Raw genomic sequence first — 53,660 nt, 5'->3', positions numbered from 1 at the left:
GGAAGTCGCCAGAGAGGATTCCGTCACGCAGATAGGCAGCGATCTGATCCTGGGTCGACCAGACGCTGGGGTCTTCCTTGGGTGCATTGGCCATATCAGTCGACCTTCATCGAGTAGTTCAGCTGGCGGGTGGTTGCGGGGGAGGTCATGACCGCGACCTCATAGGGCCTGCCTGAGCTGTTGACGATCAGGCGCGTGAGTACCAGGACCCACTCTTCGGGTGGCGACTCTAGGAGACGGCACTCTTCAGCCGTGGGGGGCCGGGCGGTCACGGCTTCTCGCACGTCGGAGGGGGTCCAGCCGCGTTCCGCCAGCGCCGCGACTGCGCCGCCGCGGATGCGGCCGGGGTTTTCGAGGGGCGTGTCGACAGCCACGTCCGCCGGCCAATAGGAGTCCGCGATCTCTACGGGTCGGCCGTTCAGCAGGATGAGCCGCCGACGCAGGACGGCCGGCTCGTTGGGGGCGAGGCGCAGTGCGGCCCTCACGCCCTCCGGAGGAACCGTTCCTCCTGCGTAGACGATGCGCTGGCTGCCTACAGCTCCAGCAGCGGCAGCCTCTTCTGCCCAGGTATCCCCGCCTGCGGCCAGGTAGGGCGATGAGTTTCCCACCCACCTGCCTTCCACCATCCGTCACTCCTCTCATTGCCTAGCCCTGTTGAGAACGTAGCGAATTTCCAACCATACGGGCAGCTCAGGTCGGGGGTGAGGGCTGACAAGACATGCCGATGAGCTCGATACGGTTGTCACTTCTCAAGACTCCACCTACAGTTGAGAACATCAGCCCAGAGCAACGGATTGGAGTGATTGCCAGATGCTGCCCGACAACTCAGGACTGCTGACCGTGCAAGAAGTCGCGGCAGCCCTCCGAGTCTCTAAGCCCACCGTCTACCGGTGGATCGCCAATGACGAGATGCGCGCCATCCGCTATGGCAAGGAGCGGCCCGAGGGTGACACCCGCCGAGGCGGCGCCATCCGCGTTCCGAGGTCCGAGGTTGACTTGCGCCTCGCCCCGAGCGCCGCCTGATGGCCGCCTCCGCCCCGCGCGAGCACAGCTTCGCCAGCAAGCCGACCACGGTCGCGGACTGCCAGTCCGACTACAGGCCGCCTGCTCAGGCCGCGCAGGCCGCCGCGGACGCCCGCAACGCCACCGCGCAGCTCGGCGCCGGCCAGCAGCACACCCACCGCAGCTAGACCACCCCACCCCGGCACGACCAACCGGAGGACAGCCATGCCCGAAACCCACCTGACCGCGTTCGCCCCCGCCTGGCCCGAAGGTGTGACCCACCGGTACCTGACCGTCGGTGGCTCCACCGTGGATGTCCTGGGTGGCCACCCGTCGCACTGGGCCTGCCGTGCCTGCCCCGGGACGAGCAAGGGCAAGTACACGGGCCCGTTTGGTGACCCGTTCTCCGCCGCCACGATCCACGAGCAGGCCCAGGCCCATGCCGAGACCTGCCGGGCCATGCCCCGCCCCACCGCCTGAACCCCATCCCACCCCGCCTGACCACCGGAAGGACCACCGCCATGCCGCTCCACCTGATCACCGAGCTGGAACTGAACCGGCTCGACGACGCCGACCGGACCGCCACCACCCTCATCGACCGCTACCTCGACGCCCGCCGACGCGGCGACGAACTCGGCATGCGCCGCTACGAAGCTCTCGCCGCCGACTTCGACCTGCTGTACCCCGAAGCGCCCGTCACCCCCGAGTTCGACGGCTTCCGCACCCTGGCCGCCGCCTAACCGGTCACACCGAGGAGGACATCGCTATGACCGCCCAGCTGGACCACATCAACGGCGCTGCCGTCGCGCCGCGGTTCGACCCGGTGGCCCTCGCCGAGGCGGAAGCCATCCGCACCAAGGCGGCCACCGACGCCGAAGCCCGCCGGATCGCCGCCGAAGCCGAAGCCGAAGCGGTCCGTGCCAAGGCCGCCGCCGAGGCCGAGAAGCAGACCCTGGCCAACAAGCGGGCCGCGCTCCAGCTCCAGCGGTTCGAGGCCGAGCAGAACGCGAAGATCGCCGAAGCTGAGCGCAAGGCGGCCGCCGAAGCCCGCGAAGCCGAGAAGGAACGGCTCGCAGCCGAAGCGGCCGACCTCGCCGAGGCTGAGGCCGACGAGCAGAGGGAGAAGTCCGCCACATCCTGGCGGCACGCGGCGATCGGCTTCGCGATCGTCTGCGGCATCGTGGCGCTCCCGGTCCAGATGAACGCCTTCTACCGCGAGGACGCCCGCTACCTGCTGGCCGCCCCCCTCGTTCTCGAAGGAGCAGCCTGGGTCGTCCTCCGCGGCGCCGCAGCGGCAGTCGACGACCGGCGGCCGCATTGGCACTACCGACTCATCGCCTGGGCCCTCGCGTTCGTCGCCGCCGGCGTGAACCTGTGGCACGGGCTGACCGCCTTCGACACCGCGACCGCCGCCGGTACGGCCATCGCCTCACTTGCCGGCCCCGGCATCTGGGACCTGCACGAGCACGGACGCATCCGATCCCGAGACGGCAAGCCCACCTGGCGCCAGCGCTGGACCGCCCGGAGGAACAAGCGCGCGGAGGCGGTCGCGCAGGCCAAGGCGGAGAAGCAGCGGCGCGCCGAGCAGGAGGCAGCCGATGCCGCTGCCGCGGAGAAGGCGGCCCAGCTGGCCGCCGACCGGGAGGCGGACTTCCCCGAGGTGTGGAAGCACGCCAAGAAGCTTGCCGCGGCGCTCGGGGAAACGACCGTCACCGAGGACATCTGGCGGCAAGCGCATCTCGACATCGAGGGCACCGAACCCGGCGAAAGCGTCGAGATCATCAACGGCCGGAACAACGCCACACGACGCGTCCTTCACGCCCGCTCCACCGCCCCCGGAGAGACCCCCGTCAAGGTCACAAAAGCCCAGCATGTTCCACATCTCCCCACCGGAACCGGGCGCGGCTCCAAGACCGGCCCGAAGGTGCGCGGAATCCGCCGCCCGAACGATGCCCCCAAGTTCGTGGACGCCGCCCGCAGGCAGGCCTCCATCGCAGCCCACAAGGCCACCACCCAGACCTCCGATGAGAGGACCATCCGATGACCACCACCGTCCCGCCGCAGGGCGCGAACGGCGCGCACACCAAGAAGCAGTCCGGCAAGAACTCCACCAACAACTTCACCGGCTTCGCCCCCAGTTTCGGCGTCAACTTCAATGTCAACAACGGCAACCGGCAGGCACCCGCCCCGGCCGGCGGGCAGATGGCCGGAGCGAACCAGCCCTCCCACTTCATGCTCGGCGAGCCGTCCTTCAACAACACCGACGAGGTCCGCGCCTACTGCAACCACGTCCGCGCCGTCATGGTCCACGCCGCGATCGAACTCGCGATGGCCTCCAAGATCCTCGAAGCCCGGCTGGCCCAGGCACAGACCCTGCCCGGCGACAACCCCATCCAGGGACGGCTCCGGGCCCGCAAGGTCGGCCGGCAGCTGAAGAAGGCCGGAGACGGAGCGACCTCCGCCGCCAAGGCCGCGGTCGCCGCCTACGCCGCCTTCACCCGCGAGTACTCCGACCTCATGCGGCCGCGACCCCAGCGGGCAGCCACCACCAACCCGTTCACGTTCTGAGAGGAGACACCGCCATGGCGAGCAGCGAACTGGCCCAGCGGCACGACGACCGACTGAACGGAGGCTCCTCCGCGGCCGGCCTGAAGGGCTGGCTGTGGCACCGGGCCAAGCCGTACAGCCCGCCATGGATCATCACCGGCTGCGTCGGAGCCGCCGGGGCAGGCGGGAACCTGATGTGGGCGGACTCCGCCCCCGCCGGCGTCGGCCTCACCCTGGTCTCCGTCGGCCTGACCGCCGCCGCCTGGTGGGCAGGCAAGTCCGCCGGGCCGCAGCGCCGCCTCCACACCGCCATCACCGTCGCAGCCGGCACGTCCTGGACGACCGCGGCAGCGCTCGCCGGCCCTCTTGCCGGGCCGCTGAACGACATGTACGTGATGGGCGGCGCCGGCCTTGCCCTGTCCTGGAACCTGCGGCAGATGATGCGCGGTGGAGACGACACCGGCTCGGACGCCGACAAGGGCCTGCTGGAGAAGGTCGGTCTGGCCCGCACCAAGCTTCGCGATGTCAGGGTCGAACCCAACCGGGTCACCGTTCCCTACGAGCTGCCCGCCGGTGAACTCACCAATGAGGACGTCGCCCGCTCCATCCCTCGCATCGCCTCCGCCCTCGACGTTCCCACCACCGCGATCCGTATCCAGCACGACCCCGACAGCGCACGCAAGGGCCAGATCGTCATCGTTCCTGAGGACATGCTGAAGACCCCGACCCGCTGGCCCGGCCCCTACGCTGCCGCCCAGTCCGTAGCCGTCCCCCTGCGGATCGGAGTGTACGACGACGGCAGCGCACTCCTCCTGCCGCTCCTCGAAGCAATCCACATCCTGATCATGGGGATGACCGGCTCCGGCAAAACCGAAGGCGCCCTCGACGTCATGTTCGAGCTCCTGACCCGCAAGGACGTAGCCGTCTGGCTCGCCGACGCCGCCAAGGCCGGGCAGGACTTCCTCCCGCTGGTCCCCGCGATGGACTGGGCGGCGCTCGACACCCCGTCTGCCGGCGCGATGGTCGCCGCCGTCCAGGCCGTCATCCCCGCCCGCACCGCATGGCTCCGCGACCACGGCTACCGGGCCTGGGAGCCGGCCGCAGCCGAGCCCCAGACCAGCAAGGCGCACTCCTGCCAGAAGGGCCGCACATGCGGCTGCCCCGGGATCCAGTACCTCGTCGCGTGGTTCGAAGAGGCAGCAAAGCTTCTCCGCGAACTCGGCGACGACACCTTCACCGGCATTGCCCAGGAAGCCCGCTCCGCCGGCGTCTCCCTCGTCGTCTCCATGCAGCGCGCCTCCGGCTACCAGCTCTCCACCGATACCCGGGCATCCCTTCCTGCCGCAGCCTGCTTCGGTGTCCGCGGTGACGACGCCTCCTTCGCTCTCCCCGAAGAAGTCCTCGACGCTGGGGCCAACCCGGCAGCCTGGGGCAACAAGCGCAAGGGGTACGTGTACCTCGTCAGCGCCGGTATCGACGAGGACATGTACGCCAATCCGGCCCGCACCTTCTGGACCGGCCCGTCCGGCGAGTACGAGAAGGCCGCCGCTTGGCTGGTCAACGAGTTCGCGGGGATCCGAGCCGCCATCGACACCGTCACCGCCACCGCCGCGGAAAAGGTGGCCGGTCAGCTGTACGCCAACCGCAAGGCCCGCGCCTTGGACCCGGGCCGCGCCCCGGCCGAACCCATCGAAATCGAGGACGACATGACCGACGCCGCCGAGCAGGAGCTGGCCGATCTGCAGCAGGAACTGCCGCCGGTCGAGGCTGTCGTGGATCTTCCGAAGGACAAGCCGAGCGCGGAGGCGGCCCGCGAGCTCCTCGACGAACTGATCGACACCCTGGCCTCCGTCGGCCCCGGCACCGTCGCCGTCAGGGACTTCGCCCCGTACTTCGAGCAGCTGCGGCGCGACCGCTCGTGGGTGTCGAAGGAGCTGAAGAAGATCGGCGAGAAGGGGGAGCGGCTTGCCCCGACCGGAGAGACCGGCGTCTACCGGGTCCTGCCGGTCCTGGCCGGAGTCTGATCCGGACGAGCTTCGAGGCCAGGTGTGCGGCGGGGGTGTGCCGAAGGTGTGCCGATCTACTCACACCCCCGTCTACCTGGGCAGACGCGCTGTGCGGGCGCGTGAGGTGTGCGGGTGTGCGGCCTGTGCACAAACCGCACATATATGGAGATAGCGGCCACGGAAGGCCGGTTCGGCCAGCGTCCGCACAGCGGCCCGCACACCCCCTCACAAACCACCCCAAACGTCTCTCAGGAGAACCGCCATGCCCGACTACACCCAGGCCGAACGCGCCGAGGCTGAACGACTCATCGCCGACGCCTTCAACACCCCCACTTCCTACCGGGACACCAGCCTCCTGCCCGCCGTCGGCCCCACCCCGCCCGTACCCCAGCCCGGTAGGCCCCCGATGAGCCAGAAGGCGACCGACACCAGCGCCCTCATGCTCGCCGGCAGCGTCGTCACCATGTCCGTCGGCGGCGCCACCTCGCTCGTCCTCATCGCCTCCGACTACGCCGACCCGGCCGTCATCGCCATGATCTGCGCTGCCCCCGCGGCCGTGGCCGTGCCGATCCTCGCCATCGCACGGATGCTCCGCGGCGCCAAGACGCTCGTGCCCGACTCCCACACCCACAACTACAACGGGCCTGTCAGTCAGGAACACCGGAACGTCACCACGCAGACCCGCGGCATCTGGGCCAGGACCACCAACAACGGCAACTGACAGACCCCACTGCCACACTCACCCCAACCCAAGGAGGAAGCCATGGGATACGCCCACTACACGATCAACCGCAACGGGCAGAAGATCGAAGCCGGATACGCCGTCGACGCCGTCTGCGAGCAGGACGGCTGCGACGAGAAGATCGACCGCGGCCTCGCCTACCTGTGCGGCCAGACGCCCGGCGGCGACGACCACGGATGCGGCGGCTACTTCTGCGGCGCCCACCACTACATGAGCGGCGACGAGTACGTCGGCGACCTCTGCGGCGAGTGCATCGCCACCTACAGGCGCGAACACCCCGCCAACGCGTCAGCCTGACCTACCGCTCGACCAGGCCCTCGCTGTCCGCGGGGGCCTTCGGCGTAGGCACCGCCCGCGCCAGCCACCCCGGACCCGCAGCCCGGATCGGGGCCGTCGTCGGCGTTGCACCCAACGCCGCACACAGCCGGTCCAACGCATGCCGGCATTCGGCCTCAGTCGACCCGCGGACCATGTAGGAGACGCCCATAACGGCATCATGCCGGGCAGCCAGGTCCCGCAGGGGCGGACGCCCGTGATTGTGGCTCGAACCGGCCTTCCTTGACGTCTTGATCTCGCGTATGTCACAGTGCGCTGAGGCGGAACACCTATGCCCGCCGCCGCTTCAGCCCCAGGCCTCGCCGGGGGCTTTTCGTATTCCCGGGGGTGGCATGGAACTGCATCAGCTGTACCCCAACGACCTCGTCTTCGAGAACGAAGCCACCGAGGCAACCGGGGTCCCCGGAACCGTCATCCGCCAGTGGGCGCGACGCGGGAAGATTCGGCGGTTCAAGGGACGGCCCAGCGAGTACGCGGGCAATGGACGCGAGTTCAAGACCATGTACGCGCTGCCTGAAGTCGCGGCACATGCAGCTACCTACCGGCCAATGCCCCAGCGCAACCCCAAAGCCGCCTGAAGGAGTGCCATGGCCAGCGCCCTCTATCCGTCCTTCAAGCAGCTACTCCTCGGCGGCGACATCGACCTTGCCGCCGACGACATCCGCGCGATCATCGTGGACACCGCCGACTACACGTACAGCAGTGGCCACGACTTCCTCGACGACGTTCCGGCCGGCGCCCGCGTCGCCGTCTCCTCCGCCCTCGGCTCCAAGACGATCACAAGCGGCGTGTTCGACGCCGCAGACGTCACCTTCACTGCCGTCACCGGGGACAGCGTCGAGGCCGTCGTGCTCTACAAGCACACCGGCGTGGACGCGACGAGCAGCCTGATCGCTTACATAGACGGCGTGGGCGTCACCCCCAACGGCGGCAACATCGTGGCCTCCTGGAACGCCTCCGGCATCTTCGCTCTGTGAGGTAGCGCCATGGCCGTAGGGCAGCTCACCCACCTCGCCGACACCGTCACCCTCTCCACCGGCTCCTCTGCGGCCGCCACCATCCCCAACGACGGCTCAGTCGTCGTCGGCGACCTGCTCCTCGCCGCATGCGTAATGCCCAGCGGGTCCCGCACCTTCGCCATCTCGGGTGGCGCCGGTGCCTGGACGAGCCTGGGCACCGCGATGCAGTCCGGGCACATGTCCCAGCTGTGGTGGCGCATCGCCGAGGCCGGCGACCTCGGCGCGGTCATCACCGTCACCCCGAGCACTGGCAGCATCCGCCAGGTGCTCCTCCTCGGCCGGGTACGCGGCGCCCTGGCCGCGAGCCCGATCACCTCGGCCACCAACACGTCGGCCGCGGCCCTCACGAAGACCACACCGTCCCTGGGCTCGGTTGGCGCAGCGAGCCGGGAGATCGGCGTCGTCTGGGACTCCCGGGGCGCTGCCACACCGCAGACCGCGGCCTGGACCGCGCCCGCGGGCCACACGAGGCGCGGGCAGGCCTTCACCACCTCGGGCAGCGGCGCCAGCTCGGGCGCCTGGGGCGACTCGGACGCCACGGTGTCCGGGACGATCGGCTCCCGCGTCTGGACGGCCGACCAGTCCGCCCTCGGCTCCGCCTGGACCCTGGCCATCGCCGCCGGCGAGCAGCCCCTCGCCCCGGCCCGCATCGAGTCCACCGCGGCCCAGTACGCGCCCGCGCTGGCCCCGGGGGCCGTCACGCTGGCACCGGCCCGCGTCGAGTCGACGTCCGCGCTGTACGGGCCCGCACTCGCCCCCGGTTCGGTCACGATCGATCCCGGCCGCCTCGACCCCGCCACGGCCCTGTACGTGCCAGCGCTCGCCCCTGGAACGGTGACGGTCGCCCTGGGCTCGATCGCGTCCACGGCCGTCCTCTACGCGCCCGACGTCGGCGGCTTCGATCCGGACGTCACGCTCACCCTCGGCGCCCCGTCCTCCGCGTGGGCGGTCGCAGCGCCGGCCAGCCGCTGGGAGGTCGGTCCACCGTGGTGATCCCCGCGACCAGCATCGAATACCTCAACGTGACCGTCGAGACCGCCCCGGCCGACGTCGACCTCACTGGCACGCCGCCCCAGTTCCAGTTCCTCCCGGACACCAACCGGTCGAACCCCGCGCTCGCCGACTGGCTCGACGGCGAATGGGACGGCGCGGACACCGCCCGCATCCTCATCGGACCCACCACGGACGCGCCCCTCACCCGTGGCGCCTGGCACGTCTGGGTCCGCATCGACCCGCCCAACGACGAGCACGTCGTCCGCCGGGCCGGAACCCTCACCGTCACCTAGGTCACGAATAGGCCATACCAGCCAGTCACCCGGCCGCTGCAGCGGATGATGCCCCTCCGCACGTAACGTCCCGGGGGGACAGATGAACAGAGCTCCGCTCGCGCGGATGGCCATACTCGGCTCCGCCATCACCCTGCTGGCAGGGTGCAGTTCCGCAGGCAGCGACTCGGCGAAGCCCGGTCCCACGGTCACCGTGACCGTTACCGCTACAGCCACCATGAGCGACCAGCAGATTCTGGACGCGGCCGAGAAGGTGCTGGCGTCCGTCGGCGCCGACGTCTCGAAGGGCGTAGAGCCCAGCGTGACGCTCCCCGCCGTTCCCGGCCCCAAGACGGTCGTAGGTCCCGGTACCTACCTCGTCGGGGAGGACATGAAGCCGGGCACGTACAAGACGGCTGGACCCTCCAGCTCCTCGATTCCCAACTGCTACTGGGCCCGGAACAAGGACGACTCCGGCGAGTTCGGATCGATCATTTCGAACGGCACCCCCCAAGGTCAGAGCCGCATCACGGTCAAGAAGGGCGAGGTCTTCGAGACCAGCGGCTGCGAGATGTGGGAGATCGTCAGCTGAGGAGGTGGCGCCCGTGGCCGGCAACCCCCGCAACGGGCGCCCCTACCGCACGCTGTGTGACCAGCAGCGGCGCCTTCACCTTCCGTGCTGGCTGTGCGGTCACGACATCCGGTACGACATCACCGGGCCCGAGGCAGGCAGGCACCCCGATGCGTTCACACTGGACCACCTGCTGCCCCTCAGCCGCGGCGGAGACCTCCTCGACCCGGCCAACGCCCGCAGCGCGCACCGGCGGTGCAACAGCGCACGCGGTAACCGGACCAGCGTCCGCGTCCAGGGCGCATCCCGGAGGTGGTGACCGTGAAGCGCTCCGACCTCACCACCGCCACAGTCCTCGCCGCTGTACGCGACCATGCCACCTACGCCTTCGAGCGCCTGGCCTCGCAGTACCCGCCGAAGGTTGTGCAGGCCGCCTTCGACCGCGACGGGCGCAAGGGCCTCCTAGAGTGCGGCGTCAGCCTGCAGCGCCCCTGGCTCAGCCCAGCAGGGCGCTGGTACCTGCAAGTCGACCGGTCACCGTGCGACAGGAGCTGACGGGATGCCCGACATAAAACTCCAAGACGGCGAGTACGTCCTCACCCAGAGCCACGTTGCCCGCCTTGGCCAGCCCTTGCTGCCTCTGCCCGACCGCTGCTGCGGCTGCATCGGTACTCACTGCTGCATTCACGGCGAGGCCCCGTGCTCTACGTAGTCACCGGCCCCCCAGCTGCAGGCAAGAGCAGCTGGATCCGGGCCCACGCCAAAGCCCGCGACGTCGTCATCGACCTCGACCTCATGGCGCTCGCCATGGCCGGCCCCGGCGCCGACCACCACAAGCACGACCCCACCCTCCTGCGCATCGTGCACCGCGCCCGGCAAGCAGCCATCCACGAGGCAGAGCGGCACCTCGCCAACACCGACGTCTACTTGATCCACACCATGCCCCAACCCAAAGCGCTCGCCCGATACAAGCGGCTCGGCGCACGCATCATCACCGTCGACCCAGGCGAGGACATCGTCCGGCGCCGGGTCAGGGACATGAGGCAGACGGAGATGGAGGCGGTGGTCACTGCCTGGTACCGAGGGCGTAGGCGGGCCACCCCACACTCCGTCACACCGCAAGCGTCACGATCTTGGTGAACGAACGAAGCGAACGCTGATCAAGCGAACGTGGCTTCACGGAGTGACGACTCCCCATGCCCAGGGGGGAGATTGGGTCAGAACTTCAGCGGACCCTCGGGCGACCCAAACGCCCTTGTCGCTCTGTTTTGCGCGTGGACGATTTTAAAGACGCCGCTATTCACCGGCAATCCTCAACTCGGTAAATAGCGACTCTAAGTAACCGTGACGCTGAGTCACACGCAGGCGCCCGCCGTTGATCGCGGTGGGAAGGAAGGCCCGAGTCTCCCGGCTCGGGCCTTCCGCGTTTCCGGGAGATCGCAATGAGTCAGAGCAAGCCCGATACCCCATGCAGCCGTTGCGGCACGCTGCTCTTCACCAGCCGCCTGTCCCTGCCAGCTGACCGGCGTAAGTGCCTTCGGTGCAGGCGCGAGGAACCCGCTGTTCCCAAGCCGCGCGCACCGCGGCGCCTCAGCCTCCCCCCACGGATGTGTGAACGGTGCAGTGGCGTCTACTCGCCGTGCCGCAGGGGGCAGCGCTGGTGTTCGCCGCGCTGCAAGGACGGCAGTCGCGTCACCAGGTCTGGGGGAGCTGCCCGGCTCTCCCCTGAGGCGCAGGAGCGGAGGCGCCTCTACTGGCAGGAGAAGGGCCGCCGCCGACGGGCGGTCAAACGGGGTAGCACGTCGGAGCCGTACACGTTGGCGGAGATAGCCGAGCGTGACAGCGAGCGCTGCGGCCTGTGCGGGTCGGCGGTGCCGATGGACGTTCGCGTGCCTAACCCGCTGGCCCCGACGATCGACCACGTCATCCCGATCTCGCGAGGCGGTGGGGATACGCGGACGAACGTGCAGCTCGCCCACTTCCGCTGCAACAGCGTCAAGGGTGCTCGCGAGATCGACCGCATAGTTCCCGCAGGTTGAGGGGGTAGTCGTGGCTGGTGCCGAGGACGCGACCCGCCTGGAGATCGATGACCTCGGAGTCGAGCAAGTCGCTCCGGGCATGACGGCAATTGCCCTGTCGCTGGCGGCGGCTCTCGATGCAACCGACGCTCCCACCTCGGCCGCAGTCGTTGCCCGCGAGCTGCGCGCCACCCTCCTCGAGCTCCGGAAGGTCGCGCCGGTCGCGACGGAAGGGGACGCGCTCGATGACCTCGCTGCTCGACGCGCCGCTCGCCGTGGCGCCTAGCCACGTGACTCTCGGTGTCCAGACCCCCCGGGTCGTCACCGCTCCTCCCTACGTCTCCACCTCGGGACAGGAAGCCGTCGAGCTGGCAGCGGTCGCCGGCCTCCAGCTCGACCCCTGGCAGCAGCACGTGCTGCATGTCGGTCTGGGCGAGACTGCCGACGGCAGCTGGTCCGCCTTCGAGACCTGCGTGAACGTGCCGCGCCAGAACGGCAAGGGCGCGATCATCGAAGCGCGTCAGCTCGCCGGGCTCTTCCTGTTGGGCGAGCGGCTGATCCTGCATTCGGCACACGAGTTCAAGACCTCCATCGAGGCCTTCCGTCGCATCGAGTCCCTCATCATGAACTGCGACCAGCTGCGCAAGCGCGTCTCGAGGGTGCGGCGGACGACGGGCGAGGAAGCGATCGAGCTGACCACCGGGCAGCGCCTGCGGTTCCTGGCTCGCAGCGGCGGCTCCGGCCGCGGGTTCACCGGCAACTGCAACATCCTCGACGAGGCGATGATCCTGGGCGATGACGCCATGGGCGCACTGATGCCCACCATGGCGGCGGTGCAGAATCCGCAGATCTGGTACTTCGGGTCGGCGGGCATCGGATCTCCCTCGGTGCATCTGGCCCGGCTGCGCAGGCGGGCCCTGCAGGCGATGGAAGCGGGCGTGCCGGACCCGTCGCTGGCGTACCTGGAGTGGTCCATCAACCCGCACGTCAAGGAGTGCAGGCCGGACTGTGCGGACCATGACGACCCGCTGGCTGCCTTGTCTGCCGCCAAAGCCAATCCGGCTCTTGGGCACCGGCTCACACTGGAGCACACGGAGCGCGAGCGGTTGTCGATGGGTGAGGCTGTCTTCGCCCGAGAGAGGCTGGGTGTGGGCGACTACCCGTCTGACATGGCAGATACCTGGTCAGTCATCGGGGAAGATGCCTGGCGGGCGCTGGGTGACGGTACATCCAGGATGGCGGACCCGGTGGCGTTCTCCCTGGATACGACCCCTGAGCGGACGCATTCGGCTATCTGTGCGGCCGGGGCGAACGGTGACGCCATACATGTGGAGGTCATCGACCACCGGCCCGGCACAGGGTGGGCGCCCGAGCGGCTGGCCGAGCTCGTGGCGAAGTGGAAGCCGTGCGCGGTCGTAATTGACGAGGGCGGCCCGGCCGGCTCCCTCGTTCCCGCGGTGAAGAAGGCTTTGAAGGACGCGGGGCTGGCCGACCAGGAGATCGACGATCTGCTGGTGATCCCGAAGACCCGCCAGGTCGCTGCTGCTGCGGGCCAGTTCTATGACGGCGTCGCCGAGCAGAAGATCGTGCACCTGGATCAGGCACCTTTGGCGACCGCGCTTGCCGGTGCCGACAAGCGACCCATCGGTGACGGCTGGGGGTGGGCTCGCCGCGGCGTGAGTGTCGACATCAGCCCGTTGGTGGGCGTCACGCTGGCGGCGTGGGGGCATGCCGAGCGGGCGCACGTCGAGCCGGAGGGGGCGCCGAACCTGTGGTGAAGACCGTGGCCCTGCTGGCCTTCGAGAGCCTGTGCCTGCTGTGTGCGCTGTTCGGGGTGTGGCTCATCTATCCGCCGGCCTCGTTCATCGTGGGCGGCTTGATCGGGGCGGCGGGCGCTGAGCACGCCTCATCCCGCCGTAGGCCGACGAAGAGGGGGGCTGGCTGATGAGCCTGTTCGGTCTCTTCGAGCGGCGGTCGGTGGAGAACCCGGCGGTGCCGCTCACGTCCACGTCTCTGCTGAACCTGGTGGGTGGGGAGCCGGTCGAGGCCGGTGTGTCGGTGTCGGAGACCAGTGCACTGCACATGCCTGCCGTGTGGCGGGCTGTGGCGGTCATCGCCAACGTCTCCGCAGCGCTGCCTCTGCACTGCTACACGGTGGGCACGAAGGACAGGGCGACCGTCGACCTGCTGGACGACCCGCACCCTGAGCTCACGCGGTTCGAGCTGTGGCGCCTGGCCTACGTGCACCGCGTGCTGTGGGGGAACGCCTACTTGCAGAAGATCCGCAACGGAGCTGGAGTGGTCGTGCAGTTGTGGCCGATCCGTCCGGACCGCGTCAAGGTTGCCCGAGAGCGACCCTCGGCTGACAACCCCAGTGGCAAGATTTTCTGGGTCGAGGACGACAACGGGCAGCGAGTGCCACGGACCACGCGGGACATCCTGCACCTCCCGGGCCTGGGCTACGACGGCTTGACTGGGGTGTCCCCCATCCGTGCCGCAGCCCAGGGCATCGGACTGGGGCTGGCCGCGGAGAAGTCGGCAGCCAAGCTGTACGGCTCGGGCAACATGATCAGCGGCGTGCTGCAAACCGAGCAGCGGCTCAACAGCGATCAGGCCGCGGCGCTCAAGGCGAACTGGAAAGCGAAGCTGTCCGGGCACCAGGCGGCTCACGACATCGCGGTCCTCGACTCCGGCGCGTCCTTCCACCCGGTGACGATGCCGTACCGAGACTCGCAGTTCCTGGAGTCACGGCAGTTCCAGGTGACGGAGGTCGCCCGCATGATGGGCGTCCCGCCCTTCCTGCTGATGTCGACGGAAAAGTCGACCAGTTGGGGCACTGGGCTGGAGCAGCAAGCGCAAGGCTTTGTGACTTGGGACCTCGGCCCCACGTGGCTGACGCCGACTGAGCAGCGCATCACCAAGGAGCTGCTCCCCGCCAGCCAGTACGCCAGGTACGCGCTTCAGGGGCTGCTCCGTGGTGACACCCAGTCTCGGGCGACGTTCTACCGGGCGATGCGCGATGTCGGCGCATTCTCCGCCAACGACATCCGCGCCCTGGAAGACCTGCCTCCCATCGAGGGCGATGAGGGCGACACCTACCTGCAGCCCACGTACATGGCGCCGCTTGGCTCCGATCCGCTTGATACCGACGGCACGACCACTACGGAGGGCGAGGACGATGAGGACTGAGGAGCGACGAGACCTCACCCTGGCCACGGCCGGGCTGCAGGTACGGGCCGACGAGGAGAGCGGGGCCGCTACCGGCTTTGTCGGTCACGCGGCGGTGTTCAGCTCGCGTACTGCGATCGGCAACCCGCTGACCTGGGGGTTTTACGAGGAGATCGCGCCCGGCGCGTTCACCAAAACGATCAGCGAGGGCGACGCGCGGATGCTGGTCGACCACGACACCCGCATGGTCGTCTCCCGCGTTTCGGCCGGCTCGCTGCGCCTGGCACAGGATGCGATCGGCCTAGCAGTGGAAGCAGACCTCGACAGCGACCTGTCCTACGTCCGCGACCTGGTCGTGAACCTCAGGAATCGCAACATCACCGGGATGAGCTTCGGCTTCCGGGTCGTCAAGGACGACTGGGAGCCCGTCGAGATCGAGACCGTCGACGGGGCCAAGGCCGAGGCCGAGCTGCGGATCATCCGCGAGGTGCAGCTGTACGAGGTCTCCGCGGTGACGTTCCCTGCCTATGAGGACACCGACGCCGGGCTGCGCTCCGTCGGTGTCGCCCTCGCCGCGCGCGGTGACGCCGCGGCCTTCGACCGCCGGGCCGCCTACAGGCCCGAGCTTCTGAGCTTCCGTCGCGAGCCGGCAGAGACCACTCGCGACAGTGACGAGACCCAGCCGGGAGAGACCACTGGGGTACGTCAGGCGCTGCGCATGGAGGCGCTCGCCGCCCGCTACCGCTTGGCGCGGTAGCCGCAACCACCCTCACCCCCAGCCCTTGGCCATCCCGGCCCGGGGCTCTCAGTGCTGGAGGCACAATGCCCAACCGACTGCAGGCCCTGCTCGACAAGCGGGCCACCGCCTGGAGCGCCGCTCAGGAATTCCAGGCCCGCGGCGATGACGCGCCGCTGTCCGCCGAGGACCGGAGCGCCTGGGACGCGGCCCTCGCCGAGGTCGAGCGCCTCGGCCAGGAGATCGAGACCGAGGAGCGGCACGCCCGCCTGTCGGCCGTCGACTATTCGCAGATCGTCACCGAGGGCGCCGACACCGAGGCGGCCGAGGAGGACCGTGCCCGTCACGGCGGGGAGGAGGGCGTGGCCGCCTACGCCAACGCCTGGCGTAGCTGGCTGCGCGACGGATCCCAGGATCTGACCTCGGCGGAACGCGGTGTACTGCGCACCGGCTGGGTCGACGGCAAGGAGCTCCGCGCGCAGGGCGTGGCCACGGGCGCGGCGGGTGGTTACGTCGTCCCGGCCGACTTCCGCAACAAGATGATCGAGACGATGAAGTTCTACGGCGCGATGCGCCAGGTCTCTGAGGTCATCACCACCGAGTCCGGCGTCACCCTGCCGTGGCCGACGAACGACGACACCGGCAACGTGGGTGCCATCCTGTCGGAGAATACCCAGGTCACCGAGCAGGACGTCACTCTCGGCCAGCAGGACATCGGCGCATACATGTACACGTCGAAGCTCGTGCGCGTGTCCCTGCAACTCCTGCAGGACTCCGTGCTGGACTTCGAGACGTGGCTGGCCCGCAAGCTGGGGGAGCGCATCGGCCGCATCCAGAACACGCATTTCACCACCGGCACGGGCACCGCCCAGCCGGAAGGCGTGCAGACCAACGCCACGATCGGCAAGACGGGCGCCTCGGGCCAGACCACGTCGGTCACCTACGACGACCTGGTCGACCTGATCCACTCCGTGGACCCGGCCTACCGCAACTCGGGCCGCGTGCAGTTCATGCTCGCCGACTCCACCCTGGGCGCGGTCCGCAAGCTGAAGGACTCCCAGAACCGTCCGCTGTGGGAGCCGTCCATCCAGGCCGGCGCACCCGACCGGATCCTGGGCTACAGCTACACCGTCAACCAGGACATGCCGGCCATGGCGGCCAGCGCCAAGTCCATCCTCTTCGGTGACTTCTTCGCCGGCTACCTCATCCGCGACGTCAGCAGCATCCAGACCCTGCGTCTGGCGGAGCGGTACGCCGACTACCTGCAGGTCGGGTTCCTGGCGTTCTCTCGCGCGGACGGCACCCCGCAGGACACGGCCGCCGTCCGCGCCTACCGCAACGCCGCCAGCTGATCCGCCACCCCCAGAACAGGAGATCACTCATGGCGACCAGCCAGAGGAAGGACAGCATCCCTGAGTCCGCGACCGGGGTGCTGCAGGAAAAGCCGACCGCGAAGGCCGCCGAGACGGGCGACCACGACCGCATCGTCATGGCGTCCCGCAAGGCCGACGGCTCGATGGACCAGACCGACCCGGAGTTCATCGGCGACAAGGATGTCGCGCTCGCCGCGGCCAAGGAGCAGCTCGCGCAGCAGGCCGCCTCGGCCGTCGACACCGCGGCGCGCGGCGCAGTGCACACCCCGGACGCCGGCGAAGCCGGTTCCTCCACACCGGACCCTGACGTGCAGTCCCTCAAGGACGCCCAGGACGAAGCGGTGAAGGCCGCCGAAGCCAAGGCCGAGCGCGAGGTCAACCAGCTCCACAAGGGAGCGGGAGACCGCTGATGGCACGGATCCGCATGCTGACCAGCGTCAGCGGCCGCGGGTTCGTCTGGGATGCCGGGCAGGAGATCGACCTGCCCGGCGCCGAGGCCGCGGTCTGGGCCGACGGGGTACGCGCCGAGCTGGTCCGTGACACCCCTATCGAGACTCCCGAGGCTACGACCGCACGCCCCGAGCGGACGGCTCGACGGCCACGCACCACCAATCGCAGCAAGGGGTGAGCAGGGTGCCGTTCGATCTCGGTGACACCGTCCGTCTGGAAGCCACATGCCGCGATGCGGCCGGCACCCTCACCACCGCGTCCTCCGCAGTCCTGACCCTCACTCTCCCCGACGGCACTACCGCCACCCCAGCGGTCGGTGCACCGGCCTCGGCCGGCGAGTACCGCGTCGACTACGTCACGACCCAGGCCGGCCGCCACGCCGTGCGCTGGACTTTCACAAGTCCAGCCTCCGCGTACACCGACGTCTTCGACGTTCGCGAGGCCGCACCATCCCTGATCCTCAGCCTTGCCGACGCGAAGCGGCACCTGCGCTATGCCCCTGACGACACCTCTGATGACGACCAGATTCGGGAGTGGCTTGAGACCATTACCATCGGCGTCGAGCACTTCGCGGGTGTTTGCTGCCGGCGAGTGGTCACCGAGCAGCACGTCATCCCTAGCGTCGGGTCGGCAACGCTGGCGCTCCGCCGGACCCCCGTCCTGTCAGTGACCTCCATCTCGGCCGTGCTCACCGGCGGCCAGTCCTACCTGCCGGCAGACCTCGACGTCGACGGTCCGACCGGCATCATCAGCCGACTGGACGGGGCAAGGCTGTACGGTCCACTTCGGGTGACCTACGTCGCGGGCCGCGCGGTGATACCTGCCAACCTGTCGTCCGCGGCTCGCATCATCCTGCAGCACCTGTGGCGCACCCAGTACGGGGCGTCCCGTGGCCTGTCGAGTATCGGCGGCGGAGATGACTACTCGGTCACCGAGCCGATGCCCGGCTTCGGGTACGCGATCCCCAACAGGGCCATGCAGCTCTTGGAGCCGGACCGCCTGCCGCCGGGGGTGGCCTAGATGCTCACCTCCCGCGTCCCCGCCGCAGTCGACGCTCTGCTTGAGCTCTTGCAGATGGCCAACGGCCTGACCGGTGTCCGCGTGCTGGACGGGCCTCCAACAACCAACCTCGCCAATGACTGGCTGTCCGTCGGCTGGCAGCCGGATGGCGACAACGCGGTCAGCTTGCGCCAGGACTTTGCCGGGGCGGGCGCCCGCCAGCGTGACGAGGAATTCAGCATCCACTGCTACGCCGAGTCCCGCGCTGGCGGCACCGACATGGCCGGCCGCCGCCGCCGCGTCTTCGAGATTGTCGGCGAGGTCGAAACAATCCTGCGGGCCAGCAACGACCGGCCCGAGGCACCGACCCTGAACGGCGCCGTGCTCTGGGCACACCTCACTACCGGCGACCTCGTGCAGGTCCAGGCCGAGGGCTCCCTGGCCGGTCTCGACTTCACGGTCGGCTGCCGCGCCCGCATCTGACCCACCCCTGTAAGGAGCCCGCGCCCGCGGGCCCGCCGCCATGCCCCGAAGGAGACACGCCCATGGCGAAGGTCCGATGGCTCGGCCCCGTGCCGGTTGAGGTGCCCGAGCTCGCAGGCCGCGTCGTGCAGCCCGACGAGGTCGTCGAGGTGCCGGATGCCCGATACGACGCCTACGTCTGCCAGACCGTGAACTGGGAGCCCGTCGAGGAGCCCAAGGAACCCGCCGCGCCGAGGAAGGCCGCGGCCAAGCCCCAAAGGAGTGACGACTGATGGCGATCGGATCCGGCCTCGGTGGCCAGCTCGGCATCGCCGCCGAAGTCACCTACGGCACCTTCGTGGCACCCACCCGTTTCCTGGAGTTCACCAAGGAATCGCTGGTCCTGAAGAAGACCACGGAGCAGTCGGCCGGCGTCGCCGGAGGCCGCTTGCTGGCGCTGTCCGACCGGCGTGTCCTGACGCAGCAAGAGGTCACGGGCAGCGTCGACTGCGAGGTCACCAACACCGGCATGGGCCTGTTCCTGCAGTCCCTCATGGGGACCACCGTCACCCCGGTTCAGCAGGGCGCCACGGCCGCCTACCTGCAGACCCACCCCCTGGCCGACAACTTCGGCAAGAACCTCACGATCCAAAAGGGCGTGCCGCTCACCACCGGCACGGTCACGGACAAGACCTTCCTGGGCTGCAAGATCACCAGCGCGGAGTTCTCGTGCGAGTCCGGCGGCATGCTGACCTCGTCCTGGGAGATCAACGGCCGGACCTGCGACGAGGGCCAGACCCTGGCTGCGGCCACCTACCCGAACCGGAAGCCGTTCCACTTCGCCCAGCTGACCGTCAAGACCGGGACGTTCGCCTCGGAGACCGCGCACGACGGGGTCCGCAAGGTGTCCGTGAAGATCGAGCGGCCCATGGCGACCGACCGGTACTACGCCGGCCAGCTGGGACTGAAGAAGGAGCCCATCTCCAACGACCTGGTGAAGATCACCGGCACGATCGAGATGGACTACGTCTCGACGACGCTGGACGACCTGCACACCTCCGACGCGGCGACGTCGCTGGTCCTGGAATGGGTCGGCCCGCTGATCGCGTCGACGTACTACGAAACGTTCCGGATCACCCTGCCCGCCATCAAGATCGACGAGGCGCCGCCGCAGATCGACGGGTTCGAGGTCGTCAAGCCCAGCTACCAGTTCACGGCGCTGTACGACGGCACCAACCAGCCGGTGATCCACTACATCTCCGTCGACACCGCGGTGTAGCCGTGACTCGGGACATCCGCATCCTCAACACGGGCGCCCTGCTGGAACTCTCCCGCCGACTGCGGTCAGTGAACGAGGAGACGGTCAGGTCCTCGATGCACCGCAGGATCCGGCGCGCGGCCGAGCCGCTGCGCGCCGACCTGCAGCGCACCGTCCGGAACCTGCCGATCCAGAGCCAGGGCGCGCGCGGCCGCGGCGGACCGTCCCCGACAACGCGGCCGCTGCGCGCCACCATCGCCGCAGCCATCCGCCTGTCGGTCCGGACCACCGGCAACCCCGGGGCCCGGGTCTGGATCGACCGCGCCGCTCTCCCCCCTGACCTGCGCAACATGCCCACCGTCATGAACTCCGGCCGGATCCGGCACCCGGTGTATGGCAACCGCCGCCGCTGGACGACGCAGACCACCACGCCCCTGTGGTGGGAAACCACCATCCGCCGCCACCGGCCCCGCATGGAGCGCGAGGTCGAGCGGGTCCTCGACGACATACGCCGACGCCTCGGCTGAACGGAGCAGCGCATGATCATCCTGTACCGGCCCGCAGACGGCGGCGAGGAACAGCACTTCGACATGCGGCGGGTCCGCACCTCCGAGGCAGCGGTCGTCCAGAAGGCCACCGACATGAAGTGGGGAGAGATCAAGGTCGGCGTCCGCGAGGACGACCCCACCTCCCTGCGGGGGATCGTCTGGATTTTGAAGAAGCGGGAACAGCCGAACCTGCGATGGAGCGACTTCGACCCGGAGAACGACGAGCTCACCTCGCGGTTCGACACCCGTGAGGTCGCCCTCTACGTGGCCGAAATCCTGTCCCTGCCCGAGGAGAAGCGGGCCAGCGCCGCCGACGAGCTGAAGGCCTGGGCCCTCAACCCGGCCGACGTAGATGCCGCGCTGGCCGAGGCGGCGGCACCCCCAAAAGAGGCAACGACGATGGAGACATCGAAGGCCGACGACTGACCTACCTGGGCCTGTTCGCTCACCTCCTGCACCAGGGCCCGAGGGACGTCGACAACTGGACTGTCGAGGAGTTCGACGAGCTCTGCGCCTGGATCGACCGACACCAAGCCGCAGCGGCGAAGGGGGACTCCAGTGGCTGAGCGCATGGCTTTCATCCTCGACGGCGACGACAACTTGTCTCCCGTGTTCCGGCGTATCGGGGAGTCCGCCGAGCGGTTCCACCACCGGATCAACGAAGCGGTCGACGAGTCCGGGGGCGAACTGCGGGCGTTCACCCGCGGTGCCGGCGGTGGGCTGCAGGAACTCGCCCGGACCATGGACGGCGCGGGCCGGGCCGCCGACAGTCTCGGCGACGGCAGCGCGGACGCAGCGGTCGAGGTACGGAACCTTGGCGAGGCCGCGGCCGATGCCAACCAGCAGGTGGCGCAGCTGACCCGCGACTCCCGCGGCCGCCTGCGGGACCTGCGCGGCCGGTTCGTCACCGCGGCGGAGGCAGCCGAGCGGTTCGGGGTCGACATCAACACCGTGGTGCCCAGCCTGAACCGGGTGAGCGGCGCCGCGGGCGATGCGACCACAGCGCTCGGCGCCCTCGGCGGCAAGGGCGGCGGGGGCATGGGCGGCGTCATGGGCGGCGTAGCGGCCGTCGCCGGCCTCTCGCTGCTGCCCGCGCTCGGCGCCCTGGTCCCGATGCTGCTCGGCGCCGGCACCGCAGCCATCACCATGAAGTTGGGTTTCTCTGGGATTTCCGACGCGATGCAGGCGGCGACCAAGGGGAAGAAGGAGTACGAGAAGGCCCTCAAGGCTCTCCCGCCTCCGGCCCGGGAATTCACTAAGCAGCTTGTGGCCACGAAGAAGGAATTCTCTGGACTGAGTGGCGAGATTCAGAAAGCGATGCTGCCTGGATTCACGCAGGCTCTGAAAGATTCCAGTCCCGTCATCAAGATTCTCGGCTCGGCCATGACCGAGTTGGGCGCCGGGTTCGGAAAGGCGGCGGCCGGCGCCGGGCGCCTGATGAAGGACGGCGAGTTCCAGCGGGAACTCACCGCGAACTTGAAGCTCGGCAAGATCTTCGTCGACGACCTGACCCGAGGATTGGGCGGCCTGGGTCGAGGCTTCTTGCAGTTCGGCGCGACCAGCGAGCACACGCTGCGCTCTCTGTCGGGTGGCCTCTCCGATCTGCTGGCCAAGGGCCTGCCCGGGATGTTCCAGGGGCTGCAGCGCGGGACCGAGGGTTCGTCGAAGTTCCTCGACGGCCTCTTCGGGATGATCAACAAACTGCTGCCGTCCATCGGCCGGTTCAGCGGCGAGGTCGCTCGGATCTTCGGCCCGTTCCTCGGCGAACAGATGTCGCTCCTGGGCAATGTCCTGTCGCGCAGCCTGGATCTCTTCGGCGTAGCGATCCGCACCCTGTCCCCGGTGTTCAAGGATTTGACGTTCGGACTGAAAGCAGCCTGGCTGCTCGCGCAGCCTTTCGCGTCTGCTTTCAAGGATGCGGGCGCCGCAATTCTCGGCGCCTTCACTCCCGGCACGGATGCGGTCAACAATTTCCGGGGACCGTTGCAGCGACTGCACGCCACGGTCCAGGAGAACAAGCTGGGCCTGATGGAGTTCGCCCGCATCGGCGGGAACATGATGCTCACCCTCGCCGAGGGCGTGCTCAAGTCCCTGCCGATCGCCCTGCAGGGGTTCCGGCTGCTGGCGACCGGAGCGCTGACCGCACTCGACGCGATCATCTCCGGCCTGGCCATGACCATCGGGAAGATTCCCGGCATCGGTGACGAGTTCGTCGAGGCCAACCGCACCTTTGACTCCTTCAAGAACTCTTTCATCAGCGGGCTGCACACCGCCGAACAGAAGACCGCAGCGTTCTCCGCATCGGTGGCGCCGCGCCTCAGCCAGAACCGGCTGCAGATGAACATCTCGTCCTGGGAAAGCCAGATCAAAGTCGCCAAGGGCCAGCTGGCGTCTGTCCCGCCGGAGAAGCGGGCCGCGCTGCAGGCACACATCGGGCAGCTTGAGGCCAAGGTCGCCGAGGCCAAGCGCGAGTTGCGATCGATCCCGGACGAGACGGTCTACCTGACCGTCATCTCACGGAACCTGACCGACTCCTCACTCAACCGCAGCCGCATCGTCGACGGCCGGCTCACCCGTGCACGTGGCGGCATCGTCCGCGGGCCCGGAACCAGCACCTCGGACAGCATCCCCGCCTGGCTGTCCGACGGCGAGTACGTCGTCAGCGCCGCCGCGGTGCAGCAGATCGGGGTGAGCAACCTCGACGCGCTCAACCGCGGCCGCTCCCTGGCCGCAGTCCCCGCGGCGGCCGGGCCGGTTGCGCGGCCTGCGGTGCAGGCGCAGGGCTCCACCGTGGTGCAGAACTACATCACCATCGAGGGCGCCATGGACCCGGTCGCCGTCGCCCAGCAGCTGGAACGGGTCCTGCTCAAGCTGCAGCGCAGCTACGGCCTGCCGACGGGGGTGCTGTCGCGGTGACGATCAAGCCCGTGTTGCGGGTGGCCTTCGGTTTCGCGCCGATGGCCACCTCGGTCAACTGGACCGACATCAGCCAGTGGGTCGACCTCGCGTCCGGGATCCGCTGCACCCGCGGCGCCGCCGACGAGCTGACCCAGACCCAGCCCAGCACCATGAGCCTGACCCTGGACAACACCGACGGCCGGTTCTCCGCCGGCCTGGCCACCTCCCCCTACTACCCCTACGTCCGCCCCGGCTGCCCGATCCAGCTCGGCATCGTCACCCTCGCCGGGAAGAACCACATCCGCACCCCGGGGTTCGAGGGCGGCAGCATGGACGGCTGGAGCAACAGCGCGACCAGCCCCGCGTTCGCGGTCGTCCCCAGCACCACCCGCGCCCACTCCGGTACCTACTCCCTGAACGTGGCTTGGCAGAACACGGGGACGGGTGGGGTCGTCGAGCAGACGGTGTACGGCCTGGACGTGGGCGTCACCTACACCCTGTCGGGCTGGGTGTGGGTGCCGACCGGGGACCCGGCCGTGCGCTGGCTCATCGACGGCGGCAGCCCCGGCACGGCCTCCGCCGTGACCAACGCCTGGACGCAGATCACCAAGACCTTCGTGGCGACGAGCACCAGTCACACGGTGCAGCTCACCACGAACGTGACCTCGCCGCTCGCCCTGGACACGGTGTGGCTGGACGATGTCCAGCTGGAGGTCGGGGCGTCCGCGGCCAGCTTCGACAGTGCGGGCGCGGACCTGCACTGGCGGTTCTACGGGCTGGTGAATCAGTGGGACACCGAGTGGATCACCCGGCAGAGCAAGGTGCTCCTGACCGCGACCGACTTTTTCAAGAACCTGTCGCGGCAGCCGCAGTTGGATGCGCTCCTCAGCGAGGAAATCAAGCAGCTCAACCCCGTCCTGTACTACCCCCTGACCGAGCCGTCGACCTCCGTGTCCGCCGGTGACCTGGGCGGCACCGGCGCGGGCAGCCTCGTCCAGGCGCAGGTCGGCACCGGTGGGTCCGTCACGTTCGCCGAGGTGCCCGGCCCGGCGGCCACCGAGGTGAACGTCCTCCAGATGGCGCCCGCCGGCGCGTCCAATGGGATCCGGCTGGACGCCTACATGGGTGCCTACGCCGAGGAGCAGACCACCCTGACGAACGTCACCTTCGAGTGCTGGTTCCAGACGTCGACGGTGGGCCGCTACTTCATGGCCGCCCGCTCCGACTCCTTCCAGCACGAGATCGTGTTCGGGTTGAACGGCAGCGGCTATCTGATCATCGAGCACACCGGGGCGGGTGGCGCCCGGACCGTGTCCGTCGTCAACGCGACCAACCTCGCTGACGGGGCCTGGCACCACGTCGTCTACGACGAGTTCGACCAGGACGTCTACATCGACGGCGGTGCCCCGATCACCGTGTCGATCGTGCCCATGCTCGCGCTGCGCTACCTGTCGATCGGCGGCTACCCCGACCAGCTGTGGGCCGGGGCCGTCGCCCATGCGGCGATCTACACCGGCAACCAGACCCCTGCGCTGATCGCCGCCCATTACGACGCCGGGATGACCGGCTACGCCGGTGAGGACTCCGACGAGCGGATCCTGCGCCTCGCCGGGTACGCGGGCGTTGTCGCCGTCGACGCGGTCGGCGACTTCTCCCCCGTCGCTTCCCAGGGCCGCGGCGGGAGCAGCGCCCTGGAACTGATGCGCGCCGTCGAGGCCACCGAGGGCGGCCGGCTGGCCAGCCACCGCGACGGCCATGCGCTCCTCTTCCAGAGCAGGACCGTCCGCTACAGCACACCCATCGCGCTCACCCTGGACTTCGGCGACCTGGAAACCGACGGCGTCCAGTACGCGGCCGATGACCAGAAGCTCGTCAACCAGTACAAGGTGACCCGCCCGGGTGGCGCGACACAGCGCGTGGTCGCCGCCTCGTCGGTCACCGCGTTCGGGCCGGCACCGAAGGAGGACACGATCCTGACGGTGACCGACGCCGAGGCACTGGACGCGGCGAACTGGAGGGTCTCGCGGTACGCGACCGTGGAGCCGGAACTGCGGGAGCTGCCGATCCGAGCGTATGCGCAGTCGGTCGCCACCTACCGGACGCTCCTCGACGCGGACATCTCCACCCTGTTCGCGGTGACCGGGCTGCCCGCGCAGGCGCCCGCCAGCACGGTGACAGCGAGAGTCGAGGGCTACGTCGAGACCATCGGCCTGGAGTCCCACCTGATCCAGTTCCACACCTCGCGCGGCCAGACCGACGCGGCATGGACGCTCGACAGCAGCACGTACAGCGTCCTCGGTTCCACCACCCGGCTCGGCTACTAGGAGGCCCCGTGCGCATCAAGGACACCCCCGTGCGGCGGGCCCAGCACTTCTACACGCCGTCACCCGACCAGCGGCCCGACGCCTGGGACCTGGTCCCCCCGGCCGAGCGGGCATGGCGCTGGTACGAGCAGCAGGTGCAGCGCCGCGTCACCCCGCCCGCCGGGATGCTCCTCGGCGCCGGCATCTACGCCCGGATCAACCACGGCCGCTGGGTGGCCGACTGCCCGTGCGGCAGCGCCCAGGTCGTCACCCCGGACGACCCGCGGTTCGCCTGCCCCGAGTGCGGCTACGGCTGGGCGCGGCTCATCTTCCCCGCGCAGCCCGCGGCCGCCGAGGAGGAGGTGTCGGCCCGGCCGCCGCACGAGCGGAACTGGTGGCATGCCGATGACGAGACGGCGTGGGACCGGCGCCGGCCGCCGGTGCCGGACAAGGGCGCGGGCCGACAGGACCCGGTACCTGAGGAGCCCGCGCCGGTCGAGCCTGACCCGAAGGACCCGCTGCTCGATGCGAAGGGAGGGCCGGGCCGATGATGATGCTGGCCACGCCGCGAACCTGGGTGGTCGGCGAGGTCGTCACCGCCGCGCAGCTCAACGCGGAGATCCGCGACCAGTTCAACGCGCTCATCAACTCCAACCCTGAGATCGTCAAGTCCGGGGACACCCCGCGGCCATCGACAACGACTCTGGCCGCGGACCCCCACCTCGCGCTTGCCGTCGCGGCCAGCGCCACCTACATGGTCGAAGGGTTCATCGACTACGACGGCGTATTCGGCGCCGGCGGCCTCAAGGTCGACTGGACCCTGCCGGCGGGTGCGACCATGCGCTGGGGCCTGCTCGGCAACGTCGTCGCCGACACCACCCAGAAGGCGGCGACGAACACAACCGACCAGACCGGCAGCCTGACCGTTGGTACCTACGGCACGGGCGGCACCCACACCCACGCCCGGCTGTCCGGCCACCTCACCACCGCTGGCACGGCCGGAACCATGACGATGCGCTGGGCGCAGAACGCCTCCAACGCCACCGCGACCACGGTCTACGCGAAGTCCTGGATCCGCCTCCGCCGCGTCACCTGACCCGCCCCACCCCGCAGCCCCGCCCGTTGGCCGGGGCTGCCCTCATGCCCTGGAGGCCCGCATGTCCACCGGCGCCCAGTTCTACCCCGGCGCCTCGACGGCGTACCGATACGACGGCCGCTACCCGGGGCTGATGCAGGAGATCAACTGCTGCGTCACCCACACCACCGAGGGCACGTCGCTCCCCGACTACGGAGGCGGGGTGAGCGCACCCAACGTCACGATCCTGCCGGACATCCCGAACAAGCGGATCAGGGTGTACGCGCACTTCCCCGCAGACATGTCCGCCCGCGCGCTCGTCGACAACCCGAACACCGAGGTCCGCACCAACCGCAACAACTGCCATCAGGTCGAACTCGTCGGCAGCTGCGACCCCGCACGCCGCACGAGCTGGGGCACCCGCCGGGCCGGCGTCGACTACATCTACTGGCCCGACGCCCCGGACTGGCTGCTCCGCGAGTACGCCAAGTACGTGGCGTGGCTGCACACCGAACACGGCGTCCCGCTCGCCTCTACCCCGCGGCCGTGGTTGCCGTACCCGACGAGCTACGGCAACAGCAAGGCCCGCATGACGCTCGACGAGTGGCACAACTTCAAGGGCCACTGCGGGCACATGCACGTCCCCGACGGCAACGACCACGGCGACCCCGGCAACACCCGTATGGACCTCGTCCTCGGCTACGCCAAGACCATCGTGAGCGGCGACAAGCCCGACCCCGGGCAGCCGCCGACCGTCCCCTCTGTCCCCGCGCCCCGGTACCGCCGGCCGCGCGCCTACCGAGCGATCGGACTCTGAGATGACCACACCTCCCACCACCCCGCCGCCCGCACCCAAGGTCCCCAAGCCCGAAGGCCTCATCCTCGTCAAGGGCCAGCCTCAGCAGGGCGACGGCAAGGCCGTATTCGGCATCTGGCCCAGCGGCTACGTCCGGCAGATCACCGCCGCCGAGTACACGCTGTGGGGCAACCCGCCGATCGACCACTGGATCCCCGGCACCGCAGACGGCGACGCCCAGTTCAACCAGCTCTTCGCCTACGACAAGGCCCTCCGGGGCTGAGAGGACCACCCATCATGATCTTCAAGAGAGAGCCGGCGCTCTGGCTCGGCCTGGCCGCCATCGTCGTCAAGCTGCTGGCCGCGTTCGGCATGGACGTGTCTGCCGAGCAGCAGGCCGTCATCAACGCGGTCGCCGCGGCCCTCGTCGGCCTGATCCTCGCCGTAGTCGCCGGAGACGCGATCGGCGCCGCCGTCCTCGGTTTCGCGCAGGCCGTCCTGGCGCTCGCCGTCGGCTTCGGCCTCGACTGGTCTGCGGAGCAGCAGGCCGTCGCCCTCGCCGCCGCGGCCGCGGTAGTCGCGATGTGGGATCGGACGCAGATCGCCGCGCCGGCCCCGTCTGCCGCGGTACGGCGCCCGCTCTCGGGCGTGTAGATGAGGTGCCGTGCGGTCCGGCGGCTCCGACAGCAGCTGGGCCGCCGCGGCCATTTCCTCCTCATCCTCGGCATCGGCAAGACATGCTGGGGCGTCAGCTTCCTTGTCGATCCACCCAACGCGGAGGGGCTGCGGCTCCTCACGCAGGTGTGCTCACTGCGTCACTGGGCTTGGCTGTGGATCGTCGCAGGACTCATCACCACGATCTCCGCGTTCCTGCGCGTCGGCCGTGATCGATGGGGGTTCGTCGCTGCACTGGTTCCGCCGGCCGTGTGGGCGATCGCTTACCTCGCCGCTGTCATCAGCGGCGACTACTCCCGCGGCGCATGGGTCGCCGTCTGGTACCTGACCTCCCACGTGGGGGTGATCATGTGGGCCGCGACGGTGCCCGAGCACTCCGTGCCCAAGCCTCCGCGGACCCGGAGAGCTGAGGGCGGATGACAGGGGTCTGGGCAGCAGTAGTCACGGTCGCCGCGGCCGTGCTCACACTCGTGGGGGCGGTGTACACGGCACGCTCGTCTCGGGCCGCCGCTGCGGCGACCGCGCGTGCGACCGAGGTAGCAGCCGTCGTGCAAAGCGAGCCGGCACAGCGGGCGGCAGACCTGCAGGCCTTCCGCGAGATCCGGGAGAAGGACCGGGCGGACCTTGCCGAGACCCGCGAGGAAGTCCGGTCGCTACGATCGCTGGTGCGCGCCTTCGTCTTCTACGTCGGCGACCTCACCGCGCAGATGCGGCAGGCCGGTATCGAGCCTCCCGTGCCGCCGGATCGCATCACCGAGTACAACCGAACTGGAGTGTGACCCATGGGCGATGAGCGCGACTGCCCGCCGAGACCGTCGATCCGGCCGTTCCTCGAACCGGACCTGCCGCCGGCCGACGACGAGGCCGACACCGACTGACACCGCCCCCACCCCCTGCCGAGCGCAGGGCGGTGGGGGCGCTTTGCTATGTCCAGCCTCGCTTCCGTCGCTCCTCGCGGCTGAAGGCCTCGCCGCATGTGGTGCACACCTTGTCGCCCGTCCTGCCTCCGAGGTCGAACTCGGTCTCGAGCGTTGGGTGATCGCATGGCGGCGACCCCTTCGCGCGCCAGGCCTGCTCAAGTTTCGTCGCTTCGCTGCTCTGCATGCAGGCGACCTTACGTCGCGGCACGGACAGCCGACGGGATGCAGTGGGACCGTCGACTGTTCATCAATCGGTCGGAAGGTGAACGCGGCCACCGGCTCGGGCCGAACTCGTCGCTCCAGCATCCCAGTTGTTCAGAAACTCGTTCATCTATCTGCTACTGTTCAGGTAGGTTACGCAGCGTTTGATGAACGAAGGGGAGTTGAATGGCCCTCGTCGGGCTCGTCCGCGTCAGTACCGACAAGCAGAACACCCAACGCCAGCACGACGCTCTCGATCCGATCTGCCTCAAGGTCTTCGAAGAGAAGATGAGCGGCAAGCTCCTCACCGAAGAGCGCCCCGGCCTTCTCGCCGCCATCGAGTACGTCCGCGAAGGCGACATGCTCTGCGTCCAGGAAGTCGACCGCCTCGGCCGCAACCTCCTCGAAGGCCTCATCGTCCTGAACGACCTCTTCGAGCGCGGCATCGCAGTCAAGGTGCTCGAAGGCATCGCAGCCGGCGAACACAAGGAGCGCTCGCTGATCCTGGACCTCGCACTGGCGCTCGCCGAGGACCGCCGCCGCGACATCGTGCGAAAGACCAAGGACGGCCTGGAGTCGGCGCGAAAGCGCGGCCGGGTCGGCGGCCGGAAGCCGGTCATGACGGAGGCGCTCACGATCCAGGCCGCGGCCCTGCGAGCGAAGGGCTTCACCATCCGGCAGATCCAGCCGCACCTCCGCATCGTCGAGGGCAAGAGCAAGGGCAAGAACCCAAGCATCGGTGCCATCTCCCAGGCGTTGCGCGCCCACGACACGGGGGCGGTACAGCAGTGACCGCCAGCCTTGAGTGGGCAATGGGGGAGATGCGCCGCCGGGATGCTGCCGAGGAAGTGTGGCTCGGGTCCACGCTGCAGGGCCGCCCGACTTTCGGCGAGGCTGAGGTCCTTGATCTCCAAGGCATCCTGTCCTGTCACGCCTGGGCCGTGCCTGACGAGCCCATCCCGGCGCACCTCTCGCCGACGGATGCTTTGCGGCGGTGGCAGGCCGGCGCGTGCGCGATGTGCAGCGCCCGTCGGGGAAGCCTGGTCGTCGACCACTGCCACGAAACTGGGTTCGTCCGCGGCCTGCTATGCCGCAGTTGCAACTCGGCGGAGCCGCATTCGACCGCGCCCAGCTTCGCCGCGTACCGCTCTCGATCGCCAGCCGTCATGCTCCAGGTCGAGGAGCAGTACGGCTCGCCATGGGATGGCTTCGGCCGTACCGACACCTAGCCCAGACGTTATGCGCTGGGAGGCGTGATGGATCTCGACTGGCAGTTCACGCAGGCTTGGCCGGGTGACCCGACGTGCGGCGGGTACGTGCCGCGGGTTGGCGAGCACGTGTTCTGCTACCGGCCGTCGGACGGCGCGTCCCGCTGCGGCATCGTGGACGACAACCGCGCCGGGCTGTTCCTGACGACCTGCGCCGGCGAGCGCGTCGCCCTCACCGCCGAGCGTTGGGCGGCCACGGCCACGCCAGCCTGCACGTAACGAACGTCCGCCCTGCCACACTGGAGCCACCCGAAGGAGACGCCTTGACCGACGGCGAACGCTCAGCCCTGGATCGCGTCACAGCCAACTTGCGCAGCATGAAGGAGGCGTCGGACCGGTTGCGGGTGCAGCTGGCCAAGGCGACCGAGGTGGGCTGGCAGGCCATCGGAATGATGCGAGAGGCCGAGCTTGCCGGTCTCCGCGAGCACCCGGACTTGGCCGAGCTGGAAGTCTGGTTGGACGGTCTCTACGGCGAGGCCTGACGCCTGTCGGTGCCGCGTGCCAAGATGTACCGGCCGCCCCGTCGGGGGGTGGCGCAGCACCTGGTCCTATCGGAGGACTTATGGCTCTCAGCCGCATTGCCCGCGAGCACGCCGCGGAGATCAAGAACCACGACTGGTCGGACGCCCCCTGGCGCACCGACCGGGCCGGCCACCATCACGACGTGGACAGCAAGCACAAGATGTCCGAGCGTGTTCTCGACGAGGACGAGACGCGCCGTGTCCGAACCAACGTCATGTGGGTGACCGCGCAGGTGCTCGCCTATCAGGACCCTAACTTCGACGTGTACGAGTTCGCCGAAGCCTGCGGCGTTGACACACGGACCCGAAGCGGCCGCGTTAACGGCAGCATCGCAGCCGGCCTTCGCTCGGACGGTGCGGGACAGTTCGCGAGGCCTGGCACCTACGACTTCGACGAGACTCCGTAGCGTCTTTAGCGCCCGCTCCCGCATCCGGCGGGGGCGGGCCTTCTCGTACTTGCCGTCCGCCGAGCGCCGCCGGGATGCGCGCACGCCCCGGCCGGGTGAACCTGAAGGGGATCCTGACCCCTCACACGCAAGGGATAGCCATGATCAAGAAGCTTCACGAGATGGGCTTGCGGAGCGAGCACGCGTACATGGCAGCGTTCGCCTCGATCGGTCTTTCCATCGCCGCATGGGCGACGTCCCTCAGCGCCGAGCCGGGTGCCGGCCTTGATCGCGCTGACCGGTGGGGCATCTTCGTTGGCGAATGGGCTCCCACCTTCTTCGGGCTCGGTCTGGCCCTGTCCCATTACGAGCAGTCGGAGGGGACCCTCCTCGCCAGCGTCAGCGACATCCGCGAGGAACCCGAAGCCATGTGAGTGCCCGCGGGCACGCTGTGCGCATCGGAACGCCCGCCCCTGGTGACGCTCGGGGCGGGCGTTCTGCTTTCTGGAATCTTGATCTGTCATATGCCTACCGCGCCGGGGCCTGCGGGTTTACGGTGCATCCACCGGTCCTGACCATCCCGGGCCCGGCGCCCTCCCGGCTCCCCACGGGAGGGTCGTCGCGCGCTTACTCGGCGGGCGGTCGCATGCCAAGCCGCCATCGCAGCCGCCAGCACGACCGGCGAAGCTCAAGAGGCAAAGCGGGTAACGTCCGTGATCCGGCAGACCGTACCGGCTGGGACTTGGTCGAGACCCTGAGCCTCTACCGCCGACTGCTGTCCCGGTGCGACGCCACTTGAGGAGGCGTAGGCCTCGCTCAGTCTCCTGCCGGCAGCGTCGACGAACTCGACGTGGACCAAGTAGGTGCTCGGCTTGCTGGATCGATTAGTGATCAACAAATCTGCGCTCGGCCAGCCCGTTGACGAATCCACCCCGCATGCCGTGATCTGCACGTCCCCCTTCGGCCCCGTCGCTTCGCGCCCCGTCGGCGCCTCCGTGCCGGCAGGCCTGGACTCCGGGGCTACGGGCCGCCGGTCCGGATTGCCACCCCCGCCCAGCAGCAGCCCGCCGATCAGTAGCAGTGCCACCACAGTGAGCGCCCCCAGACACGAGAACCCAATGATCCTCCCAGCTGCGCCTCTTCGCGGCGGAGGCGGCGTCCCCCACCCCTGACCCGCTGGCGATGGCGGTCCCTGCCCCGGCCCCCGCCCCCAGCCCCCTGGTGGCGGTTCTTGCTTCCACATGTTTCCAGGCTCCGTCCGGATGCAGCCTGGCGCATCTGGATGCCGGCCTAGTCCAGCACGCCGAGCGCGGTGTCGGGCCGGCAATGGGTGCAAGCCTCCACGTTGTCGGCCAGCGCCCGCCGTGCGGTGTCCCGGTCTGCCGGTGCGCAGCGTGAGCGGGTGTCCCAGCAGCCGCCGACGTGCACGCGGACTGGGGTGCGGCCGACGCCGATGCCGTGCTCGATGAGCCAGTCTGGTGGCGGCGGGGGATCCCGGCGGGCAGCCGCTGCGGCGGCCTGCTGTTCGGCGGCCGTGATCTGCTGCCGGACGCGCTCCAGGGTGAGGACGAGCCACGTCTCCAGGGTGCGGAGGCGGGGGAGGTCAGGCGGCAGATCGGACACATGTTCGAGTCTACGCCGATCGGGGCAGGTCATTGTCAGCGCCTGTCGGTACAGTCATGAACACCACACACTCACCGATTCTGCTGGTCGGTGATGTGCTTTCGATCTTCGCCCCACCGGACCCCGCCCCAGGGGACAGCGCCCGGTGGGGCGGAGGCGTGTCAGGCGGCCTGCTCCCGCTCAGCCTGCAGCGCCTCGGCGTACTCGACGACGAGCCGGTGGTAGCGGTCGACGTCCTCGGGGAGCGGCCTGCCGTTGTTCTGCAGCAGCGCCCGGATCTCCTCGTTCACGACCTCCGCGGACCGGATCATGCACCCGATCCTACGAGCCGCCACCGACACCCGGAACCGGCCGGCCGCCCTCCCACAGCGCATCGACGTGCTGCGCGAACCGGTCGAATAGCCCGTCCGCTTGCAGCCGGCGCAAGTGCAGCATCGGCGACTCATGCCCGAGGAGGTTCGCGATGTGCGGCGTCACCAGCATCTCGTCGTCGAAGACGAACGCCGACAGGGCAATGTGGTCGTCCGAGAAGCGGGCCTCCAGCCCCGGCAGCGGCCCCATCTGCTGCAGCTGGGCCAGCGTCATCCGGATGCGGGTGCCGACCGTAAGCGGGCTGTCCTCGACCTGCTCACGCCGCCGGGTGACCTCCGACTCCGGATCCCCTACCAAGAACCGCACCTGCACGCCGGCCTCGGCCTTGGCACGCAGCCGCTCGGCGGCCTTCGGCTGCTCCTGCCAGATGAAGTAGTTCGTGTAGCCGGCGAAGACGATGCGCCGCTTCGCCCCGTCGATCAGCGACGACCAGACGGTGGGCGGACAGGTGTTCCGGTAGGCGTAGGTGGCGATGACCTCCCGGTCGGTACCGGTCTTGATCGCATCCCTGACGGCCTTCGGCCAGAGCATCTCCGCACTCACTCCCAACACCTCGGCGACCGCGGCCCGCGCCTCAGCCCGCGGCACGCGCGCCTCTGAAGCCAGCCATCTGTCGACCGTCTTCCCCGCGACGCCGACCTTACGGGCCAGGCTGGAGCGGGTCATCCCGGCCCCGGTCATGGCGTCTCTCAGCGCGACGTTCACGGATCCCCCAGGACGGTCTGCACGGTGTACGGCGACGCTACCGGCGGAACGTCCCAGGCGTCCCAGAAAGGCGGGTGGAAGCGTCCCCGACGGCAGGGCAGAGTACGGGTATGAGCGACACCCTCCCCCCTCTCCCGCCGGTCGGCGACCTGTCCGAGCAGCAGGTGCGTGGCACGGCCTGCGTGCACTGCGGGATCGTGCTGGACAACGCGACCGCGGTCGACCTCGGGGAGCGCCGCACCGGCCGTGCCGGAGGACGGGTCCGCTGGTTCCCGCGGGCCTGCCCCGAGCATGCCGGCACCTAGACCCCCGCTCCTCCTGGTGCGGCGGCGCTGGGGGGAGCGGGAACCGGCCGGTAATTGAATGGTTGACTCCGGTTCTAACCGGCCGTAGTTTCATCGCGTCAGGCGCTACCAGCGTGACGGACGTGACGAATGTGACTCATTCGCACGGGGTGTGAACGCAGTGTGCAGATATATGCGGGGCGCGCTCTTCCGAGGGTGGCATATGCCAGGCAGGATGTAAGCAGGATGGCGGCGCATGCGCCTGAATCCGGCGGGCAATTTTAGCCATGCAAGCGAATCGTCCACCGGTCGAGGGGGAGATACAGATCAGCGGTCTCCACGGGCTTTCCGTCCGCACCCAGCCTCGTCCGCGTGACGCGGTAGGCCAGCGTGTCCACCAGCAGCCCCAGCGCGTGGGCCGCCTGCTCGCTCAGGGGCGCTACGCCCACCTCCGCCGCAAAGGTCACATGGGGCCCGCCGTGGGCTCGCCACGATTCCACCACCATGGCGGTTCTTCCGCCGGGCTCGAGACGCTCAACCATCCTGTGCTGCACGACGGCGCCCACGGGGACGGCGAGACGGTCGGCGATCTCGTCAGACGCCGGCCCGGTGCTTCGATCGAGGAGCTCGGATCCCCAGGGCCACGGTGCGTCGGCGTTGGTAAGCGTGCGCATGGCAGGAGGATGCGCCACGAAGACGGCCTGGCGCTGCTCGCCTTCCAGGACCCCGGTGCGCCGCAGCTCGACGTAAGCCAGGCGCATGGTCTGTTCGTGCACGCCGTACTGGGTTGCCATGGCGACGCGAGACGGTAGCGATTCGCCGGGCGCCCACTCGCCAGCCTTGATGCGCCGCAGCAGGTCGGAAGCGATGCGCCGGTATCTCGCGTCGCTACCCATCCAGACCCCACGTGTCGATCTTGAGACGTATGAGATCTGCAACTTAGGGCCAGGCCGCAGGCCTAGATATATCCAAGATGATCTTACTCGTGGGAAGGCTGAGCCATGACGCCCCTTAGCGCACCCATGCGCGGCGCCGCCCTTCGAGCCGCCACGTCGGGGAGCCTCGCCATGCATCGCCGCACGATCCTGGAGCTGTATATGTGGACGCCGGGGAACTGCTTCCGGTGCGCAGCAACAGGGGTCCACGTCACGCCGCTCGCCGTAATCTCGCCGCCCGCTGGCCGCGACTACCAGGTTGCTGCCTGCCGACAGTGCGTCATGGAGCTGGAGAATGAACGGGAACGGCACGCGGAGCGCCGCGGCCTGCCCTACGTTCCCGGCCGCTTGGGTGCGCGTGAACAGGGAGAATCGCCGTCGCCGGGCGGCCCACGCGGGGGAGAATCTGGGGAGTAGGGAGCCTCTAGGGAGGCACAGACCCCTCAACATCGACCGCGGATGAGAACACAACGGAACTAAAGAGAATGCAGGTCAGGGCCTCAGGCGGACACTGGGCTCCGAGCGCCGCAGGTCGCAGGAAATAACAATCCACACCGTCGACATGTGGACCTACGGCGTGTCCGCGGCCCTCGACCGCGGCTGGAACGCCCTCGTCCACGACGGCCCCGGCCAGGGGCAGTTGCTGTTCGTCGAGGAGATCCCCTTCACCACCCGCTGGGAGACGGTGGTGCGTCCGATCGTCGACTGGCTGCTGCGGCGCGACGACGTGGACGGCCGGCGGATCGCCCTCACCGGCCTGAGCATGGGCGGCAACCTCGCCCCGCGCGCCGCCGCCTTCGAACACCGGCTCGCGGCCTGCGCGGCGATGCCCGGATGCCTCAGCCCCTGGCTCGGCTTCGACGAGGAACTGCGCGACATCGTCACGCCCGACAAGGAGGAGACCAACCGGGTCTGGAACGAGGACGTCGTCCCCGGGCTCACCCCGCAGGAGGCCTTCACCGTCAAGAAGCGCTTCGAGATCTTCGACCGGCAGGCCCTGCGCCAGGCACGCGAGGGGAGGGTGCTCACCGACCTGTGGACCCCGGCGCAGGTGGCCATGGGCCTCGACATCACCGGGGTCGTCGGCCGGATCAAGGCCCCCACGCTCGTCCTGGACTACGACTTCGAGCAGTTCTACCCGGGCCAGCCGCGGCAGATGTACGACCTGCTGCGCACGCGGCGCGACTACGTGAAACTGACGAAGGCCACCGGGGCGCAGTTGCACTGCTCCCCGATGGCCCCGCAGCAGCACTGCGACGTCGTCTTCGACTGGCTCGCCGACGTGCTCCGGCGCTGAGTCGCTGCGGTGTGCGTCCCTCAGAAGGTGAGGTTCCAGGAGTCGATCCTGCCGGTGTCGCCGCCGGCGTTGTCGTTGACCCGGAGCTTCCAGGTGCCGTTGGCGACCTCCGCGGAGGCGTTGACGGTGTAGACCTGGTTGATGTTGTCGGTGCTGCCGCCCGAGCGGTTGTGGACGGTGTAGACGGTGCCGTCCGGGGCGATCAGGTCGACCTTCAGGTCCCCGATGTAGGTGTGGACGATGTTCACACCGACCTTGAGGGTGGCCGGGGCGTTCCCGGTCACGCCGCTGACGACGAGCGGGCTCTCCACGGTGGTGTTGTCACCGATGGCGACGTCCGTCGGGTTCGCGAAGTACTTGCCCGGAGGCGGGGTGCTGCCGACCGCCTTGAAGGCGTCGACCTGGCCCTCGCCGAAGAAGCCGTTCTTCGCCGTGGTGCCCTTGCAGCGGCTGTCGGACGGGCAGGCGACGTCGTTGGCCTGGGTGGCCAGCTTGTCGCGCAGCTGCGCCGGGGTGATGCCCGGGTTGGTGCTGACCAGCAGCGCTGCGACGCCCGCGACGTGCGGCGAGGCCATCGAGGTGCCGCTCATGGAGCCGTACTTGCCGCCCGGCAGGGTGCTGTAGATGCCGGTGGCGTCTCCGCCCGGGGCCGTGACGTCGACGACGTTCAGACCGTAGTTGGAGTACGAGGCCTTCGCGGTGGTGCCCATCGCCGAGACCGTGACGACGCCCGGGAGCTCGGTCGGGATGTCCAGGCAGGCGTTGGTGATGGTCCGGGTGACCGGCGTGGAGTCGTTCGGGCTCTCGGTGTCGGTCGTCTTGTTGGCCAGGTCGAGGTTGGAGTTGCCGGCCGCCGCGACCTGGAGCGAGCCCTTGCCCTCCGCGTACTCCTGGGCGCGCTTGACGCCCTCGATGATCGCGGCCTGGTCGGCGTTGTCCGGGCAGTTGAACTGCCACGGGTCGGTGTAGTAGCTGTTGTTGGTGACCTTGAAGCCGTGGTCACCGGCCCACATGAAGCCGCAGACGGTGTTCTCGGGGAAGAAGAGCGAGCTGCCGGGCTCGGCGATGCGCACCGAGGAGATCTTCACGCCCGGGGCCACGCCGATGACGCCCTTGCCGTTCTTGGCGGCCGCGACCGTACCGGCCACGTGCGTGCCGTGGGTGCCGACGTCGCGCCAGGCGCCCGCGCGGGTGTCCGGCTTGCCGTACGCGCAGGACGCGGAGTCCGCGGCGTTGAAGTTCGGCGCCAGGTCCTGGTGCTGGTCGTCCACGCCGGTGTCCAGGATGCCGACCTTGACGGAGGCGGACCCCGTGGTGACGGCCCAGGCCTGGTCGGCCTTGATCTGGGTCATGTCGGCGCGGACCGGCTCGCCCGAAGGCGTCGTGGCCTGCGCCGGGTTGGCGGGCAGCGCCGGGTTGTAGGCGTCCGCCGGCACGTCGGAGGTGCGGGTGGCGCCGACCTGCTGGACCCCGCTCACCCCGCGCATGGCGGTCGCGAACGAGGCGGACGCGGAGTGGGCGGTGATGACACCGATCGCGTCGTAGTGGTGGAAGACCGTTCCGCCGTTGGCGGTGATCGCGTTGCGGACCGCAGTGGTGTCACCGGGGGCGGTGATCACGAAGTAGGCGCGGGTACCGGCCACCCAGGTCGCACTCTGGGAAGCGGGGGCCGCGGCCCGGGGAGCCGCCGCGGGGGCGGTGGCGGTGGAGCCGGAGGGGGAGACGGGGGCGGTGCCGGCGAGCGCGGCGGGGGCCCCGAGGGCGAGCGCCGCGCCGAGCGTGGCAGCCAGCACGAGGGCACGTCGAGGTCGGCTGGATATGTGGGGTATCAATGCGTCCTCCGAAGACCCGGTGGTCAGGCCGGGTCGTACGAAACAAGTGGTGGACGCAAGATGTCATGCACGCGGCCAGTTACGGAAGTACCTTTTACAGCACGGGGGTTCGTTTATCGGTGGCCGAATACCGACTATGGGTGCAAGTGGGGAGAATGCGGCGGGCCGGCCGGGCTGGGCACCGTGGGGGCGAGCCCTGCCCGGCCGGCCCGTCCGCGGGCGGGCCGGCTGAGGAGGGTGCTAGACCGGAACGCCGTCCTTGGTGTGGTGCGTGTCGCTCGGCGCGGCGGTCGCGTCGGAGGGCTCCGCCGTGGTCGATGCCGGAAGCGCACCCTGAGTCGCGGTCGGGCCCGCTGTCACCGGCTCCGTCCCGTGTCCGTCGTCCACCAGCGTCTTCTCGTCGAACGGCAGCCGACCGGCGAGGACTTCGGTGGCCCGGTCCCGGTCGAACTCCTTCGTCCACGTCCCGATCAGCACCGTGGCCACCGCATTGCCCGCGAAGTTCGTCAGGGCCCGGGCCTCGCTCATGAACCGGTCGATCCCGACGATCAGGCCCACGCCGTCGACCAGTTCCGGCCGGTGCGACTGCAGTCCGCCGGCGAGCGTGGCCAGGCCGGCACCGGTCACCCCGGCCGCGCCCTTCGAGGCGATGATCATGAACAGCAGCAGGGAGACCTGCTCGCCCAGCGTCAGGGGCGTGCCCATGGCCTCGGCGACGAACAGCGAGGCCATCGTCAGGTAGATCGCGGTTCCGTCCAGGTTGAAGGAGTAGCCGGTCGGCACCGTGATGCCGGTGACCGGCCGCGAGACCCCCAAGTGCTCCATCTTCGCGATCAGCCGCGGCAGCGCCGACTCCGACGAGGAGGTCGACAGGATCAGCAGGAATTCCCGGCCCAGGTAGCGCAGCAGCGCGAAGACGCTGACCCCGGTGCACACGCGCAGCAGGGTGCCCAGCACGACGAAGACGAACAGCAGGCAGGTCGTGTAGAAGCCGATCATGATGACCGCCAAGGACTTCAGTGCGTCGATGCCGGTCGCCCCGACCACCGCCGCGATCGCGCCGAAAGCGCCCACGGGAGCCGCCCACATGATCATCGCGAGGACCCGGAACACCAGCTTCTGCACGTGCCCGATGCCGCGCAGCACCGGCTCGCCCGCCGCACCCATGGCCTGCAGCGCAAACCCGCACAGCAGGGCCACCAGCAGCGTCTGGAGCACCTCGCCGCCGGTGAAGGCGGAGACCAGCGTGGTCGGGATGATCCCCAGCAGGAACTCGGGCGTGCTCTCGGCCCCGCCCGCCTTGGCCTGCGCCTCGCCCGCGCTGCGCGCCGCCTCGGTCAGCTGCAGCCCGCTGCCCGGCTCCAGGAGGTTGCCGACCACCAGGCCGATCGCCAGCGCCACCGTCGACATGATCATGAAGTAGCCGAGGGCCAGGCCGCCCACCGCGCCCACCTTGGCGGCCTTGCGGACGGAGCCGATGCCCAGCACGATCGTGCAGAAGATCACCGGGGAGATCATCATCTTGATGAGGTTCACGAAGCCCGTGCCGAGGGGTTTGAGCTCGACGGCCACGCCGGGCGCGGCGAACCCGACCGCGATGCCGAGCAGCACCGCGGCGATCACCGCGATGTAGAGATAGTGCGTTCTGTCGCGCTGGGCGGCCACGATGCCTCCTGGTGGTGAAGTCGTCCGGGGAGACCATCGCCCAGGGCTGTGACCCCGGTCACCCTTGCGTTCATTGAGTTCACGACCCGGTGCACACTGAGCGCCATGTTCCGCTTCCCTCGTCCGCCGCGCAGCCTCGCCGGCCAGCTCTTCGCCATGCAGGTCCTGCTGGTCGCCGTCGTCGTCGCGGGCTGCGCCGTCTTCGCCTACGCCACCGCCCGGGGGCAGGCCGAGGACGCCGCGCGGCGCCAGGCCGGCGCCGTGGCCCGGGCGGTGGCGGACTCGCCCTCCGTGCGGGAGGCCGTACGGGGAGCGGCCCGCGGCCAGGACCCCTCCGTCGAGTTGCAGCCCTACGCGCAGAAGGTCCGCGTGGACTCCGGGGTCGACTTCGTGACGATCATGGCTCCGGACGGCAGGCGCTGGACCCACCCCGACCCGCGCCGCATCGGCGAGCCCTTCCTCGGCAACACCGCCCGGGCGCTGCGCGGCGAGACCTTCAGCGAGACCTACACGGGCACCCTCGGCCCCTCCATCCGCGTGGTCACCCCGCTGGAGGACGAGGGCCGGATCGTCGGCCTGGTCAGCTCCGGCATCACCGTCCGCGCCATCAGCGACCGGCTCGGCGCGCAGCTCTCGGCCCTGCTCTGGGTGGCGGGAGGCGCGCTCGCCCTCGGCGGTGCGGGCACGTACGTCGTCAACGCACGGCTGCGCCGCCACACTCACGGCATGAACGCGGCCGAGCTCAGCGCGATGTACGACTACCATCAGGCGGCCCTGCACGGCGTGCGCGAGGGCCTGCTCATGCTCGACGGGCAGCGCCGGATCACCCTGATCAACGACGCGGGCCGGGAGCTGCTGGGGCTGCCGGCGGACGTCACCGGCACCGGGGCGGCCGATCTCGGCCTGCCGGCCCCGCTGACGGGCGTGCTGCTCGCCGACCGGCCGCGGGTGGACGAGGTGCACCTCACCGCGGACCGGGTGCTGGTGGTCAACAGCGCGCCGGTCGCCGGCGGCGGCCGCCGCGGGACCGTGGTCACCCTGCGCGACCACACGGAACTGCAGGCGCTGACCGGGGAACTGGACCACGAGCGAGGCTTCACGCAGGCCCTGCGCTCCCAGGCCCACGAGGCGGCCAACCGCCTGCACACCGTGGTCTCGCTCATCGAACTCGGCCGCTCGCGGGAGGCGGTGGAGTTCGCCACCGCCGAGCTGGAGCTCGCCCAGGCGCTCACCGACGAGGTGGTCACCGCCGTCGGGGAGCCGGTGCTGGTCGCCCTGCTGCTGGGCAAGGCGGCCCAGGCGCACGAGCGGGGCGTCGAACTCGTCGTCACCGCCGACAGCCGCAGCCTCGCCGACCTCGGCGGGCTGCCGCCGGCCCGGGACCTCGTGACGGTGCTGGGCAACCTCATCGACAACGCCGCCGACGCGGTGACGGCCGTGCCGGGAGCGAGGATCGCGGTGACCCTGCGGCCCGAGCGCGACGAGCTGCTGCTGCGGGTCGCGGACAACGGGCCGGGTCTCCCCGAAGGAGTCGACGTGTTCCGCCGGGGCTGGTCCGGCAAGGGGGAGGGGCGCGGCCTCGGCCTCGCGCTCGTCCAGCAGGTCGCCCAGCGCTACGGCGGAGCGGTGGTCGCCGCCCAGGGGCCGGGCGGCGGCGCGGAGTTCACCGTACGCCTGCCCACGGCACCCGCGCGTACGCCCGACCGGGACGCGGCGGCCGGCCGGGACGCGGCTGCGGGCGGCCGGCGGTGAGCGGGGCCGAGGTGCGCGTGCTGGTGGTCGAGGACGACCAGGTCGCCGCCGACGCGCACGCGCTCTACGTCGACCGGGTGCCGGGATTCACCGCCGTCGGCGCCGTCCACTCGCTCGCCGAGGCCACCCGGGTACTGGAGCGCACCCGGGTCGACCTGCTGCTGCTGGACCTCGGCCTGCCCGACGGGCACGGCCTGCGCTTCGCCCGCGGACTGCGGGCCGCCGGCCATCCCGTCGACGTGATCGTGGTGACCTCGGCCCGGGACCTCGCCGTGGTCCGCGAGAGCGTCTCGCTCGGCGTGGTCCAGTACGTCCTGAAGCCGTTCGCCTTCCCGACACTGCGGGAACGCCTCCTGCGCTACGCCGAGTTCCGGGCTGCGGCCGGCGAGGCGGCCGGCCAGGACGACGTCGACCGGGCGATGGCCGCGCTGCGCGCCCCCCGCCCGGCCGAACTGCCCAAGGGGCTGAGCGCCCCGACCCTGGACCGGGTCGCCGCCCTGTTGCGGGCCGCGCCCGAGGGGCTGACCGCGGCCGGTGCGGCCGAGGCGGCCGGAATCTCCCGGATCACCGCCCGCCGCTACCTGGAACACCTGGTGGACACCGGCCGCGCGGACCGGACGCCCCGGTACGGCCAGGTCGGCCGCCCCGAACTGCACTACCGCTGGCTGGCGGCGGCCGGTTCGGTGTCGAACGTGTAGAACCTGCGGTGGTCCAGCATGTCCGCCGGGGTCACGTCGTTCCACGGCCGCATGGTGTCGTTGAGGTCCACCACGTTCGCCGTGCCCGCGGCCGGCAGGTACGTGGACTGCGGGTGCTTGGCCTGCCAGTCGGCCCACAGCTTGTCGATGAAGGCGTGGTGCATCCAGAACACCGGGTCGTTGGGGGAGACCCCGGTGGACATCTGCCCGCCGACCCACACGTGCACCCGGTTGTGCAGGTTCGCGCCGCGCCAGCCCTCCAAGTGGTTGCGGAAACCGTTGGAGGAGCTGTTCCAGGGGGCCATGTCGTAGACCGGCATGGCCAGGACGGAGTCCACCTCGGCCCGGGTCGGCAGCTGGGCCACGCCCGCGCCGAGCGCGCGCCGCAGGTACGGCCGGCCGTCCACGCGCACCTCCACGTTCCAGCGGCCCGTCGCGTAGGCGAAGGGGCCGTCGACGACCTGGCCGTCCCGGGCCCGGCCGGTGCCGCCGAGGAAGTCGGGGGCCCAGAGGGAGGAACGGGTGGTGCGGTCGACGGTCCAGTCCCAGTACGGGAGCGCGACGCTCGCGTCCACTTTCTGCAGCGCCTCCTCGAACTCCAGCAGGAAGCGGCGGTGCCACGGCAGGAAGGAGGGGGAGCGGTGGCCGACACGGTCGCCCGAGTCGGTGTCGCTCATGATGAAGCCGTTGTGGGTGGTGACGAAGCGGTCGTAGCTGCCGTTGCGCTTGAGCTCCAGCAGGGCGGAGGTGAAGGCGCGCTTCTCGTCCGGGGTCAGCGAGGCCTGGTTCTTGCGGACGGTCATGCCGTACCTCCGAAGGGGACGAGGGGTGCGCCCTGGAGGTCGCGGACGGCGGCACGGGCGAGCAGCCGGGGGTCGGTGAACGTCTCGTAGTGGTTGATCACGCTGATCCAACTGCCGTCGGCGTTGCGCATGATGTGGAGTTCCCTGCCGTCTATGAGGACGGTGGGCCGGTCGGGCGAGTGATGGCCTCCGTGCCCCCCGTGGTGGCCTGCGCCGCCGGTGGTGATCCGGATGCGGCGGCCCTGGTAGACCTCGTCGACCGTGCCCGGGGGTGTGGGCGGGGCAGGGGTCGCGGCGGGGGTCGCGGCGGCGCTGGTGGCGGCGCTGGTGACGGCGGCTGTCAGGCCGAGGACGGTGAGTGCACCGGCAGTTGTCCCCAGGGCCTGACGGCGGGTGATCTTGTTCATGCCCGAAGAGGTATCAGCGCCCGGGACGCGCTCCGCCGGTATCAGGACATCGGCGGACAAGTTGCCGGTAGAACAAGTTGGATGATCTTCCCGTCCGGGTCGGCTCCCGAGGCCGGGACGGGAAGATCTGCGGGCGTGAGCCTGCTGAACGGTAATTTCTTCTGGGCGGCCCGGGGTCTATGAACGGTGTCACACTGCAGAGTCGGCCGGAAGCAGAGCGTCAACCGGCCGTTCAGGCGGACCCGGACCGGCCCTCGGGGACGTCCCTGAGGAAGACGAGCCCGTCGGTCGCCGCCAAGTGGGCCGGGTCGAAGGGGAAGTAGCCGAACCAGGCGGACGCGCGGGGTGCGGCGAGCGAGTCGGCGAGCGCCGCTCCCAGGCCGCGGGCGTCGACCACGCAGACCTCCTCCGGCAGGGCGTACAGCAGCCCCTCCAGGGTCCCGGCCTGCGGAGCGTCCACACCCCGGTGCCGGATCGTCCCCAACGCCGTCGCGATGAAGGCGTACTGCCCGCCCAGCCGGGCGCTCACGATCGACCCGGCGCTCCACCACTCCAGCGGCACACCGCCCATCCGCATGGAGCTGATGTCCCGTTGGAGGTGGCTGTTGTGGGCGTGGACCAGGGTGGGGCCGCGCTCGGCGAGCGCCAGCAGGTTCTCCGCCATCATCAGGCCCCGCTGGCCCAGCAGGCGCGGCATGCGGCCGGGCGAGGTGTCGGCCATCCAGAAGTGGTAGCGCAGCAGGCCGGTGGCCGTCCGCCCGTGCAGCCGGGCCCGCTCCCACGCCTCCCGCGAGGTCGCGCCGATCAGCTGCGGTGCCCGGGCGTCGAGCAGCGCCACGAGGTCGTCGGCGAGCAGCCGCAGCTCGGCGGCCTCGGCGGACCGACCCGTCGAGCGGGCCGGGTCCGTCATCGCGGCCGGCTCCGTCCACAGGCCGTCGGGGCCGAGCAGGCCGTCGAGCGTTGCGGCGGTGCAGGGGAGCAGGCCCGCGTCCAGGTGGAGGGAGAGGTAGTCGTGCAGCGCCGTGAGGGCCTCCCGCGGGGCGGCGGCACCGGTGATCTCCAGCGGGCCGTCGAAGCCGGCGAACCGGAGCCGTTCGGCCGCGGGCCGCCCGTCGTTGTACGCCCGCATCCACCGCACGAGTTCGCGGTTGGCCGCGGACGCGCCGAAGCCGTGGCTGAACCCGCGCTCCATGACCGCGTCGAGGCTGCCCGCGCCGGAGGTGACGTAGGCGTCGACGGCCTGCCCCGCCAGGCAGTCGCTCTCGACGGCGATCGTCCGGTAGCCCTCCTCCTCGACGAGCTGCCGGAACAGCTCGTTGCGCACGTCGAGCAGCGCGTCCTCGCCGTGGGTGGGCTCGCCCAGGGCGAGCACCCGCGGCCGGGTCGGGAGGAGCCCCATGACGGCGGCTGCCTCGACGGCGTGGACGGTGTCCTTGATGTCAGAAGCCATGCCTTCAACGGTATCGTTGAAGCTCCGGTTGAAACTTTGCCGCGCTATCGTGCGGTCCATGGCCTCAAAGCTTCAAACGGTGATACGGCTCCGGCCGGTGGACCTGGCGCGCGGGCACGGCCTGTCCACCCAGGCTGTCCGGAACTACGAGGAGGCCGGCGTCCTCCCCGCCGCCGAGCGCACGCCCCACGGCTACCGCACCTACACACCACTGCACGCCCGCGCCCTGGACGCCTTCCTCGCCCTCGTCCCCGGCCACGGCCACCGGACGGCGAGCGCGATCATGCGCGCCGTGAACGAGGGCGCGGCCGACGAGGCGTTCCGGCTCATCGACGAGAGCCACGCCCAACTGCTCGACGACCGGCGCACCCTGCGGGCCGTGGAGAATGCCCTTCGCGACCTGGAGCCGACCGCCGCGGCGCCCGCCACGCCGACCGCCACGGCCGAGTCCTTCATCGGGCCGCTCGCGGACCAGCTGGGCATCAGACCCGCGACGCTGCGCGCCTGGGAGAAGGCCGGCCTCGTCCGCCCCCGCCGCGACCCGCTGACCGGCTACCGCGTCTACGACGGGGCCGCCGTACGGGACGCCCGCCTGACCCGCCAACTCCGCCGTGGCGGCTACCCGCTGGAGCAGATCGCCCCGCTGCTCGCACAGGTGCGCGCCGCCGGCGGCCCGGAGCCCCTGGAAGCGGCGCTGCTCACATGGCGCGAGCGCCTGTCCGCACGCGGCCGCGCTCTGCTGTCCGGCGCCGCGGAGCTGGACGCGTACCTCCAGGCCCGCACCCGCGGATGACGACCCGCCGCGCCCCGACGGGGGCCGGGGGCGGGCTTTGCAAAAGAAGTTCTGCAAAAGTACTTCTGGAAACGGCGCGGGCCGCCCTACCCTCCCCCTCATGGCCAGCGAAGATCAAAAACGCGTTCTCGATCCCGAACGGGACGCGGCCGCACTCAAGGCGCTCACCCACCCCCTGCGCATCCGGCTGCTGGGGATGCTCCGGCAGGACGGGCCCGCCACGGCCAGCGAACTCGCCGTGAGGACGGGGGAGTCGTCCGCATCCACCAGCTACCACCTGCGGGTGCTGGCGAAGTACGCGTTCGTGGCCGAGGCCGAGCACCGCGACGGCCGGGAGCGCCGCTGGCGGGCCGTGCACGCCCTGACCTCCTGGAGCAACGAGGCCATGGGAGCCACGGCGGGCAGCCGCGCCTACGTCAACCTCGCCCGCAAGGCGCAGATCGAGCACCTCGCGACCTCCCTCGCCCGCCACGAGGCCGACATGGCCGACGGGCTGCTGGGCCGCGAGTGGGTGGAGCCCGCCGGGATCAGCGACCGGATACCCCGGCTGACCCCCGAGTCCCTCACCGAACTCCGCGCGGCCTTCGACCGGAAGCTGGAGGAACTCACCGCACGCGACGCGGGCGACCCGCGCGCGCTCCGAGTCGTCCTGCTCACCGCCGGCCTGCCACTGGCCCGGCGCGACCCCGCGTCCGAGGCGGACGCCGTCGGCGGGGGTACCGGTGCCAGTGATGCTGATGCCGGGGCTGCCGGTGCCGGGGGTGTCGACGCCGCTACGGACCGCGCGAACGATGGGGGCGGCGCGTGAACCGGGCGCCGGACCCGCACGCCGCACGCCGACGCTACGTCACGGTGTGCGTCCTGTACTGGCTGCCGCTGGGGCTGACCATCGCCCCCCTGATCCTGCTGCTCAGCGAGCGCGGCCTGACCCTTGCGGCCGTCGCCGGCTGCCTCGCCGCGCACTCCCTCACCGCCGCAGCGCTGGAGCTGCCCACCGGCGGGCTGTCCGACGTCCTCGGGCGCCGCGTCGTCCTGGCAGCCGCCGGCATGTCCAACCTGGCCGCGCTGATCCTCGTGGCCCTGGGCACGGCCACCTGGCAGCTCGCCCTCGGCATGGCCCTCGTCGGCGCCGGCCGCGCCCTGTCCAGCGGTCCGGCCGAAGCCTGGTACGTCGACACCGTCCACGCCCGCTCCGGTCCCGGCGCCGAACTGCGCACCGGGCTGGCCCGCGGGGCCTCCGCCACCTCCGTCGCGCTCGCGTGCGGCACCCTGCTCGGCGGCGCGCTGCCCTGGCTCCTCGGGCTCGGCCCCGACCCCGGGGCCCGGCTGAGTGCGGCGACGTCCGGACTGGTCCTGCCCCTGTCCTGGCCGCTGCTGCTCGGCGCGGCGGTCGAGGTCGTCTTCGTCCTGTACGTCCTGACCTCCCTCCACGAGCCTCCCCGGCCGGCAACCACGCCGGTCCGCGTACTGCGGGGCGTCCCGGCCACGGTGGCGGGCGGGCTGCGCCTGGCCGCACGGGACGCGGTGGTGCGCCGGGTCCTCCTGAGCGCGGCGGGCGCCGGCAGTGCGCTGGCGGTGGTGGAACTGCTCACCCCGGGCCGCACCGCCGTTCTGACGGGTACTCCGGAATCGGGCGCGGTGCTCTACGCCGGGCTCGCCTGCGCCGGATTCGCCTGCTCCGCCCTCGGCGCCCACCTCGCGCCGCTGACCGCCCGGCTCACGGGCGAGGGGCGGCGGGCCGTCCTGACGGGTCTTGCGGTCTGCGCGGGCGGCCTGCTCCTGCTCGCCACCTCGGCGGCGTCGTCCGGGGCGGCCTCGGCGGCCCTCGGCGCAACCGGCTTCGGGCTGGTCTACCTCGGCCGCGGCGCGGCGGGCCCGAACGAGAACGAGCTCCTGCACCGGCGCGTGGACGGGTCGGGCCGGGCCACGGCCCTGTCCGCGCAGTCCCTCTCCCTCCAGCTGACCGCGGCCCTCACCGGCGCCGCCGCGGGCTTCCTGCCGCCGGGCCCCCTGCCCTGGCTGCTGGGCGCCACCTGCATGCTGGCCGCCGCCCTGCTGTGGACCGCCCACGACCGGCGCCTCTGTCCCGTGCCGGGCCTGCGTGACGCCTGATGTCCGGGGTGCCTGGGATGCGGTTATTCGTCACCTATAGTCCAGGCATGGCTCTCCATGAGACGAAGGACGCACACCGCCAGGACGCCGACACGGACGTTTTCGCGTCCACGCTGAGCGGCCAGATCCTCCCCAAGTACCGGATTCCGGAGGAGCACTCGCCCACGGAGGTCGTCTACGAACTGCTCCGCAACGAGCTCCTCCTCGACGGCAACGCCGCCCAGAACCTCGCGACCTTCTGCACCACCTGGTCGGACGAGGGCGTGCACCGCCTGATGAACGTCTGCCTCGACAAGAACATGATCGACAAGGACGAGTACCCGCAGACCGCCGAGATCGAGTCCCGGTGCGTCAACATCCTGGCCGACCTGTGGAACGCACCCGCCGGTACCACCGCCACCGGATGTTCCACCACGGGCTCCAGCGAAGCCGCCATGCTCGGCGGGCTCGCGCTCAAGTGGCGCTGGCGCGAACGCCGCCGCGCCGAAGGGCTCCCCGTCGACCGCCCCAACCTCGTCTGCGGCCCGGTCCAGATCTGCTGGGACAAGTTCGCCCGCTACTTCGACGTCGAACTGCGCCAGGTCCCGCTGGAGCCCGGCGCCACCGGCCTGCAGCCCCACCAGCTCGCCGAGCACGTCGACGAGAACACCATCGGCGTCGTCGCCATCCTCGGTGTCACCTACACCTGCGACTACGAGCCCGTCGCCGAACTCGCCGCCGAGCTGGACCGGATCCAGGCCGAGCACGGCTGGGACATCCCCCTTCACGTCGACGCCGCGAGCGGCGGCTTCGTCGCGCCCTTCCTCCACCCCGACGTCGTGTGGGACTTCCGGCTGCCGCGCGTCGCCTCCATCAACACCTCCGGCCACAAGTACGGGCTCGCGCCCCTCGGCGTCGGCTGGATCATCTGGCGCTCCGCCGAGCTGCTCCCCGCGGACCTGGTCTTCAAGGTGGACTACCTCGGCGGCGACATGCCGACCTTCGCCCTCAACTTCTCCCGCCCCGGCGGCGAGATCATCGCCCAGTACTACCTCTTCCTGCGGCTGGGCCGGGGCGGTTACCGCCGGGTCCAGCAGGCCTGCGCCGACACCGCCCAGTACTTGGCGGGACGGATCGCCGAAATGGGCCCCTTCACCCTCCTCTACGACGGCCAGGGGGCCCTCCCGGCCGTCTCCTACACCCTCACCGACCCGGCTGCCTCCCCCTTCACCCTCTACGACCTCTCCGACCGGCTGCGCATGCGCGGCTGGCAGGTGCCCTCGTACCCGCTGCCGGCCGACCGCGACGACACCGTCATCCAGCGCGTCCTGGTCCGCCACGGAGTGACCCGCGACCAGATCGCCCTGCTCGTGGAGGACATGCGGCGAGCCGTCGAGCACCTGACGGCGACACCGCCGCCCGTACCGGCCGCACCACCCCAGTCGGGCTTCCACCACTGAGGGGCGTTCAGCGGTCGTGGGCGGGCCAGGGCCGGCCGTGCGGCGTCGGTCGGCTCGGGTCGGGCCGGGCCTGGTGGGTTCCGGGCTATCTGGCCCCGAACTTCTGCGTCCACCAGGGGCCGCCTGCGCCCTGGTGTACGCCTACGCCGATGTCCTTGAAGGAGCAGTTGAGGATGTTCGCGCGGTGGCCCGGGCTCTTCATCCAGGAGTCCATCACCGACTGCGCCGTCTGCTGGCCCTTCGCTATGTTCTCGCCGTACGTCGACCAGCGGTAGCCGGCCGCCGTCGTGCGCTCACCGGGGTCCTTGCCGTCCGGGTTGGTGTGGTCGAAGAAGTTCCGTGCGGCCATGTCGTCGGAGTGCCCCTGCGCGGCCGCCCGCAGCTGCGGGTCCTCCCGCAAGGGGCCGCAGCCGGCCGCCGTGCGCTCGGCGTTGACCAGGGCCACCACCTGGCCCGCGATGCCCGGCGGGGCCGGCGCCGGCTTGGGCGTCGCGGGACGCGGGCTCGGCGAGCTGCTGCGGCTCTGCACGGGGCTCGCACTCGCGGTCGGGCTCGACGGGGCCGAGGCGGAAGCGGAGGCGGACGGGGACGGCGAGGCCGACGCGGACGGTGACGGGGAGGCCGACGGCGAGGCGCCCCCGGGCGACTCCGTGGCCGACAGGGCCGCCAGCGGCGCGGCGGACGTGCCGCCCTCGTCCTCGGGGCTGCCGGAACCGGGCAGCCCGCCCAGGTAGGCCAGGCCGCCGCCCGCGACGCAGGCGGCGACCACAGCGCCGCCGACCACCCGGCGGCGGCTCTGCCGGCGCTTGCGCAGCGCGCCCCGGCCGCCGGCGCCACCCCGGCCCGCGCCCCTGCCCGTATCCGTCCCCGTGCTCGCGTGCGCCACCGGAGTCAGCTGGGTCGCCGCGTCGGGGAATCCGCCGTGGGCGGCCTCCCCGCCGGCCCCGTCCCCGCTGCCCAGGCCGCCGGCGCCGCCCGTACCGTCCGTCCCGTGGGCGTAGGCCACGGTCGCGGGGTCGAAGCCGGCCGTCCCGGCCGTACGCATCCCTGCCAGCAGGGCCGCCGAGACGGGGACGAGGGCCAGACCGGCCAGCAGCCCCTCCGCCGGGACCAGTCCGCTCCACAGGCCGGAGCACCGTACGCATTCCCGCGCGTGACGGGCTATTCGCTTGCGCCACAGCGCCGACGGCTGCCCGTCCCAGCCGCCGAGCACGGCCCGCAGCTCCTCGCACGCCGGCTGCGTGTCCAGGGCGCGCTCCACCACCCGCGCCGCCTCCAGCTGTGCCTTCATGCGCTGCACGCGGACCGCCGTGTGCTGCGGGGACAGCTCGAGTGCCGAGGCGACCTCCGCCCGGGTCAGCTCCCCGGCGCACTCCAGCCACCACAGCGACAGCAGGGCGCGGTCCTCGGGCTCCAGCCAGCGCGTCGCCCGGGCCGTCTCGCGCCGCTGGCCCGCCAGGTTCAGGCGTACGACGGTCAGGTCGACGAAGTCCGCCCCCGGGTCGGCCACGTCCCACGCCGACTCCAGGGTGCTCTCGCCGAAACCGCTCTGCCGGGCCTGCCAGTGCGCCCGCACCCGGTTCATCGCGATGGCCACCAGCCAGGACCGGAAGGACTCCTCGGCACGCAGACCGCCCAGCCCGTCCAGGGCCCGCAGCATCGTGTCCTGCACCACGTCGTCCACGTCGCAGGAGCCGCCCAGGGCCCGCCCGACGATGTTGTAGACGAGCGGGAGGTGGGCGCCGACGAGCTCGTCCTGGGCGCGGGGATCGCCCGCGCGAGCCGCTGCCACGAGCGCTGCGGTGTGCTGAGTAGTCATGTGAATGTCCCTGTCCGTACCGGCGGTCGATGATGCCCGATACATGGGAGACCGCGGAGGCGGGCCTCGATAACAGTTAATCGGAAGAATTTTCCCGGAGGCCATTCCCAGGCACCCACCGGGGTCACGGCGCAGGCGCCGGCCCCTGCGCCGCGGCGCGCGCGGCGGCCGTGGAACGACGCCGCCGACCACGCCGGCCCACCACTGCGCCGAACGGGCGATCCGGCGGGCCGAGGAAGGCTGTTCCGGGTACGGCGGGCGGTCGGCTCGTTCGCCGCCCCGTCGGCCACCCGGGGGTTCCCGGCATTCGCGGCATTCGACGGCGCGCCAACTCCCGCTGTGCGTATGGTCTGGACCACATCGTCATCCACCGGGCGCTACGCAGGGCCACCCGTGGGACGACGGGGAGGATCGGAGGATCCCCTGTCCAGCCACCCGTACGCGGTCCTGGCCGCCCAGCGACTCCTGCCGGTGCTCCGCAACGCCGGCGCCGACGCGGCCGTCCGTGCCGCCACCGTCCTGCTCGCCGCCGGCTGCCGCGCCGTGGAGCTGGCCACCTCCACCCCCGGCCGGCCCGCCGCGGTCGCCCGGACGGTCCCGCTCGCGGACGGACACGGGCGTCCCCGCTGATCGGCGCGGGCACCGTGAGTACCACCGCGCAGGCCGAGACCGCCCTGGACGCGGGCGCCGCGTTCCTCGTCTCCCCCTACCCGGCGCCCGAGGTGCGCGCAGTCGCCCGGCGGCGCGGGGCCGTCTTCATCGAGGGCGGTTACACCCCGGCCGAGATCGCCTCCGCCGTCCGGTCCGCCGGAGCGGCCAAGATCTTCCCCGCCCACGTGGGAGGCCCGCGGTTCGTCCGCTCCCTCCGAGCCGTGCTGCCGGACGCGGTGCTCATCCCGACCTGGTTGGCGAGTCGGCGGAGAGGCGGGAAGCCTTTGCGCTGCGTGGGGGCGGATGACCTGGGCGAGAGGACCCTCGCGCTTGTGGCAGTGACGGCGGCGGTGCCGACTGCTGGAGTCGATCGGCACGGTGGGGGAGCCCTGTGCCGGGGGCTGTGAGGCGAGGATGTTGACCGACGCCGGGCCGCCTCCGTCGGGTTCAGGCTTTCTGCACCGACGGCAGCGTGTAGCCCATGCACTTGGGTGGCGGCAACGGTGAGGCGAACCCGCCGAACGGAATCGTGTACCAGAGCTACATGCCGGACCTGTACGTCTACGTCGATGGCAAGATGACTGACAACCTCGGGCGTCCGTCCAGCTCGCGTGTTCAAGCGGGCAGCTGGGTAAACTTCTCCAATATTCCCGGAGTGAACAGCGGCAAGGGTAACCCCTACGGCAAGTGCGACGTCGCCGCTCGCGGAAACGGTGGAAATTCGTCGAATGTGGGAATTCCGTTCCCTGTTGTGGGTGACACCACTGATTACCGTCCGAACCGAATGGTACGCTGCGACCAACCGGCCGCGTTCTTCACGGAGACCTACACCCATTTATGCCCCGTCGACTGCTCCATGCAGGCGAGAACATGCCCGTTATCCACTCGTACGTGTGCATCGACTGCGGCGCCTGCGTACCCGAGTGCCCAGTTTCCGCCATCTTCGAAGAGTCCGAGCTTCCGGCTAAGAACGCCTAACACAATGAGGTGGATCGCTCCTCGTGGCCGTGTCCGGTCGTCGGGTTCGGCGTTGTCCGGCCATGGGGGCTTCACCGTGGATCGTGTCGGATGACCTGTGGGAGCGGATCGAGCCGCTCTTGCCGAAGCGGGAGCGACGGTTCAGGTACCCGGGTCGCAAGCCGGTTCCGGATCGGCAGGTGCTGTGCGGGATCCTGTTCGTGCTGCACACCGGCATCCAGTGGGAACACCTGCCCCAGGAGCTCGGCTTCGGGTCCGGCATGACGTGCTGGCGTCGACTGCGGGACTGGAACGAGGCCGGGGTCTGGCAGCAGCTGCACGAGGTGCTACTGGCCGAGCTGAACGCGGCGGCCCGGCTCGACTGGTCAAGGGCGGTTGTCGACTCCAGCCATGTCAGGGCGTTAAAAGGTGCCTCTATGGTTTTCGTCAAGCCGTAGTCGGTGTGGGTGGTTGGTAGAAGGTGCCGTCTCGGAGCATGGCGAAGAGGACGTCGATGCGGCGT

The 53,660-nt window shown here is 70.3% G+C and carries 70 protein-coding genes and 1 pseudogene (1 of these 71 running past the window's edge); 58 read left to right on the top strand and 13 right to left on the bottom strand.

Annotation, left to right across the window (positions count from 1 at the left end; genetic code table 11):
• Window positions 1–94 carry the beginning of a GntR family transcriptional regulator gene (locus IF89_RS0111095; RefSeq protein WP_030764814.1) on the bottom strand. 671 nt of this gene lie to the left of the window's left edge, so the window shows 94 of its 765 coding nt (coding positions 1–94); its start codon is at window positions 92–94; the stop codon falls past the left edge of the window.
• Window position 95: 1 nt separating this feature from the next.
• Complete coding sequence (locus tag IF89_RS0111090) at window positions 96–626, bottom strand: UTRA domain-containing protein (RefSeq protein ID WP_030764811.1); 531 nt, start codon at window positions 624–626, stop codon at window positions 96–98.
• 184 nt (window positions 627–810) lie between these two features.
• On the opposite strand from IF89_RS0111090, the gene IF89_RS0111085 reads away from it, so the two are divergent.
• The 46 genes from IF89_RS0111085 (at window position 811) to IF89_RS0110855 (ending at window position 31,977) form a co-directional block, all read left to right on the top strand.
• Complete coding sequence (locus IF89_RS0111085) at window positions 811–1,023, top strand: helix-turn-helix domain-containing protein (RefSeq protein ID WP_030764809.1); 213 nt, start codon at window positions 811–813, stop codon at window positions 1,021–1,023.
• The gene (locus IF89_RS45915; RefSeq protein ID WP_158717842.1) at window positions 1,023–1,190 is read left to right on the top strand and encodes a hypothetical protein; all 168 of its coding nucleotides are present in this window, start codon (window positions 1,023–1,025) and stop codon (window positions 1,188–1,190) included. Before IF89_RS0111085 ends, IF89_RS45915 begins: the two co-directional genes overlap by 1 nt.
• A 37-nt stretch (window positions 1,191–1,227) precedes the next feature.
• Window positions 1,228–1,482 carry a hypothetical protein gene (locus IF89_RS0111075; protein ID WP_030764807.1) on the top strand — a complete coding sequence of 85 codons (255 nt, stop codon included), beginning with the start codon at window positions 1,228–1,230 and terminating at the stop codon, window positions 1,480–1,482.
• A 41-nt stretch (window positions 1,483–1,523) separates the two neighbouring features.
• Complete coding sequence (locus IF89_RS0111070) at window positions 1,524–1,742, top strand: hypothetical protein (protein WP_030764805.1); 219 nt, start codon at window positions 1,524–1,526, stop codon at window positions 1,740–1,742.
• Window positions 1,743–1,768: 26 nt separating this feature from the next.
• A complete protein-coding gene (locus IF89_RS0111065; protein ID WP_030764803.1) occupies window positions 1,769–3,046 on the top strand; it encodes a hypothetical protein in 1,278 nt (425 codons plus the stop codon).
• On the top strand, window positions 3,043–3,570 hold the full coding sequence (traA, locus tag IF89_RS0111060) for a plasmid transfer protein TraA (RefSeq protein ID WP_030764800.1): 528 nt from the start codon (window positions 3,043–3,045) through the stop codon (window positions 3,568–3,570). Before IF89_RS0111065 ends, traA begins: the two co-directional genes overlap by 4 nt.
• Before the next feature lie 14 nt (window positions 3,571–3,584).
• A complete protein-coding gene (locus tag IF89_RS0111055; protein WP_030764798.1) occupies window positions 3,585–5,573 on the top strand; it encodes a sporulation protein SsgA in 1,989 nt (662 codons plus the stop codon).
• Between the two features lie 244 nt (window positions 5,574–5,817).
• Window positions 5,818–6,276 carry a hypothetical protein gene (locus IF89_RS0111050; RefSeq protein ID WP_030764795.1) on the top strand — a complete coding sequence of 153 codons (459 nt, stop codon included), beginning with the start codon at window positions 5,818–5,820 and terminating at the stop codon, window positions 6,274–6,276.
• A 42-nt stretch (window positions 6,277–6,318) separates the two neighbouring features.
• On the top strand, window positions 6,319–6,594 hold the full coding sequence (locus tag IF89_RS37885) for a hypothetical protein (RefSeq protein WP_051806962.1): 276 nt from the start codon (window positions 6,319–6,321) through the stop codon (window positions 6,592–6,594).
• Window positions 6,595–6,965: 371 nt separating this feature from the next.
• Entirely contained in the window at window positions 6,966–7,211 is a 246-nt protein-coding gene (locus IF89_RS41965; protein ID WP_078628222.1) for a hypothetical protein, read from the top strand.
• 9 nt (window positions 7,212–7,220) lie between these two features.
• Complete coding sequence (locus IF89_RS0111035) at window positions 7,221–7,610, top strand: hypothetical protein (protein ID WP_030764787.1); 390 nt, start codon at window positions 7,221–7,223, stop codon at window positions 7,608–7,610.
• Between the two features lie 9 nt (window positions 7,611–7,619).
• Window positions 7,620–8,645, top strand: coding sequence for a hypothetical protein (locus tag IF89_RS0111030; protein WP_030764785.1), 1,026 nt, complete (start codon window positions 7,620–7,622; stop codon window positions 8,643–8,645).
• Window positions 8,639–8,938: a hypothetical protein gene (locus IF89_RS0111025; protein ID WP_030764783.1), complete on the top strand. Its 300-nt coding sequence runs from the start codon at window positions 8,639–8,641 to the stop codon at window positions 8,936–8,938. Before IF89_RS0111030 ends, IF89_RS0111025 begins: the two co-directional genes overlap by 7 nt.
• Before the next feature lie 217 nt (window positions 8,939–9,155).
• Window positions 9,156–9,509, top strand: a complete 354-nt coding sequence (locus tag IF89_RS40720; protein ID WP_158717841.1) for a hypothetical protein — start codon at window positions 9,156–9,158, stop codon at window positions 9,507–9,509.
• A gap of 4 nt (window positions 9,510–9,513) precedes the next feature.
• Entirely contained in the window at window positions 9,514–9,807 is a 294-nt protein-coding gene (locus IF89_RS0111015) for an HNH endonuclease (protein WP_324605321.1), read from the top strand.
• 2 nt (window positions 9,808–9,809) lie between these two features.
• Window positions 9,810–10,043 carry a hypothetical protein gene (locus IF89_RS37875; protein WP_043193671.1) on the top strand — a complete coding sequence of 78 codons (234 nt, stop codon included), beginning with the start codon at window positions 9,810–9,812 and terminating at the stop codon, window positions 10,041–10,043.
• A 144-nt stretch (window positions 10,044–10,187) separates the two neighbouring features.
• Complete coding sequence (locus IF89_RS0111005; RefSeq protein WP_030764768.1) at window positions 10,188–10,628, top strand: AAA family ATPase; 441 nt, start codon at window positions 10,188–10,190, stop codon at window positions 10,626–10,628.
• Window positions 10,629–10,930: 302 nt separating this feature from the next.
• Window positions 10,931–11,527 carry an HNH endonuclease gene (locus IF89_RS49615; RefSeq protein ID WP_078628221.1) on the top strand — a complete coding sequence of 199 codons (597 nt, stop codon included), beginning with the start codon at window positions 10,931–10,933 and terminating at the stop codon, window positions 11,525–11,527.
• A 10-nt stretch (window positions 11,528–11,537) separates the two neighbouring features.
• Window positions 11,538–11,792 carry a hypothetical protein gene (locus IF89_RS0111000; protein ID WP_030764765.1) on the top strand — a complete coding sequence of 85 codons (255 nt, stop codon included), beginning with the start codon at window positions 11,538–11,540 and terminating at the stop codon, window positions 11,790–11,792.
• Window positions 11,752–13,284: a hypothetical protein gene (locus IF89_RS0110995; protein WP_063831281.1), complete on the top strand. Its 1,533-nt coding sequence runs from the start codon at window positions 11,752–11,754 to the stop codon at window positions 13,282–13,284. The genes IF89_RS0111000 and IF89_RS0110995 overlap by 41 nt, the downstream gene beginning before the upstream one ends.
• A gap of 166 nt (window positions 13,285–13,450) precedes the next feature.
• Window positions 13,451–14,695, top strand: a complete 1,245-nt coding sequence (locus tag IF89_RS0110985; RefSeq protein ID WP_030764760.1) for a phage portal protein — start codon at window positions 13,451–13,453, stop codon at window positions 14,693–14,695.
• The gene (locus tag IF89_RS0110980) at window positions 14,685–15,431 is read left to right on the top strand and encodes an HK97 family phage prohead protease (RefSeq protein WP_030764757.1); all 747 of its coding nucleotides are present in this window, start codon (window positions 14,685–14,687) and stop codon (window positions 15,429–15,431) included. The genes IF89_RS0110985 and IF89_RS0110980 overlap by 11 nt, the downstream gene beginning before the upstream one ends.
• Before the next feature lie 65 nt (window positions 15,432–15,496).
• On the top strand, window positions 15,497–16,762 hold the full coding sequence (locus IF89_RS0110975) for a phage major capsid protein (RefSeq protein ID WP_030764754.1): 1,266 nt from the start codon (window positions 15,497–15,499) through the stop codon (window positions 16,760–16,762).
• A gap of 29 nt (window positions 16,763–16,791) precedes the next feature.
• Window positions 16,792–17,193 (top strand): hypothetical protein, encoded by a 402-nt coding sequence (locus tag IF89_RS0110970; RefSeq protein ID WP_030764751.1) that lies wholly within the window; start codon window positions 16,792–16,794, stop codon window positions 17,191–17,193.
• A complete protein-coding gene (locus IF89_RS0110965) occupies window positions 17,193–17,411 on the top strand; it encodes a hypothetical protein (RefSeq protein ID WP_030764749.1) in 219 nt (72 codons plus the stop codon). Before IF89_RS0110970 ends, IF89_RS0110965 begins: the two co-directional genes overlap by 1 nt.
• Before the next feature lie 5 nt (window positions 17,412–17,416).
• Window positions 17,417–18,253 carry a hypothetical protein gene (locus IF89_RS0110960; protein ID WP_030764747.1) on the top strand — a complete coding sequence of 279 codons (837 nt, stop codon included), beginning with the start codon at window positions 17,417–17,419 and terminating at the stop codon, window positions 18,251–18,253.
• Window positions 18,254–18,715, top strand: a complete 462-nt coding sequence (locus IF89_RS0110955; protein ID WP_030764744.1) for a hypothetical protein — start codon at window positions 18,254–18,256, stop codon at window positions 18,713–18,715. It abuts the gene before it with no gap.
• 62 nt (window positions 18,716–18,777) lie between these two features.
• Complete coding sequence (locus IF89_RS0110950; RefSeq protein WP_030764741.1) at window positions 18,778–18,987, top strand: hypothetical protein; 210 nt, start codon at window positions 18,778–18,780, stop codon at window positions 18,985–18,987.
• The gene (locus IF89_RS0110945; protein WP_030764738.1) at window positions 18,987–19,973 is read left to right on the top strand and encodes a phage tail tube protein; all 987 of its coding nucleotides are present in this window, start codon (window positions 18,987–18,989) and stop codon (window positions 19,971–19,973) included. Before IF89_RS0110950 ends, IF89_RS0110945 begins: the two co-directional genes overlap by 1 nt.
• A 2-nt stretch (window positions 19,974–19,975) precedes the next feature.
• Window positions 19,976–20,479 carry a hypothetical protein gene (locus tag IF89_RS0110940; RefSeq protein WP_030764735.1) on the top strand — a complete coding sequence of 168 codons (504 nt, stop codon included), beginning with the start codon at window positions 19,976–19,978 and terminating at the stop codon, window positions 20,477–20,479.
• 12 nt (window positions 20,480–20,491) lie between these two features.
• The gene (locus IF89_RS0110935; RefSeq protein ID WP_030764732.1) at window positions 20,492–20,926 is read left to right on the top strand and encodes a hypothetical protein; all 435 of its coding nucleotides are present in this window, start codon (window positions 20,492–20,494) and stop codon (window positions 20,924–20,926) included.
• A 132-nt stretch (window positions 20,927–21,058) separates the two neighbouring features.
• Complete coding sequence (locus tag IF89_RS0110930) at window positions 21,059–23,416, top strand: hypothetical protein (RefSeq protein ID WP_158717839.1); 2,358 nt, start codon at window positions 21,059–21,061, stop codon at window positions 23,414–23,416.
• Window positions 23,413–25,722, top strand: coding sequence for a carbohydrate binding domain-containing protein (locus IF89_RS0110925; RefSeq protein ID WP_030764727.1), 2,310 nt, complete (start codon window positions 23,413–23,415; stop codon window positions 25,720–25,722). The genes IF89_RS0110930 and IF89_RS0110925 overlap by 4 nt, the downstream gene beginning before the upstream one ends.
• Before the next feature lie 8 nt (window positions 25,723–25,730).
• Entirely contained in the window at window positions 25,731–26,252 is a 522-nt protein-coding gene (locus IF89_RS0110920) for a hypothetical protein (RefSeq protein WP_030764724.1), read from the top strand.
• Window positions 26,249–26,797 carry a hypothetical protein gene (locus IF89_RS0110915; RefSeq protein ID WP_030764721.1) on the top strand — a complete coding sequence of 183 codons (549 nt, stop codon included), beginning with the start codon at window positions 26,249–26,251 and terminating at the stop codon, window positions 26,795–26,797. Before IF89_RS0110920 ends, IF89_RS0110915 begins: the two co-directional genes overlap by 4 nt.
• Before the next feature lie 61 nt (window positions 26,798–26,858).
• The gene (locus tag IF89_RS0110910; protein WP_030764718.1) at window positions 26,859–27,593 is read left to right on the top strand and encodes a hypothetical protein; all 735 of its coding nucleotides are present in this window, start codon (window positions 26,859–26,861) and stop codon (window positions 27,591–27,593) included.
• Window position 27,594: 1 nt separating this feature from the next.
• A complete protein-coding gene (locus tag IF89_RS0110905; RefSeq protein ID WP_030764715.1) occupies window positions 27,595–27,855 on the top strand; it encodes a hypothetical protein in 261 nt (86 codons plus the stop codon).
• A 14-nt stretch (window positions 27,856–27,869) separates the two neighbouring features.
• Window positions 27,870–28,226, top strand: coding sequence for a hypothetical protein (locus tag IF89_RS0110900; protein ID WP_051806960.1), 357 nt, complete (start codon window positions 27,870–27,872; stop codon window positions 28,224–28,226).
• Window positions 28,227–28,667 carry a hypothetical protein gene (locus IF89_RS0110895; RefSeq protein ID WP_030764710.1) on the top strand — a complete coding sequence of 147 codons (441 nt, stop codon included), beginning with the start codon at window positions 28,227–28,229 and terminating at the stop codon, window positions 28,665–28,667.
• Between the two features lie 59 nt (window positions 28,668–28,726).
• Window positions 28,727–29,026 (top strand): hypothetical protein, encoded by a 300-nt coding sequence (locus IF89_RS0110890; protein ID WP_234327720.1) that lies wholly within the window; start codon window positions 28,727–28,729, stop codon window positions 29,024–29,026.
• Window positions 29,027–29,554: 528 nt separating this feature from the next.
• Window positions 29,555–30,160 (top strand): recombinase family protein, encoded by a 606-nt coding sequence (locus tag IF89_RS0110880; protein ID WP_030764703.1) that lies wholly within the window; start codon window positions 29,555–29,557, stop codon window positions 30,158–30,160.
• Window positions 30,157–30,597, top strand: coding sequence for an endonuclease domain-containing protein (locus IF89_RS0110875; protein ID WP_158717838.1), 441 nt, complete (start codon window positions 30,157–30,159; stop codon window positions 30,595–30,597). The genes IF89_RS0110880 and IF89_RS0110875 overlap by 4 nt, the downstream gene beginning before the upstream one ends.
• 27 nt (window positions 30,598–30,624) lie before the next feature.
• On the top strand, window positions 30,625–30,855 hold the full coding sequence (locus IF89_RS0110870) for a hypothetical protein (RefSeq protein WP_030764697.1): 231 nt from the start codon (window positions 30,625–30,627) through the stop codon (window positions 30,853–30,855).
• Between the two features lie 44 nt (window positions 30,856–30,899).
• Window positions 30,900–31,118: a hypothetical protein gene (locus IF89_RS0110865; RefSeq protein WP_030764695.1), complete on the top strand. Its 219-nt coding sequence runs from the start codon at window positions 30,900–30,902 to the stop codon at window positions 31,116–31,118.
• A gap of 80 nt (window positions 31,119–31,198) precedes the next feature.
• Window positions 31,199–31,564 carry a hypothetical protein gene (locus IF89_RS0110860; protein ID WP_030764692.1) on the top strand — a complete coding sequence of 122 codons (366 nt, stop codon included), beginning with the start codon at window positions 31,199–31,201 and terminating at the stop codon, window positions 31,562–31,564.
• 140 nt (window positions 31,565–31,704) lie between these two features.
• On the top strand, window positions 31,705–31,977 hold the full coding sequence (locus IF89_RS0110855) for a hypothetical protein (RefSeq protein ID WP_030764691.1): 273 nt from the start codon (window positions 31,705–31,707) through the stop codon (window positions 31,975–31,977).
• Between the two features lie 254 nt (window positions 31,978–32,231).
• On the opposite strand, the gene IF89_RS49610 is transcribed toward IF89_RS0110855, so the two are convergent.
• The 4 genes from IF89_RS49610 to IF89_RS0110840 all read right to left on the bottom strand — a co-directional run bounded on the left by IF89_RS49610 (window position 32,232) and on the right by IF89_RS0110840 (window position 34,243).
• A complete protein-coding gene (locus IF89_RS49610) occupies window positions 32,232–32,786 on the bottom strand; it encodes an FxLYD domain-containing protein (RefSeq protein ID WP_420706905.1) in 555 nt (184 codons plus the stop codon).
• Between the two features lie 47 nt (window positions 32,787–32,833).
• Window positions 32,834–33,166 carry a DUF6233 domain-containing protein gene (locus tag IF89_RS0110850; RefSeq protein ID WP_030764688.1) on the bottom strand — a complete coding sequence of 111 codons (333 nt, stop codon included), beginning with the start codon at window positions 33,164–33,166 and terminating at the stop codon, window positions 32,834–32,836.
• A 161-nt stretch (window positions 33,167–33,327) separates the two neighbouring features.
• Window positions 33,328–33,477 carry a hypothetical protein gene (locus IF89_RS46945; RefSeq protein WP_199820490.1) on the bottom strand — a complete coding sequence of 50 codons (150 nt, stop codon included), beginning with the start codon at window positions 33,475–33,477 and terminating at the stop codon, window positions 33,328–33,330.
• A gap of 10 nt (window positions 33,478–33,487) precedes the next feature.
• Window positions 33,488–34,243 (bottom strand): hypothetical protein, encoded by a 756-nt coding sequence (locus tag IF89_RS0110840; RefSeq protein ID WP_030764685.1) that lies wholly within the window; start codon window positions 34,241–34,243, stop codon window positions 33,488–33,490.
• Window positions 34,244–34,353: 110 nt separating this feature from the next.
• Between IF89_RS0110840 and IF89_RS0110835 the strand changes: the two genes are divergently transcribed.
• A complete protein-coding gene (locus tag IF89_RS0110835) occupies window positions 34,354–34,548 on the top strand; it encodes a hypothetical protein (RefSeq protein ID WP_030764683.1) in 195 nt (64 codons plus the stop codon).
• 260 nt (window positions 34,549–34,808) lie between these two features.
• Here the strand turns inward: IF89_RS0110835 and IF89_RS45905 are convergent, their stop codons facing one another.
• Window positions 34,809–35,423 carry a GntR family transcriptional regulator gene (locus tag IF89_RS45905; RefSeq protein ID WP_030764680.1) on the bottom strand — a complete coding sequence of 205 codons (615 nt, stop codon included), beginning with the start codon at window positions 35,421–35,423 and terminating at the stop codon, window positions 34,809–34,811.
• A gap of 601 nt (window positions 35,424–36,024) precedes the next feature.
• Here IF89_RS45905 and IF89_RS0110825 point away from each other — a divergent pair.
• Window positions 36,025–36,759, top strand: coding sequence for an alpha/beta hydrolase family protein (locus IF89_RS0110825; protein ID WP_199820489.1), 735 nt, complete (start codon window positions 36,025–36,027; stop codon window positions 36,757–36,759).
• A gap of 20 nt (window positions 36,760–36,779) precedes the next feature.
• Here IF89_RS0110825 and IF89_RS0110820 read toward each other — a convergent pair whose 3' ends face one another.
• Both IF89_RS0110820 and IF89_RS0110815 read right to left on the bottom strand, forming a co-directional pair.
• Window positions 36,780–38,552, bottom strand: a complete 1,773-nt coding sequence (locus tag IF89_RS0110820) for a S8 family peptidase (RefSeq protein WP_030764674.1) — start codon at window positions 38,550–38,552, stop codon at window positions 36,780–36,782.
• Between the two features lie 279 nt (window positions 38,553–38,831).
• Window positions 38,832–40,256 carry a cation:dicarboxylate symporter family transporter gene (locus tag IF89_RS0110815; protein ID WP_078628218.1) on the bottom strand — a complete coding sequence of 475 codons (1,425 nt, stop codon included), beginning with the start codon at window positions 40,254–40,256 and terminating at the stop codon, window positions 38,832–38,834.
• Between the two features lie 105 nt (window positions 40,257–40,361).
• Between IF89_RS0110815 and IF89_RS0110810 the strand changes: the two genes are divergently transcribed.
• Both IF89_RS0110810 and IF89_RS0110805 read left to right on the top strand, forming a co-directional pair.
• The gene (locus IF89_RS0110810; RefSeq protein WP_030764668.1) at window positions 40,362–42,008 is read left to right on the top strand and encodes a sensor histidine kinase; all 1,647 of its coding nucleotides are present in this window, start codon (window positions 40,362–40,364) and stop codon (window positions 42,006–42,008) included.
• Window positions 42,005–42,706: a response regulator gene (locus tag IF89_RS0110805; protein WP_030764665.1), complete on the top strand. Its 702-nt coding sequence runs from the start codon at window positions 42,005–42,007 to the stop codon at window positions 42,704–42,706. Before IF89_RS0110810 ends, IF89_RS0110805 begins: the two co-directional genes overlap by 4 nt.
• Here IF89_RS0110805 and melC2 read toward each other — a convergent pair.
• From melC2 to IF89_RS0110790, 3 genes are all read right to left on the bottom strand, one after another.
• Entirely contained in the window at window positions 42,664–43,509 is an 846-nt protein-coding gene (gene melC2 / locus IF89_RS0110800) for a tyrosinase MelC2 (protein ID WP_030764662.1), read from the bottom strand. The genes IF89_RS0110805 and melC2 overlap by 43 nt on opposite strands.
• Window positions 43,506–43,916, bottom strand: coding sequence for an apotyrosinase chaperone MelC1 (melC1, locus tag IF89_RS0110795; protein WP_030764659.1), 411 nt, complete (start codon window positions 43,914–43,916; stop codon window positions 43,506–43,508). Before melC1 ends, melC2 begins: the two co-directional genes overlap by 4 nt.
• 232 nt (window positions 43,917–44,148) lie before the next feature.
• Window positions 44,149–45,366 (bottom strand): erythromycin esterase family protein, encoded by a 1,218-nt coding sequence (locus tag IF89_RS0110790; RefSeq protein WP_030764656.1) that lies wholly within the window; start codon window positions 45,364–45,366, stop codon window positions 44,149–44,151.
• A 58-nt stretch (window positions 45,367–45,424) separates the two neighbouring features.
• On the opposite strand from IF89_RS0110790, the gene IF89_RS0110785 reads away from it, so the two are divergent.
• The 4 genes from IF89_RS0110785 (at window position 45,425) to IF89_RS0110770 (ending at window position 49,710) form a co-directional block, all read left to right on the top strand.
• On the top strand, window positions 45,425–46,159 hold the full coding sequence (locus tag IF89_RS0110785; protein WP_030764652.1) for a TioE family transcriptional regulator: 735 nt from the start codon (window positions 45,425–45,427) through the stop codon (window positions 46,157–46,159).
• A gap of 100 nt (window positions 46,160–46,259) precedes the next feature.
• Window positions 46,260–46,967 carry an ArsR/SmtB family transcription factor gene (locus tag IF89_RS0110780; protein WP_030764649.1) on the top strand — a complete coding sequence of 236 codons (708 nt, stop codon included), beginning with the start codon at window positions 46,260–46,262 and terminating at the stop codon, window positions 46,965–46,967.
• Window positions 46,964–48,271, top strand: a complete 1,308-nt coding sequence (locus IF89_RS0110775) for an MFS transporter (RefSeq protein WP_199820488.1) — start codon at window positions 46,964–46,966, stop codon at window positions 48,269–48,271. The genes IF89_RS0110780 and IF89_RS0110775 overlap by 4 nt, the downstream gene beginning before the upstream one ends.
• A 47-nt stretch (window positions 48,272–48,318) precedes the next feature.
• A complete protein-coding gene (locus IF89_RS0110770; RefSeq protein WP_030764643.1) occupies window positions 48,319–49,710 on the top strand; it encodes a glutamate decarboxylase in 1,392 nt (463 codons plus the stop codon).
• Window positions 49,711–49,795: 85 nt separating this feature from the next.
• Here IF89_RS0110770 and IF89_RS0110765 read toward each other — a convergent pair whose 3' ends face one another.
• Complete coding sequence (locus IF89_RS0110765; RefSeq protein WP_030764638.1) at window positions 49,796–51,529, bottom strand: sigma-70 family RNA polymerase sigma factor; 1,734 nt, start codon at window positions 51,527–51,529, stop codon at window positions 49,796–49,798.
• Window positions 51,530–51,922: 393 nt separating this feature from the next.
• Between IF89_RS0110765 and IF89_RS46940 the strand changes: the two genes are divergently transcribed.
• From IF89_RS46940 to IF89_RS0110755, 4 genes and pseudogenes are all read left to right on the top strand, one after another.
• On the top strand, window positions 51,923–52,159 hold the full coding sequence (locus IF89_RS46940; protein ID WP_051806958.1) for a hypothetical protein: 237 nt from the start codon (window positions 51,923–51,925) through the stop codon (window positions 52,157–52,159).
• Between the two features lie 14 nt (window positions 52,160–52,173).
• On the top strand, window positions 52,174–52,587 hold the full coding sequence (locus IF89_RS44535; protein WP_051806957.1) for a hypothetical protein: 414 nt from the start codon (window positions 52,174–52,176) through the stop codon (window positions 52,585–52,587).
• 430 nt (window positions 52,588–53,017) lie between these two features.
• On the top strand, window positions 53,018–53,158 hold the full coding sequence (locus IF89_RS49605) for a 4Fe-4S binding protein (protein ID WP_420706904.1): 141 nt from the start codon (window positions 53,018–53,020) through the stop codon (window positions 53,156–53,158).
• 62 nt (window positions 53,159–53,220) lie between these two features.
• A pseudogene (locus tag IF89_RS0110755) lies at window positions 53,221–53,562 on the top strand (IS5 family transposase); the annotation flags it as partial.
• Between the last annotated feature and the right edge of the window lie 98 nt (window positions 53,563–53,660).

The organism is Streptomyces sp. NRRL F-2664, from assembly GCF_000719345.1.
Classification (GTDB): domain Bacteria; phylum Actinomycetota; class Actinomycetes; order Streptomycetales; family Streptomycetaceae; genus Streptomyces.
This window is presented reverse-complemented; position numbering and strand designations above follow the sequence as displayed.

Coding starts and splice junctions, on each gene's coding strand:
- IF89_RS0111090 (WP_030764811.1), bottom strand. CDS start 626: ATGGTGGAAGGCAGGTGGGTGGGAAACTCATCGCCCTACCTGGCCGCA.
- IF89_RS0111085 (WP_030764809.1), top strand. CDS start 811: ATGCTGCCCGACAACTCAGGACTGCTGACCGTGCAAGAAGTCGCGGCA.
- IF89_RS45915 (WP_158717842.1), top strand. CDS start 1,023: ATGGCCGCCTCCGCCCCGCGCGAGCACAGCTTCGCCAGCAAGCCGACC.
- IF89_RS0111075 (WP_030764807.1), top strand. CDS start 1,228: ATGCCCGAAACCCACCTGACCGCGTTCGCCCCCGCCTGGCCCGAAGGT.
- IF89_RS0111070 (WP_030764805.1), top strand. CDS start 1,524: ATGCCGCTCCACCTGATCACCGAGCTGGAACTGAACCGGCTCGACGAC.
- IF89_RS0111065 (WP_030764803.1), top strand. CDS start 1,769: ATGACCGCCCAGCTGGACCACATCAACGGCGCTGCCGTCGCGCCGCGG.
- traA (WP_030764800.1), top strand. CDS start 3,043: ATGACCACCACCGTCCCGCCGCAGGGCGCGAACGGCGCGCACACCAAG.
- IF89_RS0111055 (WP_030764798.1), top strand. CDS start 3,585: ATGGCGAGCAGCGAACTGGCCCAGCGGCACGACGACCGACTGAACGGA.
- IF89_RS0111050 (WP_030764795.1), top strand. CDS start 5,818: ATGCCCGACTACACCCAGGCCGAACGCGCCGAGGCTGAACGACTCATC.
- IF89_RS37885 (WP_051806962.1), top strand. CDS start 6,319: ATGGGATACGCCCACTACACGATCAACCGCAACGGGCAGAAGATCGAA.
- IF89_RS41965 (WP_078628222.1), top strand. CDS start 6,966: ATGGAACTGCATCAGCTGTACCCCAACGACCTCGTCTTCGAGAACGAA.
- IF89_RS0111035 (WP_030764787.1), top strand. CDS start 7,221: ATGGCCAGCGCCCTCTATCCGTCCTTCAAGCAGCTACTCCTCGGCGGC.
- IF89_RS0111030 (WP_030764785.1), top strand. CDS start 7,620: ATGGCCGTAGGGCAGCTCACCCACCTCGCCGACACCGTCACCCTCTCC.
- IF89_RS40720 (WP_158717841.1), top strand. CDS start 9,156: ATGAGCGACCAGCAGATTCTGGACGCGGCCGAGAAGGTGCTGGCGTCC.
- IF89_RS49615 (WP_078628221.1), top strand. CDS start 10,931: ATGAGTCAGAGCAAGCCCGATACCCCATGCAGCCGTTGCGGCACGCTG.
- IF89_RS0110995 (WP_063831281.1), top strand. CDS start 11,752: ATGACCTCGCTGCTCGACGCGCCGCTCGCCGTGGCGCCTAGCCACGTG.
- IF89_RS0110985 (WP_030764760.1), top strand. CDS start 13,451: ATGAGCCTGTTCGGTCTCTTCGAGCGGCGGTCGGTGGAGAACCCGGCG.
- IF89_RS0110980 (WP_030764757.1), top strand. CDS start 14,685: ATGAGGACTGAGGAGCGACGAGACCTCACCCTGGCCACGGCCGGGCTG.
- IF89_RS0110975 (WP_030764754.1), top strand. CDS start 15,497: ATGCCCAACCGACTGCAGGCCCTGCTCGACAAGCGGGCCACCGCCTGG.
- IF89_RS0110970 (WP_030764751.1), top strand. CDS start 16,792: ATGGCGACCAGCCAGAGGAAGGACAGCATCCCTGAGTCCGCGACCGGG.
- IF89_RS0110965 (WP_030764749.1), top strand. CDS start 17,193: ATGGCACGGATCCGCATGCTGACCAGCGTCAGCGGCCGCGGGTTCGTC.
- IF89_RS0110955 (WP_030764744.1), top strand. CDS start 18,254: ATGCTCACCTCCCGCGTCCCCGCCGCAGTCGACGCTCTGCTTGAGCTC.
- IF89_RS0110950 (WP_030764741.1), top strand. CDS start 18,778: ATGGCGAAGGTCCGATGGCTCGGCCCCGTGCCGGTTGAGGTGCCCGAG.
- IF89_RS0110945 (WP_030764738.1), top strand. CDS start 18,987: ATGGCGATCGGATCCGGCCTCGGTGGCCAGCTCGGCATCGCCGCCGAA.
- IF89_RS0110935 (WP_030764732.1), top strand. CDS start 20,492: ATGATCATCCTGTACCGGCCCGCAGACGGCGGCGAGGAACAGCACTTC.
- IF89_RS0110915 (WP_030764721.1), top strand. CDS start 26,249: ATGATGATGCTGGCCACGCCGCGAACCTGGGTGGTCGGCGAGGTCGTC.
- IF89_RS0110910 (WP_030764718.1), top strand. CDS start 26,859: ATGTCCACCGGCGCCCAGTTCTACCCCGGCGCCTCGACGGCGTACCGA.
- IF89_RS0110905 (WP_030764715.1), top strand. CDS start 27,595: ATGACCACACCTCCCACCACCCCGCCGCCCGCACCCAAGGTCCCCAAG.
- IF89_RS0110900 (WP_051806960.1), top strand. CDS start 27,870: ATGATCTTCAAGAGAGAGCCGGCGCTCTGGCTCGGCCTGGCCGCCATC.
- IF89_RS0110895 (WP_030764710.1), top strand. CDS start 28,227: ATGAGGTGCCGTGCGGTCCGGCGGCTCCGACAGCAGCTGGGCCGCCGC.
- IF89_RS0110880 (WP_030764703.1), top strand. CDS start 29,555: ATGGCCCTCGTCGGGCTCGTCCGCGTCAGTACCGACAAGCAGAACACC.
- IF89_RS0110870 (WP_030764697.1), top strand. CDS start 30,625: ATGGATCTCGACTGGCAGTTCACGCAGGCTTGGCCGGGTGACCCGACG.
- IF89_RS0110860 (WP_030764692.1), top strand. CDS start 31,199: ATGGCTCTCAGCCGCATTGCCCGCGAGCACGCCGCGGAGATCAAGAAC.
- IF89_RS0110855 (WP_030764691.1), top strand. CDS start 31,705: ATGATCAAGAAGCTTCACGAGATGGGCTTGCGGAGCGAGCACGCGTAC.
- IF89_RS49610 (WP_420706905.1), bottom strand. CDS start 32,786: ATGTGGAAGCAAGAACCGCCACCAGGGGGCTGGGGGCGGGGGCCGGGG.
- IF89_RS46945 (WP_199820490.1), bottom strand. CDS start 33,477: ATGATCCGGTCCGCGGAGGTCGTGAACGAGGAGATCCGGGCGCTGCTG.
- IF89_RS0110835 (WP_030764683.1), top strand. CDS start 34,354: ATGAGCGACACCCTCCCCCCTCTCCCGCCGGTCGGCGACCTGTCCGAG.
- IF89_RS45905 (WP_030764680.1), bottom strand. CDS start 35,423: ATGGGTAGCGACGCGAGATACCGGCGCATCGCTTCCGACCTGCTGCGG.
- IF89_RS0110825 (WP_199820489.1), top strand. CDS start 36,025: ATGTGGACCTACGGCGTGTCCGCGGCCCTCGACCGCGGCTGGAACGCC.
- IF89_RS0110810 (WP_030764668.1), top strand. CDS start 40,362: ATGTTCCGCTTCCCTCGTCCGCCGCGCAGCCTCGCCGGCCAGCTCTTC.
- melC2 (WP_030764662.1), bottom strand. CDS start 43,509: ATGACCGTCCGCAAGAACCAGGCCTCGCTGACCCCGGACGAGAAGCGC.
- melC1 (WP_030764659.1), bottom strand. CDS start 43,916: ATGAACAAGATCACCCGCCGTCAGGCCCTGGGGACAACTGCCGGTGCA.
- IF89_RS0110790 (WP_030764656.1), bottom strand. CDS start 45,366: ATGGCTTCTGACATCAAGGACACCGTCCACGCCGTCGAGGCAGCCGCC.
- IF89_RS0110785 (WP_030764652.1), top strand. CDS start 45,425: ATGGCCTCAAAGCTTCAAACGGTGATACGGCTCCGGCCGGTGGACCTG.
- IF89_RS0110780 (WP_030764649.1), top strand. CDS start 46,260: ATGGCCAGCGAAGATCAAAAACGCGTTCTCGATCCCGAACGGGACGCG.
- IF89_RS0110770 (WP_030764643.1), top strand. CDS start 48,319: ATGGCTCTCCATGAGACGAAGGACGCACACCGCCAGGACGCCGACACG.
- IF89_RS0110765 (WP_030764638.1), bottom strand. CDS start 51,529: ATGACTACTCAGCACACCGCAGCGCTCGTGGCAGCGGCTCGCGCGGGC.
- IF89_RS49605 (WP_420706904.1), top strand. CDS start 53,018: ATGCCCCGTCGACTGCTCCATGCAGGCGAGAACATGCCCGTTATCCAC.